The organism is Fictibacillus sp. B-59209 (assembly GCF_036216745.1).
Lineage (GTDB): Bacteria > Bacillota > Bacilli > Bacillales > Fictibacillaceae > Fictibacillus_C > Fictibacillus_C marinisediminis.
Genome location: NZ_JARMMC010000018.1, coordinates 211,918 through 268,789, shown reverse-complemented (window position 1 = coordinate 268,789; position 56,872 = coordinate 211,918). Strand labels below are relative to the sequence as shown.

At 44.7% G+C, this 56,872-nt stretch carries 66 protein-coding genes and 1 riboswitch (2 of these 67 running past the window's edge); of the genes, 64 read left to right on the top strand and 2 right to left on the bottom strand.

The features are described from left to right. From P4361_RS14185 to spoVM, 7 genes are all read left to right on the top strand, one after another. On the top strand, positions 1-154 hold the 3' portion of the coding sequence (locus P4361_RS14185) for a Stp1/IreP family PP2C-type Ser/Thr phosphatase (RefSeq protein WP_053354538.1). 611 nt of this gene lie to the left of the window's left edge; 154 of the gene's 765 nt are visible here — the last part of the coding sequence; its start codon lies beyond the left edge, outside the window; its stop codon occupies positions 152-154. Continuing rightward, positions 155-2,149, top strand: a complete 1,995-nt coding sequence (gene pknB, locus P4361_RS14180; protein ID WP_328089805.1) for a Stk1 family PASTA domain-containing Ser/Thr kinase — start codon at positions 155-157, stop codon at positions 2,147-2,149. Beyond that, on the top strand, positions 2,139-3,032 hold the full coding sequence (gene rsgA / locus P4361_RS14175) for a ribosome small subunit-dependent GTPase A (RefSeq protein WP_053354536.1): 894 nt from the start codon (positions 2,139-2,141) through the stop codon (positions 3,030-3,032). Before pknB ends, rsgA begins: the two co-directional genes overlap by 11 nt. A gap of 1 nt (position 3,033) precedes the next feature. Next, positions 3,034-3,681 (top strand): ribulose-phosphate 3-epimerase, encoded by a 648-nt coding sequence (gene rpe, locus P4361_RS14170; protein WP_053354535.1) that lies wholly within the window; start codon positions 3,034-3,036, stop codon positions 3,679-3,681. Positions 3,682-3,704: 23 nt separating this feature from the next. Continuing rightward, a riboswitch (TPP riboswitch) is annotated at positions 3,705-3,812 on the top strand. 72 nt (positions 3,813-3,884) lie between these two features. Next, positions 3,885-4,457, top strand: coding sequence for an energy-coupled thiamine transporter ThiT (gene thiT, locus P4361_RS14165; RefSeq protein WP_231689120.1), 573 nt, complete (start codon positions 3,885-3,887; stop codon positions 4,455-4,457). Continuing rightward, the gene (locus P4361_RS14160; RefSeq protein WP_053354534.1) at positions 4,454-5,095 is read left to right on the top strand and encodes a thiamine diphosphokinase; all 642 of its coding nucleotides are present in this window, start codon (positions 4,454-4,456) and stop codon (positions 5,093-5,095) included. Before thiT ends, P4361_RS14160 begins: the two co-directional genes overlap by 4 nt. 97 nt (positions 5,096-5,192) lie before the next feature. Next, a complete protein-coding gene (gene spoVM / locus P4361_RS14155; RefSeq protein ID WP_053354533.1) occupies positions 5,193-5,273 on the top strand; it encodes a stage V sporulation protein SpoVM in 81 nt (26 codons plus the stop codon). Between the two features lie 93 nt (positions 5,274-5,366). Here the strand turns inward: spoVM and rpmB are convergent, their stop codons facing one another. Beyond that, on the bottom strand, positions 5,367-5,555 hold the full coding sequence (gene rpmB, locus P4361_RS14150) for a 50S ribosomal protein L28 (protein ID WP_053354532.1): 189 nt from the start codon (positions 5,553-5,555) through the stop codon (positions 5,367-5,369). Positions 5,556-5,786: 231 nt separating this feature from the next. On the opposite strand from rpmB, the gene P4361_RS14145 reads away from it, so the two are divergent. From P4361_RS14145 to rnc, 11 genes are all read left to right on the top strand, one after another. Then, the gene (locus tag P4361_RS14145) at positions 5,787-6,149 is read left to right on the top strand and encodes an Asp23/Gls24 family envelope stress response protein (protein WP_053354531.1); all 363 of its coding nucleotides are present in this window, start codon (positions 5,787-5,789) and stop codon (positions 6,147-6,149) included. A gap of 15 nt (positions 6,150-6,164) precedes the next feature. After that, positions 6,165-7,841 (top strand): DAK2 domain-containing protein, encoded by a 1,677-nt coding sequence (locus P4361_RS14140; protein WP_328089804.1) that lies wholly within the window; start codon positions 6,165-6,167, stop codon positions 7,839-7,841. Between the two features lie 93 nt (positions 7,842-7,934). Then, positions 7,935-8,597, top strand: a complete 663-nt coding sequence (gene sdaAB, locus P4361_RS14135) for an L-serine ammonia-lyase, iron-sulfur-dependent subunit beta (protein ID WP_328089803.1) — start codon at positions 7,935-7,937, stop codon at positions 8,595-8,597. A gap of 21 nt (positions 8,598-8,618) precedes the next feature. Then, complete coding sequence (sdaAA, locus tag P4361_RS14130) at positions 8,619-9,506, top strand: L-serine ammonia-lyase, iron-sulfur-dependent, subunit alpha (protein WP_062231698.1); 888 nt, start codon at positions 8,619-8,621, stop codon at positions 9,504-9,506. Then, positions 9,503-11,545, top strand: coding sequence for an ATP-dependent DNA helicase RecG (gene recG / locus P4361_RS14125; RefSeq protein WP_328089802.1), 2,043 nt, complete (start codon positions 9,503-9,505; stop codon positions 11,543-11,545). The genes sdaAA and recG overlap by 4 nt, the downstream gene beginning before the upstream one ends. Before the next feature lie 147 nt (positions 11,546-11,692). After that, positions 11,693-12,271: a transcription factor FapR gene (gene fapR, locus P4361_RS14120; RefSeq protein WP_053358278.1), complete on the top strand. Its 579-nt coding sequence runs from the start codon at positions 11,693-11,695 to the stop codon at positions 12,269-12,271. Beyond that, complete coding sequence (gene plsX / locus P4361_RS14115; RefSeq protein WP_062231702.1) at positions 12,268-13,278, top strand: phosphate acyltransferase PlsX; 1,011 nt, start codon at positions 12,268-12,270, stop codon at positions 13,276-13,278. The genes fapR and plsX overlap by 4 nt, the downstream gene beginning before the upstream one ends. Next, positions 13,278-14,216, top strand: coding sequence for an ACP S-malonyltransferase (fabD, locus tag P4361_RS14110; protein WP_328089801.1), 939 nt, complete (start codon positions 13,278-13,280; stop codon positions 14,214-14,216). Before plsX ends, fabD begins: the two co-directional genes overlap by 1 nt. A 5-nt stretch (positions 14,217-14,221) precedes the next feature. Then, positions 14,222-14,962, top strand: a complete 741-nt coding sequence (gene fabG, locus P4361_RS14105; RefSeq protein ID WP_328089800.1) for a 3-oxoacyl-[acyl-carrier-protein] reductase — start codon at positions 14,222-14,224, stop codon at positions 14,960-14,962. A gap of 230 nt (positions 14,963-15,192) precedes the next feature. Next, positions 15,193-15,429 (top strand): acyl carrier protein, encoded by a 237-nt coding sequence (acpP, locus tag P4361_RS14100; RefSeq protein WP_053354523.1) that lies wholly within the window; start codon positions 15,193-15,195, stop codon positions 15,427-15,429. Positions 15,430-15,529: 100 nt separating this feature from the next. Further along, positions 15,530-16,315, top strand: a complete 786-nt coding sequence (gene rnc / locus P4361_RS14095; RefSeq protein WP_425590271.1) for a ribonuclease III — start codon at positions 15,530-15,532, stop codon at positions 16,313-16,315. 50 nt (positions 16,316-16,365) lie between these two features. On the opposite strand, the gene P4361_RS14090 is transcribed toward rnc, so the two are convergent. Further along, positions 16,366-16,590, bottom strand: coding sequence for a DUF1128 domain-containing protein (locus tag P4361_RS14090; protein WP_053354522.1), 225 nt, complete (start codon positions 16,588-16,590; stop codon positions 16,366-16,368). 110 nt (positions 16,591-16,700) lie between these two features. Here P4361_RS14090 and smc point away from each other — a divergent pair, with 110 nt between their 5' ends. From smc to flhB, 46 genes are all read left to right on the top strand, one after another. Then, on the top strand, positions 16,701-20,270 hold the full coding sequence (gene smc / locus P4361_RS14085) for a chromosome segregation protein SMC (RefSeq protein ID WP_328089799.1): 3,570 nt from the start codon (positions 16,701-16,703) through the stop codon (positions 20,268-20,270). A gap of 31 nt (positions 20,271-20,301) precedes the next feature. Then, positions 20,302-21,288 carry a signal recognition particle-docking protein FtsY gene (gene ftsY, locus P4361_RS14080; RefSeq protein ID WP_053354520.1) on the top strand — a complete coding sequence of 329 codons (987 nt, stop codon included), beginning with the start codon at positions 20,302-20,304 and terminating at the stop codon, positions 21,286-21,288. Positions 21,289-21,723: 435 nt separating this feature from the next. After that, positions 21,724-22,047, top strand: a complete 324-nt coding sequence (locus tag P4361_RS14075) for a putative DNA-binding protein (RefSeq protein ID WP_062231712.1) — start codon at positions 21,724-21,726, stop codon at positions 22,045-22,047. 14 nt (positions 22,048-22,061) lie between these two features. Further along, complete coding sequence (ffh, locus tag P4361_RS14070) at positions 22,062-23,405, top strand: signal recognition particle protein (RefSeq protein WP_053354518.1); 1,344 nt, start codon at positions 22,062-22,064, stop codon at positions 23,403-23,405. Positions 23,406-23,492: 87 nt separating this feature from the next. Continuing rightward, on the top strand, positions 23,493-23,765 hold the full coding sequence (gene rpsP / locus P4361_RS14065; protein WP_053354517.1) for a 30S ribosomal protein S16: 273 nt from the start codon (positions 23,493-23,495) through the stop codon (positions 23,763-23,765). Between the two features lie 14 nt (positions 23,766-23,779). After that, positions 23,780-24,007 (top strand): KH domain-containing protein, encoded by a 228-nt coding sequence (locus P4361_RS14060; protein ID WP_328090023.1) that lies wholly within the window; start codon positions 23,780-23,782, stop codon positions 24,005-24,007. 156 nt (positions 24,008-24,163) lie between these two features. Next, complete coding sequence (gene rimM, locus P4361_RS14055; protein WP_328089798.1) at positions 24,164-24,682, top strand: ribosome maturation factor RimM; 519 nt, start codon at positions 24,164-24,166, stop codon at positions 24,680-24,682. Between the two features lies 1 nt (position 24,683). Continuing rightward, the gene (gene trmD, locus P4361_RS14050; RefSeq protein WP_328089797.1) at positions 24,684-25,421 is read left to right on the top strand and encodes a tRNA (guanosine(37)-N1)-methyltransferase TrmD; all 738 of its coding nucleotides are present in this window, start codon (positions 24,684-24,686) and stop codon (positions 25,419-25,421) included. 129 nt (positions 25,422-25,550) lie between these two features. Next, positions 25,551-25,895 carry a 50S ribosomal protein L19 gene (gene rplS / locus P4361_RS14045; RefSeq protein ID WP_007202524.1) on the top strand — a complete coding sequence of 115 codons (345 nt, stop codon included), beginning with the start codon at positions 25,551-25,553 and terminating at the stop codon, positions 25,893-25,895. Between the two features lie 91 nt (positions 25,896-25,986). Then, positions 25,987-26,526 (top strand): signal peptidase I, encoded by a 540-nt coding sequence (gene lepB, locus P4361_RS14040; protein WP_053354514.1) that lies wholly within the window; start codon positions 25,987-25,989, stop codon positions 26,524-26,526. 8 nt (positions 26,527-26,534) lie between these two features. Beyond that, the gene (ylqF, locus tag P4361_RS14035) at positions 26,535-27,395 is read left to right on the top strand and encodes a ribosome biogenesis GTPase YlqF (protein ID WP_091005405.1); all 861 of its coding nucleotides are present in this window, start codon (positions 26,535-26,537) and stop codon (positions 27,393-27,395) included. 95 nt (positions 27,396-27,490) lie between these two features. Next, positions 27,491-28,270, top strand: a complete 780-nt coding sequence (locus P4361_RS14030; RefSeq protein WP_328089796.1) for a ribonuclease HII — start codon at positions 27,491-27,493, stop codon at positions 28,268-28,270. A gap of 19 nt (positions 28,271-28,289) precedes the next feature. Continuing rightward, positions 28,290-29,840: a hypothetical protein gene (locus P4361_RS14025; protein WP_328089795.1), complete on the top strand. Its 1,551-nt coding sequence runs from the start codon at positions 28,290-28,292 to the stop codon at positions 29,838-29,840. Further along, positions 29,837-30,106 carry an EscU/YscU/HrcU family type III secretion system export apparatus switch protein gene (locus P4361_RS14020; RefSeq protein ID WP_053354510.1) on the top strand — a complete coding sequence of 90 codons (270 nt, stop codon included), beginning with the start codon at positions 29,837-29,839 and terminating at the stop codon, positions 30,104-30,106. Before P4361_RS14025 ends, P4361_RS14020 begins: the two co-directional genes overlap by 4 nt. Positions 30,107-30,165: 59 nt before the next feature. Beyond that, entirely contained in the window at positions 30,166-30,348 is a 183-nt protein-coding gene (locus P4361_RS14015; RefSeq protein ID WP_328089794.1) for a hypothetical protein, read from the top strand. A 202-nt stretch (positions 30,349-30,550) separates the two neighbouring features. Beyond that, on the top strand, positions 30,551-31,711 hold the full coding sequence (gene sucC / locus P4361_RS14010; RefSeq protein WP_328089793.1) for an ADP-forming succinate--CoA ligase subunit beta: 1,161 nt from the start codon (positions 30,551-30,553) through the stop codon (positions 31,709-31,711). Between the two features lie 36 nt (positions 31,712-31,747). Further along, complete coding sequence (gene sucD, locus P4361_RS14005; RefSeq protein ID WP_091005419.1) at positions 31,748-32,662, top strand: succinate--CoA ligase subunit alpha; 915 nt, start codon at positions 31,748-31,750, stop codon at positions 32,660-32,662. 62 nt (positions 32,663-32,724) lie between these two features. Then, on the top strand, positions 32,725-33,600 hold the full coding sequence (gene dprA / locus P4361_RS14000; protein WP_328089792.1) for a DNA-processing protein DprA: 876 nt from the start codon (positions 32,725-32,727) through the stop codon (positions 33,598-33,600). A 135-nt stretch (positions 33,601-33,735) separates the two neighbouring features. Further along, positions 33,736-35,811 (top strand): type I DNA topoisomerase, encoded by a 2,076-nt coding sequence (gene topA, locus P4361_RS13995; protein WP_256225760.1) that lies wholly within the window; start codon positions 33,736-33,738, stop codon positions 35,809-35,811. Positions 35,812-35,829: 18 nt separating this feature from the next. Then, on the top strand, positions 35,830-37,134 hold the full coding sequence (gene trmFO / locus P4361_RS13990) for an FADH(2)-oxidizing methylenetetrahydrofolate--tRNA-(uracil(54)-C(5))-methyltransferase TrmFO (protein ID WP_256225761.1): 1,305 nt from the start codon (positions 35,830-35,832) through the stop codon (positions 37,132-37,134). Positions 37,135-37,194: 60 nt separating this feature from the next. Beyond that, the gene (gene xerC / locus P4361_RS13985) at positions 37,195-38,097 is read left to right on the top strand and encodes a tyrosine recombinase XerC (RefSeq protein WP_256225762.1); all 903 of its coding nucleotides are present in this window, start codon (positions 37,195-37,197) and stop codon (positions 38,095-38,097) included. Positions 38,098-38,121: 24 nt separating this feature from the next. After that, complete coding sequence (gene hslV / locus P4361_RS13980) at positions 38,122-38,664, top strand: ATP-dependent protease subunit HslV (protein ID WP_062231737.1); 543 nt, start codon at positions 38,122-38,124, stop codon at positions 38,662-38,664. A 17-nt stretch (positions 38,665-38,681) separates the two neighbouring features. Continuing rightward, positions 38,682-40,079: an HslU--HslV peptidase ATPase subunit gene (hslU, locus tag P4361_RS13975; protein ID WP_053354501.1), complete on the top strand. Its 1,398-nt coding sequence runs from the start codon at positions 38,682-38,684 to the stop codon at positions 40,077-40,079. A 13-nt stretch (positions 40,080-40,092) separates the two neighbouring features. Continuing rightward, positions 40,093-40,872, top strand: a complete 780-nt coding sequence (gene codY / locus P4361_RS13970; RefSeq protein ID WP_053354500.1) for a GTP-sensing pleiotropic transcriptional regulator CodY — start codon at positions 40,093-40,095, stop codon at positions 40,870-40,872. A gap of 301 nt (positions 40,873-41,173) precedes the next feature. Continuing rightward, complete coding sequence (gene flgB / locus P4361_RS13965; RefSeq protein ID WP_328090022.1) at positions 41,174-41,560, top strand: flagellar basal body rod protein FlgB; 387 nt, start codon at positions 41,174-41,176, stop codon at positions 41,558-41,560. Positions 41,561-41,563: 3 nt separating this feature from the next. Beyond that, positions 41,564-42,019, top strand: coding sequence for a flagellar basal body rod protein FlgC (flgC, locus tag P4361_RS13960; RefSeq protein ID WP_328089791.1), 456 nt, complete (start codon positions 41,564-41,566; stop codon positions 42,017-42,019). A 17-nt stretch (positions 42,020-42,036) separates the two neighbouring features. Further along, a complete protein-coding gene (gene fliE / locus P4361_RS13955) occupies positions 42,037-42,339 on the top strand; it encodes a flagellar hook-basal body complex protein FliE (protein ID WP_091005427.1) in 303 nt (100 codons plus the stop codon). A 115-nt stretch (positions 42,340-42,454) separates the two neighbouring features. After that, positions 42,455-44,044 (top strand): flagellar basal-body MS-ring/collar protein FliF, encoded by a 1,590-nt coding sequence (fliF, locus tag P4361_RS13950; protein ID WP_328089790.1) that lies wholly within the window; start codon positions 42,455-42,457, stop codon positions 44,042-44,044. A 10-nt stretch (positions 44,045-44,054) separates the two neighbouring features. Next, positions 44,055-45,068 carry a flagellar motor switch protein FliG gene (fliG, locus tag P4361_RS13945; RefSeq protein ID WP_256225765.1) on the top strand — a complete coding sequence of 338 codons (1,014 nt, stop codon included), beginning with the start codon at positions 44,055-44,057 and terminating at the stop codon, positions 45,066-45,068. Next, on the top strand, positions 45,061-45,843 hold the full coding sequence (gene fliH / locus P4361_RS13940) for a flagellar assembly protein FliH (protein WP_197275462.1): 783 nt from the start codon (positions 45,061-45,063) through the stop codon (positions 45,841-45,843). The genes fliG and fliH overlap by 8 nt, the downstream gene beginning before the upstream one ends. Then, positions 45,833-47,149, top strand: coding sequence for a flagellar protein export ATPase FliI (fliI, locus tag P4361_RS13935; protein WP_328089789.1), 1,317 nt, complete (start codon positions 45,833-45,835; stop codon positions 47,147-47,149). The genes fliH and fliI overlap by 11 nt, the downstream gene beginning before the upstream one ends. Position 47,150: 1 nt before the next feature. Next, positions 47,151-47,588, top strand: coding sequence for a flagellar export protein FliJ (gene fliJ, locus P4361_RS13930; protein ID WP_328089788.1), 438 nt, complete (start codon positions 47,151-47,153; stop codon positions 47,586-47,588). 15 nt (positions 47,589-47,603) lie between these two features. After that, entirely contained in the window at positions 47,604-48,221 is a 618-nt protein-coding gene (locus tag P4361_RS13925; RefSeq protein WP_256225767.1) for a MotE family protein, read from the top strand. Between the two features lie 19 nt (positions 48,222-48,240). Then, positions 48,241-49,458, top strand: coding sequence for a flagellar hook-length control protein FliK (locus P4361_RS13920; protein ID WP_328089787.1), 1,218 nt, complete (start codon positions 48,241-48,243; stop codon positions 49,456-49,458). Positions 49,459-49,461: 3 nt separating this feature from the next. Then, entirely contained in the window at positions 49,462-49,929 is a 468-nt protein-coding gene (flgD, locus tag P4361_RS13915; protein ID WP_328089786.1) for a flagellar hook assembly protein FlgD, read from the top strand. A gap of 33 nt (positions 49,930-49,962) precedes the next feature. Continuing rightward, a complete protein-coding gene (flgG, locus tag P4361_RS13910) occupies positions 49,963-50,754 on the top strand; it encodes a flagellar basal body rod protein FlgG (protein ID WP_091005440.1) in 792 nt (263 codons plus the stop codon). A 49-nt stretch (positions 50,755-50,803) separates the two neighbouring features. After that, complete coding sequence (locus tag P4361_RS13905) at positions 50,804-51,019, top strand: flagellar FlbD family protein (protein WP_062231759.1); 216 nt, start codon at positions 50,804-50,806, stop codon at positions 51,017-51,019. Next, a complete protein-coding gene (fliL, locus tag P4361_RS13900) occupies positions 51,020-51,463 on the top strand; it encodes a flagellar basal body-associated protein FliL (protein ID WP_265407669.1) in 444 nt (147 codons plus the stop codon). It abuts the gene before it with no gap. Between the two features lie 30 nt (positions 51,464-51,493). Beyond that, complete coding sequence (gene fliM / locus P4361_RS13895; RefSeq protein ID WP_265410539.1) at positions 51,494-52,480, top strand: flagellar motor switch protein FliM; 987 nt, start codon at positions 51,494-51,496, stop codon at positions 52,478-52,480. A 1-nt stretch (position 52,481) separates the two neighbouring features. Continuing rightward, entirely contained in the window at positions 52,482-53,624 is a 1,143-nt protein-coding gene (gene fliY, locus P4361_RS13890; protein ID WP_328089785.1) for a flagellar motor switch phosphatase FliY, read from the top strand. Positions 53,625-53,642: 18 nt separating this feature from the next. After that, positions 53,643-54,005, top strand: a complete 363-nt coding sequence (locus tag P4361_RS13885) for a response regulator (protein WP_053354484.1) — start codon at positions 53,643-53,645, stop codon at positions 54,003-54,005. An 18-nt stretch (positions 54,006-54,023) separates the two neighbouring features. Beyond that, complete coding sequence (locus tag P4361_RS13880; protein WP_328089784.1) at positions 54,024-54,701, top strand: flagellar biosynthetic protein FliO; 678 nt, start codon at positions 54,024-54,026, stop codon at positions 54,699-54,701. A 52-nt stretch (positions 54,702-54,753) separates the two neighbouring features. Continuing rightward, positions 54,754-55,374, top strand: a complete 621-nt coding sequence (fliP, locus tag P4361_RS13875; RefSeq protein WP_231689253.1) for a flagellar type III secretion system pore protein FliP — start codon at positions 54,754-54,756, stop codon at positions 55,372-55,374. Positions 55,375-55,391: 17 nt separating this feature from the next. Then, the gene (gene fliQ, locus P4361_RS13870) at positions 55,392-55,664 is read left to right on the top strand and encodes a flagellar biosynthesis protein FliQ (protein ID WP_053354481.1); all 273 of its coding nucleotides are present in this window, start codon (positions 55,392-55,394) and stop codon (positions 55,662-55,664) included. A 4-nt stretch (positions 55,665-55,668) separates the two neighbouring features. Beyond that, positions 55,669-56,439, top strand: a complete 771-nt coding sequence (fliR, locus tag P4361_RS13865; RefSeq protein ID WP_053354480.1) for a flagellar biosynthetic protein FliR — start codon at positions 55,669-55,671, stop codon at positions 56,437-56,439. A 5-nt stretch (positions 56,440-56,444) separates the two neighbouring features. Further along, positions 56,445-56,872, top strand: partial view of a flagellar biosynthesis protein FlhB gene (flhB, locus tag P4361_RS13860; protein ID WP_175501852.1) — the start only. Its footprint extends 646 nt past the window's final position; only the first 428 of its 1,074 coding nucleotides appear in the window; the start codon lies at positions 56,445-56,447; its stop codon lies off the right edge, out of view.

Genomic DNA, 56,872 nt, shown 5'->3' with positions numbered 1-56,872 from the left:
AACGATGGAAAACATACTGAATGATGACAACCTCTCGTTGGAAGATAAAGCTGATCGACTTGTGAACCTTGCAAATGAGGCCGGAGGAGAGGATAATATCACGATTGGACTCGTCCATTATACGCCCCAGACACCGGAAAAGGGAGTAAGTTAAATGATTGGCAAGCGTATAAGCGGCCGCTATAAGTTGCTTGAAGTCATCGGTGATGGCGGAATGGCAATCGTATACCGTGCCAAGGACTTAATCCTTGACCGGGATGTTGCGGTTAAAATACTTCGATCAGAGTTTTCAGACGACGAGGAGTTCATCAAACGATTCAGAAGAGAGGCTGAAGCGGCAACGAGTCTCGCCCATCCTCACATCGTAAGCATATTTGATGTGGGAGAGGAAAATAACGTGTACTTCATAGTCATGGAGTATGTAAAAGGGAAAACGTTAAAACAATACATCAGGGACCACGGCCGCCTGTCTGTTGAAGAATCCATACAGATTATCAGGCAGATTGCCTCAGGAATGGTTGCAGCTCATGAGCATGGGATCATACACAGAGATATCAAGCCCCATAATATCTTAATTGATGAGCATGGATTGGCAAAAGTAACAGACTTTGGGATCGCTCTCGCCATCACATCCGCAACGATTACCCATACGAACTCAGTGCTTGGATCGGTCCATTACTTCTCTCCGGAACAGGCGCGAGGGGGAGTGGCCAATGCAAAATCGGACATCTATTCCCTAGGTGTTGTGCTGTTTGAAATGCTGACAGGCAGGGTTCCGTTTACAGGGGAATCACCGGTATCCGTAGCCCTCAAGCATCTTCAGGAGGAAGTTCCCGAGCCAAGGAAAATCAATCCGGAAATTCCGCAGAGTGTTGAAAATATTATTCTTAAAGCACTGACAAAAAATCCGGTGTACCGGTATGACAGTGCTCTTGAAATGATGGACGACCTGGATACGGCGCTCTCTCCTCACCGTCTGCATGAGCAGCGGTGGAGCAATTTTGATGATGCCGCAGATGCTACACGGATCATGCCTCCGGTATCCTTGAACAAAGCAGTCGAAAAGCCAGCTTCAAATCTAAAAGAAACCGCTGAACCACCGGCCAAAAAGAAGAAAAAAAGTTGGTGGCTTGTACTGCTGATTTTACTGCTTTTGCTCGCAGGTGCTGGAGCGGCTGCCTTTGTGGTCATGCCTGGATGGTTTAAAGTGAAAGATGTTTCTGTTCCCAATGTTATCCACAAAGATTACGAATACGGGTTTGAACGGCTCGCAAAGCTCGGTTTTAACGTCGAGCGGAAAGAGCGCTTCGATGAAGATGTGGAACAGGGGAAAATTATAAAACAGAATCCTGATCCCCATTCTATGGTTAAAGAAGGCAGCACGGTTACACTTTTTGTTTCTAAAGGCTTTAAGAAAGTGGACATGCTGGATCTTACCGGAATGGGTGAAGATGCTGCACGAGACCTCTTAAACGAAAGAGGCTACGATAGCAAGAACATTGAGACCATACCGGTGGAATCAGAGGAAACTCCTGAGGGTGAGGTCGTCTCACAAAGCCCGGATAAAGGGGAAAAAGTCAATCCGAGCGAAATACAGGTGATTCTTCGTGTCAGTACTGGCCCGCCTTCGATTCAGCTTGAGAACTTGTCAAATTCCTCGAGGGAAGATGTTGAGAAATACATCTCGCAGGAAGGGCTTAGAGTCAACTTTACAAAAGAGTACTCTGATACCGTAGAAGAAGGAAAGGTCATCTCGCAAAAACCTTCACCTTATACGAATGTCAAAAAAGGTTCTACGGTTGATGTCGTTATTTCAAAGGGCAAGAAACCAGAACCGAAGCCCAAACCAAAGCCTGATAATCAGGAAGACATCACATTTAATAATAAAATAACGGTTGAAGTTTCAAAGGGTGATGAGAATAAACAATTCCAGGTCAGAATTGTTTACAGCGATGCCAAAGAGGAAAATGCTGTTTTCGTAGAAGAAGAAATTTCCCAGACGAAAGAGTATATGGTGCCTTTGACCGTCTCGCCGGACCATGATGCTTCCTATACCGTTTATTTAAATGGGAAAGAGCAGGCATCAAAAACATTTAATTATCAAGATGCGAAGGAAGGTAAATTCAAAGGAGCGAACAATGGACAATAAGACTGAAGGCAGAATTATTAAATCAGTCGCAGGATTCTATTATGTACAATACAATGACAAAGTCTTTCAATGCAGAGGCCGGGGCAATTTCCGTAAAAAGAAAATTACGCCTGTGGTCGGAGATTGGGTCGTATTTGAATCCTCCAACCCGACAGACGGATACATTATGGATGTTAAGGAAAGAAAGAACGAGTTAAACCGGCCGCCAATTTCAAATGTTGACCAGGCAATTCTCGTTTTCTCTGCCGTCCGGCCGGAATTTTCAAGTTCGCTGCTGGACCGTTTTCTTGTTCATATCGAAGACAATGGCATTCAGCCGGTGATCTGCATTACGAAGATGGATTTGATTGAAAGTGCAGAGTATCAGAAGGAAATCGAAAATTACATCGCTGCTTATAAGAAGCTCGGCTATGAGGTCATTCCAACCTCTGCGATGTCGCTTGCCGGCATGGATGACATCAAACCGATATTTAAAGGAAAAACGAGCGTCTTCGCAGGACAGTCCGGGGTAGGGAAGTCGTCTCTCTTGAATGCGCTGATGCCTGAACTCATGCTGGAGACGAATGACATATCAGATCATCTTGGACGCGGAAAACATACAACGAGGCATGTTGAACTCCTTCCTTTTGAAGAGGGCTTGATCGCAGACACTCCTGGGTTCAGCTCCTTGGACTTTGTAGAAATTGAAACCGAAGAGCTCTCCTACAACTTCCCTGAGATGAAACAGAGGGTATCACAATGCAAGTTTCGCGGCTGCACTCACAGCTCTGAACCGAAATGCGCAGTAAAAAAAGCAGTGGAAGAGGGAGAGATCCCATCGTTCCGCTATGAGCATTATCTTGAATTTTTGCAGGAAATCAAGGATCAAAAACGGAGGTACTAGCATGGTAAAAGTTGCGCCTTCCATTCTTTCCGCAGACTTTTCAAAGCTCGGTGAAGAAATTAAGGCAGTGGAAGAAAACGGTGCTGATTATATCCATATCGATGTGATGGATGGGCATTTTGTGCCGAATATTACGATGGGACCTTTAGTCGTTAAAGCAATCAGGCCGCTCACTGAACTGACATTTGATGTCCATTTAATGATTGAAAACCCTGACCGGTATATCCCGGAGTTTGCAAAAGCAGGTGCTGATATCATTACTGTTCATGTTGAAGCATGTCCGCACCTTCATCGGACCATTCAATTAATTAAAGAGCAGGGAAAAAAGGCAGGGGTCGTATTAAATCCTGCTACTCCTGTTGAAACCATTCAGCATATTTTGGCTGATATAGACCTTGTACTCATCATGTCTGTAAATCCAGGCTTTGGTGGACAATCCTTCATCCACGCTGTGCTTCCAAAGATTGAAGTATTATCTGCGAGGATCAAGGAGCAAGGCTTGAACGTTGAAATTGAGGTGGACGGCGGCGTGAATGCAGAGACTGCCCGTCTTTGTGAGAAAGCTGGAGCTACCGTACTTGTAGCGGGATCAGCCATTTATGGGCAAAAAGACATAAAGGGTGCAATCCGTACCATTCGTGGTGTATAATATATTAGAGAATAATTGAAAAAAGTAACCACAGGGGGAGTCCCATACAGGGGCTGAGAGGGGAGTACACTCCCGACCCTTTGAACCTGAAGCAGGATCATGCCTGCGTAGGAATGTGGAGTCGCTGTTGTTAACGCTAAGCAACCGTCATTCACATGCCGGTTGCTTTTTTCTTTTCTTAATGAGTTTAGGAGGAGATTGATTTGAGTAAAAAAATTATGTTTTTGACTGAAGTGGCGATGATGTCAGCGTTGGCTATCATACTTAGTTTTGTTCAATTTAAAGGGCTTTGGGCAAATGGAGGCTCAGTTTCATTGGAGATGCTGCCAATCTTTTTAATGGCATTCCGCAGAGGGGTCCCTGGCGGAGTATTAACTGGTCTGATTGTCGGGATGGTTAAAATCCTGGTTGATGGAACTGCAGGATACAATCCCGCTGGTTTGATCCTGGATTACCCTCTCGCGTTCCTATTGGCTGGATTTGCCGGGGTGTTTAAAGTCAGTTCGGCAAGCCAATCTAAAAGGAGGATCTCAGCGATTGTGGCAGGCATCGCCTTCGGAAGCCTGCTCCGTTTGGCCTCCCATGTTGTATCAGGAGTCATATTCTTTGCATCATACGCCCCAAAAGGCATGAACCCTGTCCTGTACTCCATTGTGTATAATGCCTCATACATGATCCCGGTTGCTTTGATCACTGCAGCAGCTTTTATTTTCTTGACAAAAACAGCACCGCGGCTGCTGCACAGGACCGATCCAAGAGTTGTTAACGCGGCATGAAAATTATCATTTTAGCAGGAGGTCCGGAAGAAAGGCAGCCGGACCTCTCTTTATTTGCCGGCGAAAAGGCAGTCTGGGCGGGTGTTGACCGCGGCGTATTCTACTTGTTGAAAAAAGGAATCATACCTGGCTGTGTATTTGGAGATTTCGATTCTGTGAACAGAAGTGAGCGTGAGTGGATGGCTTCATTTAACCTTCCTTCATTTGAGTATGACAGTGAAAAGGATAAAACCGATCTAGAGCTGGCCCTTGATTGGGCACTGGAGCAAAAACCGGAACAGATCCTGCTAATGGGTGTTACGGGCGGGCGCCTGGATCATGAATTGGCCAATATCCAATTGCTCCTTCATGGACTCGAAGCCGGAATTAACATTGAAATATGGGACAGGCAGAATAAGATTGCCTTATCAGCACCAGGACCGCATATCATACAACAAGAGCCGGAGTTCTCTTATGTCTCATTCCTTCCATTTAACGGACCTGTTACCGGCCTGACTCTAAAAGGGTTCAAATATCCGCTTCAGGATCAATACTTGCCGATGGGTTCTACTCTCTGCATTTCCAATGAGCTTGTAAATAAAAGTGGTACTTATTCATTCTCGGGCGGCATATTAATGTTGGTAAAGAGCCATGATTAATATTTTATGCGTCGGGCCGCATGGTACTATTTTTATAAAAGCGAATATATTTATTAGGGAATGTCTTATTTTTCAAAGGGCCTGGAGGAGGGGTATGATGAAATTTTACACCATTAAACTGCCTAGGTTTTTAGGGGGATTTGTACGTGCGGTTTTAGGTTCATTTAAAAAAGGATAATCACTTCCATCCAAAAGAAAAAAGCACCCTTGATGGGTGCTTTTTTCTTTTGGAAATTAAAAAACAACGGGGATGCCGTTGTCTTAAGAGCGATTAAACGCGTTCAATTTTTCCAGATTTAAGGGCACGTGCAGAAACATAAACACGTTTAGGCTTCCCGTCAACCAAGATGCGGACTTTTTGAACGTTTACTCCCCAGCTCTTTTTAGATTTGTTCAATGCGTGGGAACGCTTGTTTCCTGTTTTAGGTCCTTTACCAGTAACGTAACATTTGCGTGACATAATTGTACCTCCTTTATAACAGTAAAACTGTATCATATCAGTCGTATGTTAAATACTAACCTATAGTAGCATGACCACTAAAGAAAAGCAACAAATGATTTTTCGCATTTCAAGTAAAAAGGCTTGACACAGCTTTGTGACTATTGTCAAATGGAGTTGTCCTTTCATAAAACTTAATTTTATAGTAAAATGAGGTTTAGCCATAATTGATTGATTAAAGGGGGATTCATCATGTCCATCGAAATGAAGAATAAATACGGCCAGATTGACATTTCTACGGAAGTGATCGCTACTATTGCTGGCGGCGCTGCTATTGATTGCTACGGAATTGTAGGCATGGCTTCCAGGAAGCAGTTAAAGGATGGTATTACCGAACTTTTAGGACGTGACAACTTCTCCCGGGGGATTGTGGTTCGGCAGGAAGAAGATGAAGTACATATTGACATGTATATTATTGTAAGCTACGGAACAAAGATTTCTGAAGTAGCCCATAATGTACAGACAAAAGTGAAATATACCCTCGATCAAATGCTGGGTCTCTCAGTAGATTCTGTTAACATTTTTGTTCAGGGTGTAAGGGTAACAACCCCTTAGTTAGGAGGAAAGTTCGTGTCTTTAACAGTTTTAGACGGTAAAAAGTTTGCGGCCATGGTTGCATTGGGAGCCGCAAACTTATCAAAAAACGCAGCAATGGTAGATGCCCTTAATGTTTTTCCTGTGCCAGATGGGGATACAGGAACCAACATGAACCTTACGATTACTTCTGGTGCAAAAGAAGTTCAAAACAACATAATTCCCGATATCAGTAAAGTCGCGAGCTCTTTTTCCCGAGGCTTGCTCATGGGGGCAAGAGGCAACTCCGGGGTTATATTATCCCAGCTTTTCCGTGGTTTTTCAAAATCAATCGAAGGAAAAGAAACCATTACTTCGGCTGACTTTGCAAGAGCATTTGAGAACGGAGTAGAAACAGCCTATAAGGCTGTGATGAAGCCAATCGAGGGAACCATTCTTACGGTGGCTAAAGATGCGGCAAAACGTGCCGTTAAGGCGGCCAAAAAAAGTGATGATATCCTTTTCGTCATGTACGAAGTTGTAACGGAAGCCAAAGCTTCCCTGGACAGAACACCTGACTTGCTTCCGGTATTGAAAGAAGTAGGCGTTGTTGATTCAGGCGGACAAGGCCTTCTGACGGTTTATGAAGGCTTTCTTTCCGCGCTGGAAGGAAAGGACCTTCCTGAAATTTCTCCGCAATCGCCTTCTATGAAGGAAATGGTTAATGCCGAGCACCATAAAGCACAGCTTCATATGAAAACCGAAGACATCCATTTCGGATACTGTACAGAGTTTATGGTGAAATTCGAACCTGAGAAATTAAAGAAGGCGCCTTTCAGTGAGGAAGCATTCCGCAATGAATTAAACGAGCATGGCGATTCTTTGCTTGTTGTTGCCGATGATGATCTTGTAAAAGTTCATATTCATACGGAACAGCCGGGCAACATGCTTACCCTTGCTCAGAAACATGGTAGTCTGATCAACATTAAAATTGAAAACATGCGTGAGCAGCATACTGCTATTTTGGAATCTGAGACACATGTGCCCGTTAAGATGCCTGAAGCTAAACCAGAGAAAAAAGCATATGGCATCGTTACCGTAGCGATGGGGAGCGGCATTAAAGAATTGTTCACTTCACTCGGTGCCGGTTACGTTATTGAAGGCGGACAAACGATGAACCCTAGTACCGAAGATATCGTCAAAGCCATTGAAGAAGTGAATGCTGAAAAAGTAATCGTACTTCCGAACAACGGAAACATTGTTATGGCTGCAGAGCAGGCAGCATCCATCGTCGGCCAGGATGTAATCGTCGTACGCTCTAAAAACGTTCCTCAGGGAATGGCGGCTCTGCTTGTGTTTAACCCTTCAGCCGAATTGGAAGAAAATCAAAAGAAGATGACAGACGCGCTTTCAAGCGTAAAATCCGGACAGCTTACATTTGCTGTAAGAGATACTGCCATTGATGGCGTCGAGATTTCAAAAGGCGATTTCATGGGGATCTTGAACGGCAAGATCGTAGCTTCCATGCCGAATAAAGATGAAGCGGTTCAGGAGCTTGTAAAGGAAATGATTGATGAGGATTCTGAAATCATCACCCTGATTTCCGGTGAAGATGCATCGGATGAAGATACGAAACGTTTAGTTCAGTTTATCGAGGAATCTTTCCCTTCTGTAGAAGTGGAAGTTCATGAAGGCAGCCAGCCGCTATATCCTTTTATTATCTCAGTTGAGTAGGTAAAATGTTCTCTCCATTATTGTTGAGTTATGATACAGTAATGGAGGGAATATTTTTTATGTCAGCTATATATTTTTATCGGAGGGACATGAATGAAATACAAAAGTGTTTTTGATATAATCGGGCCGGTCATGATTGGGCCTTCAAGCTCCCATACAGCAGGAGCTGCACGAATCGGGAGGGTCGCCCGCCACCTGTTTGGCAGGAAGCCAGAATATGCCCATATTTCTTTTTATGGTTCGTTTGCAAAAACGTACCGCGGACACGGGACTGATGTGGCCATCGTTGGCGGAATCCTTGATTTTGATACTTTTGATACTAGGATTGTGGATGCGCTTTCATTGGCAGAAGAGCAAGGTATTGATATAAAGATGAGCGAGGAAGATGCACTGACCGATCATCCCAATACCGCAAAGATCATTCTTGGTGACCAGAATGGAAAAATTGAAATGGTTGGGATTTCGATCGGCGGAGGGAAAATAGAGATAGTTGAGCTTAACGGTTTTGAATTGAAGCTGAGCGGAAACCATCCTGCAATGCTGATTGTTCATAACGACAGATACGGAGCCATCGCAGGAGTTGCAAATATTCTCGCCAAGCATCAGATCAATATTGGCCACATGCGGGTTTCACGGAAAGAAAAAGGACAAGAAGCTCTCATGATCATTGAAGTAGACCAAAATATAGACCCGGTACTCATCGAGGAGATTGAATCGCTGCCAATTGTTCAGCAAGTGGTAAAAATTAATGAGTAACCTTGAAAGGAAGTAGTAAGTATGTTTCGTAATGTTGCCGAACTAGTGGAACTTGCCGAGGCAAAAGAATGCAAGATTTCAGATATCATGATTGAGCAGGAAATGGAGTTTACGGGCCGGACGAAAGATGAAATCATCAGCCAGATGGACAGAAACTTAAAGGTGATGGAAGAAGCTGTTGAACGAGGAATAACGGAAGATGTTAAATCTCATTCCGGATTGACTGGCGGGGATGCCATCCTCCTTCAGAATTATTTAAAAAGCGGGAAAAGCCTTTCAGGTGAGTTCATGCTGGATGCAGTCAGTAAAGCTATCGCAACCAATGAAGTCAACGCGGCTATGGGAACCATCTGTGCTACCCCTACAGCAGGCTCAGCAGGAGTGGTTCCTGGAACGCTCTTTGCCTTGAAAGATAAATTAAATCCGACAAGAGAGCAGATGGTCGCCTTTTTATTTGCTTCTGGAGCTTTCGGATTTGTAGTCGCCAACAATGCTTCTATTTCAGGTGCTGCCGGGGGCTGCCAGGCAGAAGTCGGATCAGCGACCGGTATGGCAGCAGCGGCCATTGTTGAGCTAGCTGGCGGGACACCTTCACAGTCCGCAGAAGCGATGGCTATCGCTCTGAAGAACATGCTCGGGCTCGTTTGTGATCCTGTTGCAGGCCTTGTAGAAGTACCTTGTGTAAAGCGGAACGCCATGGGAGCAAGCAATGCAATTGTTGCTGCTGATATGGCGCTCGCAGGAATCAAGAGCAGGATTCCGTGCGATGAAGTCATCGATGCGATGTACAAGATCGGGCAATCCATGCCGACAGCACTGAAAGAAACAGCGCAAGGAGGTTTGGCGGCTACACCAACTGCCCGGGAGCTTGAAGCGAAAATATTTGGAATAGCCCTGGATAAAAAATGAAGCTTAACGAATTAAAAGTGACAGAGATCAATGGGATTGGTGAGAGCAAATCAGAAGAACTGAAAGAGCTTGGGGTTGTCTCAGTGATGGATCTGCTTGAATATTTGCCGTTCCGCTATGACAATCATCAGCTGAAAGATCTGGCCGATGTTAAACATGAAGAGAGGGCAACAATCGAAGGGAAGGTTCACAGCGAACCTTCTCTCCGTTATTTTCCAAGAAAAAAATCAAAACTCAGCATCAGGGTGCTGATCGGACGTTATTTAATAACCGCTGTCTTTTTTAATCAGCCATATTTAAAAAAGCAGCTGACACCTGGACAGACGGTTACCCTCACAGGAAAATGGGATGCTCATAAAATGACCCTGACCGTTAATGACATTAAATTTGGACTGCAGCCGCAAGATGAAAGTATCGATCCCATCTATCCGGTCAAGGGAGAGATGAGCGTGAAGCAAGTAAGGCGGTTGATCAAACTCGCCTTCAACCAATATGGTGAGGAGGTTGAGGAAGTGCTTCCGAAGGAGAGTTTGGAGTCCTATAAGCTTTGGCCGAGAAAACAAGCGCTATACAGCCTGCACTTTCCGCAGAGTTTTGAACATTTAAAACAGGCACGCCGCCGGATGGTATATGAGGAATTCCTGCTTTTTCAGCTTAAGATGCAAATGTTTAAAAAGATCAACCGTGAACAGTCTGCCGGAGAAAAACTGCATTTCAGCATGGATGATGTCAACAGGTTTGTTACTTCTTTGCCCTTCCCGCTGACGAATGCCCAGCAGCGGGTCACTCATGAGATTTTAAAGGACATGTCATCTCCCCACAGGATGAACCGCCTTCTTCAAGGAGATGTCGGATCTGGCAAAACAGTCGTTGCAGCCATCGCTCTATTTGCAGCTTTTTCCTCAGGAAGCCAAGGAGCTTTGATGGTACCGACTGAAATATTGGCGGAACAGCACTACCATTCGCTTCTCCAGCTGCTTGAACCTCATCAGATTAAGGTGGAATTGCTGACAAGTTCTGTGAAAGGGAAAAGACGGGCAGATATTTTAGCAAGGCTTATAGAGGGAGAAGTGGATGTGTTAATTGGTACACACGCACTCATTCAGGATGAGGTTGTATTTCATCAATTAGGCCTTGTCATAACTGATGAACAGCATCGTTTTGGCGTCAAACAGCGCCGGGTGCTTCGCGAAAAAGGACAAAGTCCGGATGTGCTGTTCATGACAGCAACCCCCATTCCGCGAACGCTTGCAATCTCCGTGTTTGGAGACATGGATGTTTCTGTCATCGACGAAATGCCAGCCGGCAGAAAAGCCATCGAAACCTATTGGGCTAAACATAACATGCTTGACCGTGTTCTAGGTTTTGTACAGAAAGAGCTTGATCAAGGGAGACAGGCCTATGTGATTTGTCCGCTTATTGAGGAGTCAGACAAGCTGGATGTTCAGAATGCGATTGATGTACATGCACAGCTGCAGCACTATTTTCTTCAATACAGGGTCGGCTTAATGCATGGAAGGCTCCATTCCTCTGAAAAAGAGGAAGTGATGAGAGAATTTGCTGAGAATAAGTGCCATGTTCTGGTATCTACGACCGTAGTAGAAGTCGGAGTAAACGTACCGAACGCCACGATGATGGTGATCTACGATGCGGAAAGGTTTGGCCTGTCACAGCTTCATCAGCTCAGGGGCCGCGTCGGCCGTGGAAGTGATCAGTCGTATTGTATATTAATCGCTGACCCGAAATCAGAAGAGGGAAAAGAAAGAATGAGGATCATGACAGAAACCTCTGATGGTTTTGTTCTGTCGGAAAAAGACCTTGAACTTAGAGGCCCGGGGGACTTCTTCGGCAGCAAACAGAGCGGGCTTCCAGATTTTAAGATCGCAGATATCGTGCATGACTACCGTGTGCTCGAGGTGGCGAGGAACGATGCTTCCCGGCTCGTCAATTCAGAAGCGCTTTTTCATGAAGCGGCCTACGCTCCGCTTAGAAGCTTCTTGGAAAAGGAAGGCGTGTTAACATCGGAACGCCTTGATTGATGAGGGTTCTGCCTTCTGACGAATAGGTCCTTTCTTGAAATGATATAGCTGCTATTATATACTACTGTTAGTACCAGCTCTTAAAAAGCGAAAAACCGTGCATCCATAGAGGCTGATGCTTAAATGGCATATCTGGATGGTGTATACATGAAAAGAACGAAAAAAGAACGACAGGCTTTGCTGAAAGCTACGATTGAAAGGACGCCATTTATTACGGATGAAGAACTGGCGGATATATTCACTGTCAGTGTCCAGACCATAAGGCTTGACCGTCTTGAACTTTCGATCCCGGAACTAAGGGAACGGATCAAAAATGTTGCACAGCAGCAGCTGGATACCGTTAAAGCCCTTCCGCTCGAGGAAGTAATCGGCGAAATTATTGATCTCCAGCTGGACGAAGCAGCGATATCCATATTGGACATAAAGAGTGAACATGTGTTTTCCCGGACAAAAATAGCAAGGGGGCATCATCTGTTTGCACAGGCAAACTCACTTGCCGTAGCCATTATAAACGATGATCTGGCCCTTACTTCAAAGGCAAAGATCCGTTTTACCCGGCAAGTAAAAGAAGGGGAGCGAGTTGTTGCCAAGGCAAGGGTGAGCAGCATTGAAGGCTACCGGACGACAGTGGAAGTTACGAGCTATGTAGATAAAGAGGCTGTTTTTTCCGGGGAGTTCATCATGTTCCGTTCAACTGGAGAAGGAAGGGAAGGGAGTAAGACATGAGAATTGCCATCGATGCAATGGGAGGCGACAATGCTCCGGAAGCTCAGGTTAAAGGAGCTTTAAAAGCACTTTCTGCCTTTGATGATCTTACAGTGATTTTAATTGGAGATGAAAAGAAAATCTCTCCTTATCTGACTTCTGCAAAAAACATTGAAGTCATTCACACGGAAGAAAAAATAGCAAGCGATGATGAACCTGTACGTGCAGTGCGGAAGAAAAAGAACGCTTCCATGGTTCTCGCCGCTAAAGAGGTAAAAGAGGGGCGGGCGGATGCCTGTATCTCAGCAGGGAATACTGGAGCACTTATGGCTTCTGGTCTGTTTAACGTCGGCAGGATCAGCGGTATTGACCGTCCGGCTCTATCTCCGACGCTTCCGACAGTAGACGGGAAGGGGTTTTTGCTCCTGGATGTAGGCGCCAATATGGATGCAAAACCTGAGCATCTGCTGCAGTACGCTATCATGGGAAGTACATATGCAGAGCAAGTAAGGGGAACGAGTTCTCCGAGAGTCGGTCTTTTGAATGTCGGCACGGAGGATGAAAAAGGGAATGCCTTAAGCAAAGCGGCCTTTCAGCTGCTGAAAGAAGCTCCCGTGAACTTTATCGGTAACGTTGAAGCGAGGGACCTCCTGAACGGAGCAGCTGATGTTGTCGTCTGCGATGGGTTTTCTGGAAATGTAGTGCTGAAAACGATAGAAGGTACCGCGCTGACGATGTTTTCCATGCTTAAGCAGGAGCTTACAGCGACCGCTGTCAGCAAGATTGCAGCTGGAATTTTAAAACCCCGGCTTAAAGGCCTGAAGAACAAGCTGGACTATTCAGAGTATGGCGGAGCGGGATTATTTGGGCTTGCTGCACCGGTAGTAAAAGCCCATGGCTCTTCCGATGAGAACGCGATTTTTAATGCGGTAAGACAAACGAGAACGATGGTAGAGAAAAATGTTGTTCAAATCATAGCTGAAAAGATGAAAGAATTTGAAAGAGAAGAACAAAAGGGGGAAGAATAATGGGTAAAATTGCTTTTCTTTTTCCGGGACAGGGCTCCCAAAGCGTTGGAATGGCGCAAGAACTGGCACAAAATTTCGTAGAAGCCCGAACTATCTTTGATACCGCAGATGAAAAGCTCGGTATCTCTTTGTCTTCTATCATTTTTGAAGGGCCTGAAGAAGACTTAAAACGAACAGAAAACACACAGCCGGCCCTGCTGACTGCAAGTATTGCTGTTTTGGAAGTTTTTAAGAAATATGGGATCAAAGCTGACTATGCAGCCGGGCACAGTCTTGGAGAATATTCAGCTCTTGTGGCGGCAGGCAGCCTGTCGTTTGAAGATGCTGTAAACGCGGTCAGACAGCGTGGCCTTTTTATGGAAGAAGCCGTGCCGACAGGAGTCGGTGCGATGTCTGCCATCCTGGGAATGAAACAGGAGGAACTTGAAGCCATTACAGAAAAGGTTACCGAGAACGGGCATGCTGTTCAGGTCGCTAATCTTAACTGTCCGGGGCAGATCGTTATTTCTGGTACTGCTCAGGGAGTTGCAGACGCTTCAAGCCTTGCGAAAGAAAACGGTGCAAAAGTGATCCCACTGCAAGTGAGCGGACCTTTCCATTCTTCCTTAATGGAACCGGCAGCTGAGAAAATGCAGGATGTTCTTGACTCGATTACGATTCAGGATGCAGAAATTCCGGTCCTTGCGAACGTCTCTGCAAAACCGGTAACAGATGCAGGGGAAATAAAAGAAAAGCTCGTCAAGCAAATCTACTCTCCGGTCAGATGGGAAGAGACCATTAATGAACTAATGGCTTTAGGTGTAGATACCTTTATCGAAATCGGACCAGGTAAAGTGCTGTCAGGCCTCGTGAAGAAAGTGAATCGCCGGGCAAATGTCATCGCCATCAGTGATGAAGCAACCATAAATGCAGCAGCGGAAAAGCTGAAGGGAGAGTAAAACTGATGTTAAAAGGAAAAACAGCTCTTGTTACAGGCGCATCCAGGGGAATCGGAAGGGCCATCGCGTTGGAACTGGCAAAAAACGGCGCTAAAGTGGCCGTAAACTATGCAGGCAGTGAAGCGAAGGCGCAGGAAGTCGTAGATGAGATAAGATCAATGGGCCAGGATGCTATCGCTGTACAAGCAAATGTGGCAGATAGTGAATCGGTATCAGCTATGGTTAAAACAGTTATTGAAAAGTTTGGTGCTCTGGACATTCTAGTGAATAACGCAGGTATCACGAGAGACAACCTGATCATGAGAATGAAAGAGGACGAGTGGGACGCTGTCCTTGACACCAACTTAAAAGGTGTATTCCTCTGCACAAAAGCCGTAACCCGCCAGATGATGAAGCAGAGAAAGGGGAGAATCATTAATATCTCCTCCATTGTCGGTGTAACCGGAAATCCTGGCCAGGCCAATTATGTTGCAGCCAAAGCAGGTGTTATCGGATTGACAAAATCAACGGCTAAAGAATTAGCCAGCAGAAATATTACGGTGAACGCAGTGGCTCCAGGATTCATTGATACGGATATGACACACGTTCTTGAAGAAAATGTAAAAGGTGAGATGCTGAAGGCAATACCGCTTGCCCGTTTTGGGAGCACGGAAGACATCTCCTCCCTCGTCACGTTCCTAGCAAGCGACTGCAGTTCCTATATTACTGGACAGACGATCCACGTCGACGGCGGAATGGTGATGTAAGAATAGCGAAAACTGGGAAGCCTAAGGAGAGCTTCTCAGTTTTTATGGAATCCAGCTTCAGTGGCCAGAGACTCGAAGGCTTCAGTCTCCCCCTCCAACACAAGGACCGTGTTGCTGTGTGAGACTTCCGCCATTTTTCGTCTCTAAACAGGCCACTTAAGCATTTCTATCTTTTCTATCTTTTTTTTTCTTATGAAATGGTATATATTATTGAAAGGAGGTGAATACACATGGCAGACGTATTAGAAAGAGTTTCAAAGATTATCGTAGATCGTCTTGGTGTAGACGCTGCTGAGGTTAAAACCGAAGCTTCTTTTAAAGAAGATCTAGGTGCTGATTCCTTGGATGTTGTTGAATTAGTTATGGAACTTGAGGACGAGTTTGATTTGGAAATTTCCGACGAGGATGCTGAAAAAATTACAACGGTTGGTGACGTTGTTAATTACATAAACAGCAACAACAACTAATTTTATGCTGAACAAAGTCCCGTAACAGATGGTGCGGGACTTTAAACCTGTTGGCAGAAGAATAATGCCGATACCCTCTAAGTGTTTGCAGGAGGCAATGATGAAAGGTTCAAAGAAACAGACATCAAATTTAAAGAAACATTCGAGACAGAGATTTAAGCATCAGGCAAGAAAACAGATGGATGAAAAGGTACGCAAACAAAAGGTAGCTCCCTTACAGGAACGAATTAATCTCTTCTTTGACAATGAAAAATTACTGGTTCAGGCATTTACCCATTCATCATATGTGAATGAGCATCGGGGACGTCCTTACGAAGACAACGAACGGCTTGAATTTTTAGGGGATGCAGTTCTTGAATTGACAATTTCTCAATTTCTTTACTCAAAGTTTTCGACTATGAGCGAAGGAGAGTTAACAAAATTAAGAGCAGCCATTGTCTGTGAGCCATCTCTCGTTATTTTGGCCAACGAGCTTCATTTTGGGGATTATGTTTTGCTGGGCAAAGGCGAAGAAAACACCGGCGGACGCACACGGCCGGCATTGCTCGCAGATGTGTTTGAAGCCTTTATCGGTGCACTGTACCTTGATAAAGGAATCGAAGCCGTTAAAGGATTTCTGGAAGTGAATGTTTTTCCCCGAATTAATGAAGGTGCTTTTTCTCATGTGATGGATTTTAAGAGCCAGCTTCAGGAATATGTTCAGCGAGAAGGTCTTGGAACGATTGATTATAAAATCATTCAGGAAAAAGGGCCGGCGCATAACCGGGAATTCGTATCTGAGGTAAAGTTAAATGAAGATACGTTCGGAGTCGGTTTTGGACGTTCTAAAAAAGAAGCAGAGCAGCATGCTGCACAGGAAGCGCTCGAGAAGATAATGAAACAATAAAAAAAACACCCTGCGAAAAGGGTGTTTTTCTTATGATTATGTATGAACGCTTACTTCTTTTTTAGGGAACCGAGCTCGGAGACGATGCCTTCCATATCTCGTACACTGAATCCAGGCATTTTCATTACCATATCATAAAGTTCTTTTATGTCATCATATTGGTCAACGGTGTAATCATCACCTTGGATCAGACCTGAGTTTACGAGCTGGAGCTTTTTTTTCAAGCCTTCTATCATAAACTCTATGTTCTCCTGGCTGGGAGTGGATAAGTTCATAGTAGCACCCTTTCTATCCTCAATATTACATAATTGTAGCATAAAAGAATCTATTTGTAAGTTGATCTATGGTAAAATAAATTAGTTAAGAATACATAAGGGGGATTAAGATGTTCCTCAAACGGTTAGATGTAGTAGGTTTTAAGTCTTTTGCGGATCGAATCAATATTGAATTTGTGCCTGGTGTGACTGCGGTCGTAGGGCCGAACGGCAGCGGTAAAAGCAACATTTCGGATGCCGTCCGCTGGGTGCTTGGTGAGCAATCGGCCAAATCGCTCCGCGGTTCAAAGATGGAAGATATCATCTTCGCTGGAAGCGATAACCGCAAACCGCTGAACGTGGCTGAAGTAACGCTAACGCTTGATAATGAAGATCAGCATATACCGCTTGAATATAATGAAATCAGTGTCACCCGCAGAGTGTACCGTTCGGGCGACAGTGAATATTTGTTGAATAAACAGCAGTGCCGCCTGAAAGACATCGTGGATCTGTTCATGGATTCCGGTCTTGGCCGTGAAGCGTATTCGATTATCGGCCAAGGGAAGATCGAAGAGATCTTGAGCAGTAAGGCGGAAGACAGAAGAAAGATCTTTGAAGAGGCAGCCGGGGTCCTGAAATACAAAACCCGTAAACAAAAAGCAGAGCAAAAATTGCAGGAAACTCAGGAAAACCTGAACCGGGTGGAAGATATACTTTATGAACTAGAAGGACAAGTTGAGCCTTTAAAAATACAGGCCTCCATCGCCAAGGATTTTCTTGAGAAAAAAGAAGAACTTCAGCAGATCGAAGTGGCTTTGACGGTTTTTGAAATTGAAGAACTGCATGAAAAATGGGAAAAACAATCTACACTCGTAGAAGAACTCAAAAATAAAGATTTCGCACTATTATCGAAAGTGAAAAATGAAGAAGCATCACTCGAACGAGCCAGAGCCGACATACAGGCATTGGACGAATCCATAGACGAACTGCAGCAGTCGCTTCTCGTCGCGAGCGAAGAGCTTGAAAAGCTTGAAGGGAAACGCGAAGTCTTAAAAGAACGAAAGAAAAACTATCATCAGAATAAAGAGTCTCTCAAACAGCAGATTCAGACACTGAAGAAAAAAAGCGAGGAGCTCCAGGCTGCTTCTACAGAAGGGACCAAGATTTTTGGCGAACAGAAGAAGGAACTGCGTTCACTCCGCAGCCAACTGAAGGAAGAGGAGAACCGTCTTTCTATCATCGAGCTCGATCTTGAAGCAGAGCTGGAACGTTTAAAAAGTGACTACTTCGAGAACTTGAACAGCCAGGCTTCCATTAAGAATGAAATTCGTTATTTATCGGATCAGCAGAACCAGCAGCAGTTCAAGTCGAGCAGGCTGGATCAAGAACACGAGAAATATGTAGCTGAACGTGAAAGAGTCACCTCAGATAAAAAAGAATTGCTCGAGAAGGCTAAGGAAGCTGAGGAGAATATTCAGTCTCACTTAAAGCAGTATGCCGGATTAAAACAACAGCTTGAACAAAAAGAAAAAGAGAACGAAGAAATGCAAAGCAAGCTGTATCAAGCCTATCAGTTCATTCAGCAGTTCAAATCAAAAAAAGAATGGCTTGAATCCATGCAGGATGAGTACCAGGGATTTATGCAGGGTGTAAAAGAAGTCCTTAAAGCCAAAGGAACCGTACTGCAGGGCATTGAAGGTGCGGTCGCTGAACTCATCAGCGTACCGGCTGACATCGAGACAGCCATCGAAACGGCTCTCGGCGGATCCATGCAGCACGTTGTTACCCAAAGTGAAAAGGATGCCGTTGCCGCTATCGCTTTTTTAAAGAAAAAAAGATTCGGGAGAGCTACGTTCCTCCCTCTATCTGTCATTAAGGGGCGTTTTATCTCACCGTCTGAAATCAGTTTGGTCGCTTCGCACTCTGCATATGTCGGAGTGGCTTCTCAGCTCGTAACTGGAGACAGCAAATACAAGACGATCATCGCCAACCTGCTTGGCAACATCGTGATCACTAAAACTATCGAGGGAGCGAACGAGATCGCCAAAACCCTCCGTTACAGGTATCGGATTGTTACCCTTGAAGGAGATGTAGTCAGTGCTGGCGGCTCCATGACGGGAGGAAGCGTCAAACAAAAGAATTCCTCGCTCCTTGGAAGACAGCGGGAACTGGACACGGTCACTGGAAAACTGGAGAAAATGGAACAGCAGACAGCTGTCATCGAAGAGCAGGTAAAGGACTCAAAAACAGCGATTACAGAGTTGAGATCTCAGCTCGAATCCTTCCGTGAAGAAGGAGAGAACAGCAGGCTAAAGGAGCAGTCTGTAAAAAGCAGACTGCGCGAAATTGAGATCGAAGAGAAAAACCTGAATGACCGCCTCTCTCTGTATGACCGGGAGAAGAATAGCTATCATTCGGAACAAAGCACGATCGCTGAAAGGATTAAAGAACTTCAGATTTCATTAGAGAGAAATGTGAAAGACGCGAAATCGCTCGAGGATCAGATCGAACAGCTGGATGCCCGTAAGAAAGACCAGCAAACCTCGAAAGAAGAGATTCAGCAGTCAGCCACCGCTTTAAAAATCAAGATTGCAGAAAAAGACCAGCAAACGGCGAACCAGGAAGAGAAACTGGAGAGGATCCAGATGGAACTCCGAGAAGTGAACGATCAGCTTAAAGAGACTGAGCAGGATTTTTGGATGCTGGAAGAAGAGATGAACAGCAATTCATCAGGTGAAGAAATACTTGATGGACACATCGCCAAAAAAAGGCAAGACAAGAATTCTGTACTTCAGCTCATCTCTCAGCGCAGACAGGAAAGACTCACGGTGTACCAGCAAGTGGAGGGCAGGGACCGTGAACTGAAAGAATCAAAACGCATTCTTAAACAGCTGAACGATGCCCTCCGTACAGAAGAGGTGAGCATCAACAGGCTCGATGTTGAGCTCGACAACCGCCTCACCCATCTTCGGGAAGAATACGAGCTTTCCTTTGAAGGTGCGAAGGAACAATTCCAGCTGACCATGGAGGCAGCTGAGGCGAGGAAGAAAGTCAAATTAATCAAACTCGCGATAGAAGAACTCGGCATGGTGAACCTTGGTGCCATCGAAGAGTATGAACGCGTATCGCAGCGTTTTGATTTCCTGACAGAACAAAGAGCGGATCTCGTCGAAGCAAAACAGACACTGCATGGAGTCATCGATGAGATGGACGAAGAAATGAAGAAGAGGTTCGAGGAGACGTTCACAAATATCCGCTCACATTTCGGCCAGATCTTCAAAGAGCTGTTTGGCGGAGGAAGGGCAGATTTATCTTTAACCAATCCGGAAAACCTGCTGACGACCGGCGTGGATATCCTTGCTCAGCCTCCAGGTAAAAAGCTGCAGCATCTGGCCCTATTGTCCGGCGGAGAGCGGGCGCTGACCGCTATTGCCCTGCTGTTTGCCATTTTGAAAGTCCGTCCTGTTCCTTTCTGCATCCTTGATGAGGTGGAAGCCGCACTGGATGATGCCAATGTCAGCCGCTATGCGAGCTATTTGCGAACGTTCAGCAATGAAACTCAGTTTATCGTCGTCACCCACCGTAAAGGAACGATGGAGGAAGCGGACGTGCTGTACGGCGTTACGATGCAGGAATCCGGGGTTTCCAAACTTGTTTCCGTCAAGCTGGAGGAATCAAGGGATCTCGTCGGGGCAAAGTAATGTATCATGTATGAATTTGAAGGAGGAACCTATGAGCTTCTTAAAACGACTAAAAGACAAATTCACTTCTCAAACAGACTCTGTATCTGAAAAATTCAAAAGCGGACTGGAAAAGACCCGAACTTCTTTTTCGACAAAAGTCAATGACCTCGTTAAGCGGTACAGAAAAGTTGATGAAGAATTTTTCGAGGAACTGGAAGAAATTTTGATCAGTGCCGATGTAGGCGTCCATACGGTTATGGATCTAATCGACAAATTAAAGGACATCGCGCGTACGAGAAACATCCAGGAAACAGAAGAACTGAAATTCGCGATCTCAGAAACACTCGCTGGAATGCTCCATAAAGGAGAACAGGACGGCTCACTGAACCTTCAAACAGAAGGCATGACGGTCATCCTTTTTGTCGGTGTAAACGGCGTAGGGAAAACGACGACGATCGGAAAACTTGCTCATCAGCTGAAACAACAAGGGAAAACCGTGATGCTTGCTGCCGGGGACACATTCCGCGCTGGAGCGATCGAGCAGCTTGAAGTCTGGGGGCAGCGTGCAGGCGTGGATGTTATCAAACATCAGGAAGGATCCGATCCTGCAGCCGTTATTTTTGACAGCGTAAAAGCTGCCAAATCCAGAAACGTGGATGTTCTGCTGTGCGATACTGCAGGAAGGCTGCAGAACAAAGTTAATTTAATGAATGAGCTTGAAAAAGTGAAACGCGTTATCGAACGGGAAGTGCCGGGAGCACCGCATGAGGTATTGCTTGTCGTTGATGCGACGACTGGACAGAATGCGATGAGCCAGGCGAAGATATTCAGCCAGTCGACAAATGTTTCAGGTCTTGTACTTACTAAGCTCGATGGTACAGCCAAGGGCGGAATCGTTCTCGGCATCCGGAACGAACTTGATATCCCTGTGAAATTTGTCGGCCTAGGTGAAAAAATCGACGACCTGCAGGCATTTGATCCTGATCAGTTTGTCTACGGACTCTTTTCTGGATTGGAGGAAGAAAAAGCGGAGTAATCCGCTTTTTCTTTTTTTGTATGAGGTTGGCTGAATGGAAGTGTTTCGGACAACTTCTCAGTATTTGCGGAGAATGCTTGTCGTCCCTGAACAGGTATCTCAGCTTTTCTTGATCTAGCTTCGACACCCAGGGACTCTATCACTTCGGTCTTTGTCAGAAAACAAAGTGCGTTTTATGCCAAAGACCTCCAGTGCTTGTCGTCCCTGAACAGGTATCTCAGCTTTTCTTGATCTAGCTTCGACACCCAGGGACTCTATCACTTCGGTCTTCGTCAGAAAACAAAGTGCGTTTTATGCCAAAGACCTCTAGTGCTCGTCGTCCCTGAACAGGTATCTCAGCTTTTCTAATCTATCAAGAAAAAATCTTGACATTGTTTCTTCGACAGTGTACTATAATTTAACGTAAAGGCTTTTCACTTAACAAGGGGTGTTGGGATGCTGGATAAGACGATGAGAATTAATTATCTTTATGACTTTTATCAGTCCTTGCTGACACCGAAGCAAAAGAATTACATGGCTTTTTATTATCTGGATGACTTTTCCCTTGGAGAAATCGCTGAACAATATAATGTAAGCCGCCAGGCCGTTTATGATAATATAAAACGGACCGAGGCGATGCTTGAAGAATACGAGGAAAAACTCGGTTTATTTGCGAAATTTCAGGAACGCGATCAGTTACTTTCCAGATTAAAAGAACTGCTCGGAAATTCGTCTGATAAAGTTCTTGAGATCATTGATCGCCTTGAAAACATGGAATAGGAGGCGACAATACTATGGCATTTGAAGGATTAGCCGACCGGCTTCAAAACACCTTGCAGAAAATCCGGGGCAAGGGTAAGGTAACAGAAGCGGATGTTAAAGAAATGATGCGTGAAGTCAGGCTTGCACTATTGGAAGCCGATGTTAACTTCCGGGTAGTAAAAGATTTTATCAAGCGAGTGACAGAACGTTCCATAGGTCAGGAAGTGCTGAAGAGCCTTACTCCAGGCCAGCAGGTTGTTAAGGTCGTTCACGAAGAGCTCACTGCTCTATTGGGCGGAGAACAAAGCAAGATCGCTGTCAACAACCGGCCGCCAACCGTCATTATGATGGTCGGGCTGCAAGGGGCAGGGAAAACGACGACAACCGGGAAGCTTGCGAATCATCTTCGAAAGAAGCATAACCGCAATCCTCTTCTGGTGGCTGCCGATATCTATCGTCCTGCAGCGATTCAGCAAATCGAAACACTTGGCAAACAGCTGAGTCTTCCTGTTTTCTCAATGGGGGACAAAGTGAGCCCGGTTGAGATCACGAAACAGGCACTGGCTAAGGCAAAGGAAGAGCATCATGATTATGTTCTCATCGATACGGCAGGACGCCTTCACATTGATGAAGAACTGATGGATGAGCTTCAAAAGGTAAAAGAACTGGCAAATCCCAATGAAATTTTCCTTGTGGTTGATGCCATGACCGGGCAAGACGCCGTTAATGTTGCCGAGAGCTTTAATGAGCAGCTTGGATTAACGGGTGTCGTACTGACCAAGCTTGATGGAGATACTCGCGGCGGTGCTGCACTTTCCATTAAAGCAGTGACAGATCTCCCGATTAAGTTTGTCGGTATGGGAGAAAAGATGGATGCGCTAGAACCGTTCCATCCAGACAGAATGTCCTCCAGGATTCTTGGAATGGGTGATGTGCTGACGCTTATTGAAAAAGCACAGACTAACGTTGACGAAGAAAAGGCAAAAGAACTGCAAAAGAAGATGCGGGACATGTCTTTTACTTTCGATGATTTCCTTGATCAGATGGGGCAGGTCAGAAACCTCGGCCCTCTTGATGAACTGCTTAGCATGATGCCGGGCGCGAACAAGATGAAGGGCTTGAAAAATGTCTCCATAGATGAGAAACAGATTGGCCATGTCGAGGCTATCATTCGATCGATGACCAAACTCGAAAGAGAACAGCCGGAGATCATCAACGCTTCAAGAAGAAAAAGGATTGCGAAAGGGAGCGGACGGACCGTACAGGAAGTAAACCGCCTCATCAAGCAGTTCGACGATATGAAGAAGATGATGAAACAAATGTCCGGTATGATGAAGGGCAAGAAAAAAGGCGGAATGAAATTTCCGTTTATGTAAAATGGATGAATTTTCTGGTTTACAAAGCTGGGAATTTATTATATTATATTGATTTGTGTGAACAATTTTCGGAGGTGTATTTTTACAATGGCAGTAAAAATTCGTTTAAAACGCATGGGGCAAAAGAAAGCTCCATTTTATCGGGTAGTAGTAGCAGATTCTCGCGCACCGCGTGATGGTCGCTTTATCGAAGAGATTGGCACTTACAATCCAGTTGTTAATCCTGCAGAAGTTAAAATCAACGAAGAGCAGGCTCTTAAATGGATGCTTGACGGCGCAAAGCCTTCAGACACTGTACGTAACCTTTTCTCTAACGCAGGGATCATGGAAAAGTTTCATAACGCTAAACTACAAAAATAATGGGTGATGATATGATGACAGAGTTAATCGAGACGATTGTTAAGGCTCTTGTTGATCATCCAGAAGACGTCAGCGTGAAAGAGGTAGCTGATGGCGAAAAGCTTGTTTATCAATTAACCGTGCACAGCTCAGATATGGGCAAGGTGATCGGCAAACAAGGCCGGGTGGCGAAAGCGATCCGTACTGTTGTCAATGCTGCTGGAACAAGCCAGAACAAACGTATTTCACTAGAAATCGTATAGCCGGATTTGAATTCGGCGGCAAAGTTACTTCTTTAAGCTTGAAAAGGGATGAGGGCAGCCTCAGCCCTTTTTTGCACTTTTAAATGATTTTTGATTATAGATTCTAATCATTCAGCCCACACTGTATATAAGAAACGGGCACAAGGGTGGATACATATGCCGAAATGGTTAAACGTAGGAAAAATCGTTAATACACATGGTATACGAGGGGAAGTTCGGGTGATCTCCCGAACGGATTTTCCTGAAGAACGATATAAAATAGGAAACACACTTTATGTGGATTTCGAAGACGGGAGCAGCCTGATACCGGTTGTCATAGCCGCGCACAGGGTTCACAAACAGTTCGACCTTTTGCAGTTTGAAGAACATCCGAACATTAACGACGTTGAAAAGTATAAAGGTCATCTCCTGAAAACGCCTGCGGACGATTCCGTTGAACTTGATGAGGGGGAATTCTTCTATCATGATATCATCGGCTGCACGGTGATAACGGTAGAAGGCGAAGAACTCGGAAAGGTAAAAGAAATTCTCTCTCCGGGAGCAAATGACGTATGGGTCGTGAAACGAAAAAACTTCGGGCCTGATATCCTGGTTCCTTACATTCCTCCAGTTGTAAAAAAGGTGGATATCGAAAACAAACAAATCACGATTCATCTGATGGATGGTCTGATTTAACATGAAGATTGATGTCTTATCGCTGTTTCCTGAGATGTTTACCGGTGTATTCGGTTCATCTATCCTCAAAAAGTCACAGGAAAAGGGTCTCGTCCAGTTTCATGTGACCGATTTTAGAGAGTATACAGAAAACAAACACCGGCGTGTTGATGATTACCCCTATGGCGGCGGAGCAGGCATGGTCCTGACACCCCAGCCTCTGTTTGACGCTGTAGAAGCCTTGAAGCGGGAGAATGATACTAAGCAGCCGAGGGTCATCCTTCTCTGTCCGCAGGGGGAGCGCTACAGCCAGCGAAAAGCGGAGGAGCTTTCGAAAGAATCGCACTTGATTTTTGTCTGCGGACACTATGAAGGATATGATGAACGCATCCGGGAAAATTTAGTGACAGATGAGATCTCGATCGGCGATTTTGTTCTCACTGGCGGTGAACTCGGCGCGATGGTCGTTATCGATAGTGTGACGAGGCTTCTCCCTGGTGCTCTCGGCAATGAAGAGTCACCGGTAAAGGACTCGTTCAGCAGCGGAATGCTCGAGCATCCCCAATATACGAGACCCGCAGATTTCAGGGGGATGAAGGTGCCAGAGGTCCTATTGTCAGGGAATCATAAAAACATTGAAGAATGGCGTGCTAAAGAGTCGTTAAGACGCACTTGGAGAAGAAGGCCTGATCTGTTAGAAGGAATGGACTTAACCCCTCAAGAGAAAAAATGGCTTGAAGAGGTTAAAAAAGAGGACTAAATTTTATGGAACTACTTGCCTCTGTCTCTCTCCTATGGTAAGATAAATCTCGTGGCTTAGGCCAGTATTAAGGTGTTCCGCTGCTGAAGAAAACGAGGCAAGAACATCTGTCGGAAGGAGGCAATAACTATGCAACAGATTATTGCAGAGCTTGCTAAAGAGCAACTAAAATCGGATCTACCTAAGTTCCGTTCTGGTGATACTGTTCGTGTTCACGTTAAAGTTGTCGAGGGAACTCGCGAACGTATCCAGCTTTTCGAAGGCGTTGTAATCAAAAAGCGCGGAACTGGAATAAGCGAAACATTCACTGTTCGTAAGATTTCTTACGGTGTTGGTGTAGAGCGTGTATTCCCTTTACATTCACCTAAAATCGCGAACCTTGAAGTCGTTCGACGCGGTAAAGTTCGTCGTGCTAAGCTTTACTACTTGCGTGCACTTCGCGGTAAAGCAGCGCGTATTAAAGAGATTCGCTAATTACACACAAAAGGAGCTTGACTCATCTCAAGCTCCTTTTTACATATTTAAAATAATGTGAAAAAAATTAAGTTGAATGTGAGGATGAAGTATGGCACGTCAGAAAAAAGAATCTTGGGAATGGTTAAAAGCATTGGCAGTGGCCTTGATTCTCGCCGGAGCAATTCGTTACTTTTTATTCGCTCCGATCGTGGTTGATGGCGAGTCCATGATGCCTACCTTGCACAACAGGGATCGGCTTGTTGTTAATAAAATGGATAAACCGGAACGATTTGATATCGTCGTGTTCAAGGCGACAGAAACGAAGGATTACATTAAACGGGTCATCGGCCTTCCAGGCGACAAGATTGAATACAAAAACGATACTCTGTATGTAAACGGCAAACCACTAAAGGAAAAATATTTGGATCCGTATAAGAAACAGACGAAAGATGGAAACTTAACCTATGATTTCACTCTGTATGAAGTGACAGGAAAACAGACTGTTCCCAAGGGGAAAGTTTTTGTGCTAGGAGATAACAGAAGGCACAGCAGTGACAGCCGGAATATCGGCACTGTAGACATGGATGATATTATCGGCAAAGCCAGCGTGAAGTTCTGGCCGATTAATGATATAGGTGTAGTAAAGTAGGTGAAGGAATGACCATCCAATGGTTTCCTGGCCATATGGCAAAAGCCAGGCGAGAAATTACAGAAAAACTTAAACTGATCGATGTTGTTTTTGAATTGGTAGATGCGAGAGTGCCCCTTGCCTCCCGCAATCCGATGATTGACGAGATTACAGCCGGAAAGCCGCGGCTGCTGTTATTAAACAAGGCGGATATGGCGGATCCGGAGGTTACAAAACTTTGGTCGGACTATTTCGAGCAGAAAGGCCTCCCTGTTCTTGTGATTAATTCTAAAACGGGCCAGGGCATTAATCGTATTGAGGCAAAAGCAAAAGAACTGGTCAAGGAAAAATTCGATAAGATGAGAGCCAAAGGCATCGTTAAGCCAAGAGCTGTCCGAGCGTTGATCCTTGGAATTCCCAATGTTGGAAAATCCACGCTCATCAACCGGATGGCAGGAAAAAACATTGCGGTCACCGGTGATAAACCGGGTGTCACCAAAAAACAGCAATGGATTAAAGTGGGTTCAGCACTGGAATTACTCGATACACCGGGTATTCTTTGGCCGAAATTTGAGGATCCATCCATTGGGCTGAAGCTGGCTGTAACAGGAGCCATCAAAGAAACACTTCTTGATTTTTCGGAGATTGTTCTGTTTGCGCTTAAGTATTTTAAGGTTCACTATCCTGCCCGGCTGCAGGAACGATACAATCTTGAGTCAATTCCAGAAGACCCGATCGTCCTTTTTGATGAGATTGGAAAAAAACGCGGTTGTTTGATGAGCGGCGGCTATATCGATTATGAGAAGACAGCAGAAATAGTGCTGCGCGACATCCGTTCTGAAAAATTAGGCAGATTGTCGTATGAAAGACCAAAAGATTTTATCCAGTAGGCACGCACAAGCGTGCCTATTTTCTTTATAATAAACCTGAACTGCTAAATGATTAATTCATGATGGCCGATATACATAGAAAGCGAAGGTTGACGATGAAACTTACGATCAAGGAAATTGAAGAAAGAATCCATGCGCTTAAAGAAGAAAAAAATGAGCTTGATGCTTTTATAGATGAACTTCAGAGTGATGAACGTTCCGGAGTTAAGAAAATCATTTTGAGACATGAAAAAGCACTGGAATCTGCCCGGCTGCTCAAGGATCGCTATGAACAGATGATGGTGTTTGAGAAGGAGTGGACCAGTAAAGGAAAGCATGTAATCGCAGGGGTTGATGAAGTGGGAAGAGGCCCTCTTGCAGGCCCTGTGATTGCAGCTGCAGCCATTTTAAAACCAGGCACATACATACCAGGATTGAATGATTCAAAAATGCTCAGTGAATCGCGGCGTGAAGAATTATTTGGAGAAATCATGAAAAACGCGGTTTCGATCGGCATCGGTCTGGTGACCGCACAGGAAATTGATGAAATTAATATCTATCAAGCTTCCAAGAAAGCGATGGTAAAAGCAGTCGGAGTTATGAAGGAGCAGCCTGATCATCTGCTGATTGATGCGATGGAACTTCCCCTTGCTGTTACCCAGTCCAAAATCATCAAAGGGGACGCAAAAAGTGTTTCTATTGCGGCCGCTTCCATCATTGCAAAGGTGACTAGAGACCGGTATATGAAGAAGCTGCACAGGAACCACCCTCAATATCATTTTAATAAAAACATGGGCTATGGCACGAAGGAGCACCTTGAAGCATTGGAAAGATTCGGTCCAGTTGAGGAACACCGCCGATCCTTTTCTCCTGTACAGCAAGGTTCACTGCTTTAAGCTTAAGGAGGAGCAGTTTATGAGAGTAGAAAACGGGGAGCTCCTTTCCCTGCTTGGAACCTTCAAGAACAGATCCGCATTGGTGCAAGGACAGCTGACGGCAGCAAAGGTATTGCAAATATTGCCAGGAAACGTGGCGAAATTGTCTCTGCAGGGAGAGGTTAGGACAGCATTGCTGGAAACCGCCCTTCAAGCAGGAGAAAGCTATTGGTTTGGAGTCAGTCAAACCGAACCCCTGGCGTTAAAGAAACTGGAAGCCATAAAAGGCGGTAAAATGAATTCTGCAGAATTTGTGGCAGCACATCTCGGATCTCCTAAAGATCCTGCAGCAAGAATGGCCGCTCAGTTTTTGCTGACTTCCAAACTGCCTGCTACAAAAGAACAGCTGGCAACAGTTGCGGATTTGTTTCGAATTTCACAGAACAATGAACCGAAAACAGCAGAAATTCTTCGCCAGATGATGAAGCGAGATATTCCATTGACAGAAGGTACGTTCAGGGTCATGGAAGCTTATGAAAAAACAGGCCCGCTGCGGACAGAACTGTTGAGGCTCCTGAATACGATCGATAATCACCAACCTGCCGGACTGTTAAACGAGCTGAAGCAAGCGTTAAACGGTGTATTAAAAAGTTCTGTGGCTGTATCACTGGAAGAGCCGGCAGCAGCGATTCTCAATGCCTTAGTAAGCGAAAAACAGCCAAAAACAGCCGGGCAGCTAGAATATATACTAAAAAAAGCCGGGTGGCTGGATCCTGCCAGGACATTGGAGGAAATCAAAGCCGGCAGCACGTCAAAAGGAAACGGAACAGCAGCCAACGTTGATATGGAGAAATTTTTCTCAAAGCAGGGTGTAAGCCGGGAACAAGCGATGACCCAGCTTTTGAAGCTTCTGCCTGAACTTCCTGAAGAAGATCGTGCTTTCGTTCAATCCTTACTTTTATCCGACCACAGCAAAGACAGGCTGCCGGCAGCCATTAAGAAGCAGGTTGACAATCTTGGCCTGTTTCATGAAGCAAGGTTGCAATCCTTACAGTCTCAGGAAGAAGCAGCGAACAAAAGTGTAAAGTCACTCCTTCTTCAAGTACTTGAGAGTAACGAGACGATGACAGCAGCGTTCGGAACACAGGCTGAAAAGGTACTGCATAAGATAACCGGGCTTCAGCTGAACATGCTCCAAAGCCAGGAGAACGTTCAACAAGTCCTGCTTCAGCTTCCGATGATGTTAGGCATACAGGCGGCTGACCTTACCGTGAGATGGGAAGGAAAAAAAACAGAAACTGGTGAAATCGACAGTGATTTTTGCCGAATTCTCTTTATTTTACAGCTTGAAAATATGAAAGAAACAACAGTAGGAGTAACGATTCAGAACCGCATCCTCTCCTTGCAGATCTGGAACGGCCAGGAGAAAGCCAACAAGATACCTCAGGACCGTATCGAGATGCTTCGGGAGTCTCTCAAACAAATCGATTACCACTTATCAGGGGTTATGATAATGGGCGGAGGCAAGGAGCGGCCAGCACTGGCTAAAAGCGCTCCTGAGCCTATGAATGGAGTTGATTTGCGAATATGAATAAAGAGAAAACACTACCTCGTGCCGCTGCCCTTTCCTATCATGAGAATATGGCGGCGCCCAAGCTGACAGCAAAAGGAACGGGAAAAACAGCAGAAAAAATTTTATCGGTGGCCCAGGAAAACAATATTCCCATCCAGAAGGATCCCTCCCTTGTGGCACTTCTTTCACAGCTGGAGATCAATGAAAAAATCCCACAAGAACTCTATGAAGTGGTCGCAGAAGTATTTGCGTTCATCTACCAAGTGGATCAGGGACAGCATTGACAGGAGACGATATTTTTAGTGTGATTGGGCATCCTATACTAAAAAAGGAGGCGTCCATCATGCCAAGAAGAAAACTGCTTGTTCCTGGTGCCGACTCGATGCTCAATCAGTACAGGGAAGAGATCGGCGAAGAATTCGGGATCTACCGTCCGGCTGCAGAACGGGATTTTACGGATAAAAAGCCAGACAGAAAAAAAGAAAAATCGAACGGCAGGAAAGAAACAAAAAGCAGGGATGAATAACCTGCTTTTTGTTTTTCATTTAGAAGCAGTATGAGGCGATATATCTCCTATTTTATTACATATTGTGTAGTTTTTAATATGTAAAAATGTCGAAATTAGGTGAATGCGTTTGCAATAATTCTGTAGAATGGTAGACAGTTCGGCTTCTATTATATAAAATGGTATCGGTAGTTTAGTTTTGAACATGATAGGAGGATGGAGAATGAATATCCACGAGTATCAAGGTAAAGAGGTACTAAGAAAGTACGGTGTGGCTGTTCCTAACGGTAAAGTAGCGTATTCCGTAGAAGAAGCAGTTGAAGCTGCAAAAGAATTAGGAAGCGCTGTTACTGTTGTTAAAGCTCAAATCCACGCTGGCGGACGAGGAAAGGCCGGCGGTGTTAAAGTGGCTAAAAACCTTGATGAAGTTCGTACATATGCGGATGAAATTTTGGGGAAAGTGCTTGTCACTCATCAAACAGGCCCTGAAGGCAAAGAAGTTAAACGCTTGCTTATCGAAGAAGGCTGCGACATCAAGAAAGAATATTACATCGGCCTCGTGCTTGACCGCGCAACATCAAGCGTTGTCATGATGGGATCTGAAGAAGGCGGTACTGAAATTGAAGAGGTGGCTGAAAAGACGCCTGAGAAAATCTTCAAAGAAGTCATCGACCCAGCGATCGGGCTTCAAGCATTCCAAGCTCGCCGCTTAGCATTCAACATTAACATCCCGAAAGAGCTTGTGAACAAAGCGGCAAAGTTCATGATGGGACTTTATAAAGCTTTCGTTGAAAAAGACTGCTCTATCGCAGAAATCAACCCGCTTGTTGTAACAGGTGACGGCAACGTAATGGCACTTGATGCGAAGTTAAACTTTGATTCAAATGCGCTTTACCGCCAAAAGGACATTCTTGAGTACCGCGATCTTGAAGAAGAAGATGCAAAAGAGATCGAAGCTTCCAAATATGACTTGAGCTACATCTCCCTTGATGGAAACATCGGATGTATGGTTAATGGCGCTGGTCTTGCTATGGCAACGATGGACATCATCAAACACTACAGCGGAGACCCTGCCAACTTCCTTGATGTAGGCGGCGGTGCAACTGCTGAAAAAGTAACAGAAGCATTTAAAATTATCCTTTCTGATGAAAAAGTTAAAGGGATTTTCGTTAACATTTTCGGCGGAATTATGAAATGTGACGTTATCGCTAACGGAGTAGTTGAAGCTACAAAACAAGTAGGGTTAAACATGCCGCTGGTTGTCCGTTTAGAAGGTACGAACGTAGAGCTTGGCAAGAAAATCCTTAATGAATCTGGATTGAACATTACTTCTGCAGATTCCATGGCAGACGGTGCTGAGAAAATCGTTTCTTTAGTAAAATAAATTCCCCGAAATAAGGTAGAAGGGTGGAGAAAATAGATGAGTATTTTTATTAATAAAGACACAAAGGTCATCGTGCAAGGGATTACAGGATCTGTAGGCCTGTTCCACACACAGCAGATGCTTGAATATGGAACGAAAATTGTCGGCGGTGTTACACCGGGTAAAGGCGGTACGGAAGTAGAAGGCCTTCCTGTTTTCAATACAGTTGAAGAAGCGGTTAAAGCAACAGGTGCTACGGCTTCTGTCATTTATGTTCCGCCTGCATTTGCCGCTGATTCCATCGTGGAAGCAGTTGACGCAGAACTTGATCTTGCTATCTGTATTACAGAAGGTATTCCGGTTATGGACATGGTTAACGTAAAACGTTACATGGAAGGCAAGAAAACTCGTCTTGTCGGTCCTAACTGCCCGGGTGTTATCACGCCAGATGAGTGCAAGATCGGTATCATGCCTGGGTACATTCATACAAAAGGGCACGTTGGGGTTGTATCCCGTTCCGGAACATTGACTTATGAGGCGGTTCACCAGCTTACACAGCGCGGAATCGGCCAATCTACAGCAGTAGGAATCGGCGGAGACCCGGTAAATGGAACAGATTTCATTGATGTGCTAAAAGCATTTAATGAAGATGAAGATACTTATGCTGTCATCATGATCGGTGAAATCGGCGGAACAGCTGAAGAAGAAGCTGCTGAATGGGTAAAAGCCAACATGAAAAAACCTGTTGTCGGTTTCATCGGCGGTCAAACAGCGCCTCCAGGAAAACGTATGGGCCATGCCGGTGCGATCATTTCCGGCGGTAAAGGTACAGCTGCCGAAAAAATCAAAACCATGCAGGAATGCGGAATTAAAGTCGCTGAAACTCCTTCAGTTATGGGAGAAACACTTGTTTCTGCACTTAAGGAAAAAGGGCTTCTTGACCGCTGCACAACTCATAAAGCGAATGTATAAGCATAAAGCTCCCGTTTTTGGGAGCTTTTTTTAAAAAAATTTTGGTTTTATTGGAGGAGACTATGGACAGAGAACGGTTAATTCTTCTTCATCATTGCCGCGGAGCAGGGTGGAAAGCCATCCAGTCATTCTTAGCATTTGACCCGGAGTTAAAAGCTGTTTTTCAATTGAGCAAGAAAGAGCTTATAGAACGGTTCCGTATGAGTCATCAGAACAGCAATGATTTTTTAGAAGATATCCGGAAGCTGTCTTACCGCTCCATCGAACAAACATACCGAAAGCATAATATAAAAATACATACATATTTTGATAGTCATTACCCTGTTCCTCTCCGCCATATTTTTGATTCGCCCTGGGTGTTGTACAGCAAAGGGAACACAGAGGCGCTGTCAGCTCCTCTCGCTATTAGTGTAGTAGGAACCAGGAATCCCACCGAGGGCGGATTAAAAAGCCTGAATAAAGTGCTTATGCCCCTGCTGGAAAAAGGCTGGGTAACGGTCAGCGGGCTTGCTGCAGGGATCGATACCCATGCCCATGAATTGACTTTAAAGCAGTCAGGCAGTACGATTGCAGTACTCGGGTCAGGAATTGGCCGTATTTACCCCACGGCCAACACTGCATTGGCACACCGGATTACAAAAAAAGGCCTTCTCTTGTCTGAGTATCCGTATGATCTGCCGCCAAGAAAATGGCAGTTTCCGCAAAGGAACAGAATCATCAGCGGATTAACCCGTGGTACTCTCGTTGTGGAAGCGCGGGAAAGAAGCGGTTCTCTTATTACAGCAGATCAAGCAATGGAACAGGGAAGGGAAGTATTTGCTGTTCCAGGGTCCATATTGGATGAATGTGCATCAGGCACTAACCGCCTGATTCAGCAGGGAGCCAAGCTTGTAATGGAAGCTGAGGATATTTTAAGTGAATTAAGTTTGATATATTAGGTCAGAATGAAGTATTAGTCCCTGTTATTTCTCTTTATTCGATTGGCAATAATTGAAAACCGTTTGACAAATGATGAGAGTCTATTTAATAATAGGGAAGATTTGATTAAACCCTTAAAGGGGGATGCACTGAAAATGGAAGAGTATTTAGTAATCGTTGAATCTCCCGCCAAAGCAAAAACGATAAAGAAGTATTTGGGAAGCAAATATATCGTTAAGGCGTCGATGGGCCATGTTAGAGATCTGCCCCGAAGCCAAATGGGAGTAGAAATTAGTGAGAATTATAATCCAAAATATATAACAATCAGGGGAAAAGGGCCTGTTTTAAAAGAGTTGAAGACAGCGGCCAAAAAAGTAAAAAAGATTTTTCTCGCATCTGACCCCGACAGAGAAGGCGAAGCGATCGCCTGGCACCTTGCCCACAGCCTGGATATTGATCTGGATTCTGAATGCCGGGTTGTTTTTAATGAGATTACAAAGAATGCTATTAAAGACTCGTTTAAACGGCCGAGAAAGATAAACATGGATCTCGTTGATGCCCAGCAGGCTCGCCGTATACTCGACCGTCTCGTAGGCTATAAGATCAGCCCTTTATTATGGAAGAAAGTGAAAAAAGGCCTCAGTGCCGGAAGGGTACAGACCGTAGCTCTTCGTTTGATCGTGGAGAGAGAAAAAGAAATCAAGGCTTTTATTCCTGAAGAATACTGGAAGATTAAAGCCGCTTTCTCCTATGGCAAAGAAGAGTTTGAAGCCAATTTTTATGGTATCAACGGCAAGAAGAAAGAGTTATCGAATGAAGAGGAAGTCAAGGAAGTCTTAAGCAAGCTAAAAGGAAATACCTTTTCAATCGCTTCGGTTCAGAAGAAGGAGAGAAAACGTAATCCTGCACCGCCTTTCATTACTTCTTCATTGCAGCAGGAAGCAGCAAGAAAGCTGAACTTCAGAGCGAAGAAAACGATGATGCTTGCACAGCAGCTTTATGAGGGAATCGACCTCGGAAAAGAAGGCACGGTCGGTCTAATCACGTATATGAGAACGGATTCCACCCGGATCTCAGATCTTGCAAAAGAGGAAGCGAAAACTTTCATTACAGAAGAATATGGTCAGGAGTATGCGGACCAAGGTAATCGCGCAGAGAAAAAACAGGGCAAAAATGCACAGGATGCCCATGAAGCGATCAGACCATCTTCTGCTTCCAAACATCCTAAAGAATTAAAAGAGTATTTGAGCCGTGACCAGCTCCGGTTATACCGATTAATTTGGGAGCGTTTTATTGCGAGCCAGATGTCTTCAGCTGTTTTGGACACCATGACTGTTGATCTCGAGAATCAGGGAGTAATTTTCCGTGCCAATGGTTCAAAAGTGAAATTTCCTGGATTCATGAAGGTATATATTGAAGGAAACGATGACGGCAAGAAAGATGAAGACCGTTTACTCCCGAATCTTGAAGAAGGCAAGACGGCCGAAAAACAAGAAATCGAACCGACTCAGCACTTTACACAGCCGCCTCCAAGGTACAGTGAGGCAAGGCTCGTCAGAACAATGGAAGAACTCGGTATTGGACGCCCTTCAACGTATGCCCCGACATTGGATACGATCCAAAAGCGAGGCTACGTTATGCTCGATGACAAGAAGTTTCAGCCGACCGAGCTGGGAGAAGTCGTTCTTGAACTGACACTTGAATTCTTTTCAGAAGTGTTTAACGTAGAATTCACTGCTCAGATGGAAACGGATCTCGATGAAATCGAAGACGGCGACAAGCATTGGAACGAAGTTATTGATGAGTTTTATAAAAGCTTTGAAAAACAGCTGGTTGTCGCAGAAGAGGAAATGAAGGAAGTCGAGATCAAAGATGAACCTGCCGGTGAGAACTGTGAATTGTGCGGGCACGAAATGGTCTTTAAGATGGGGCGCTATGGCAAGTTTATGGCCTGTTCCAATTTTCCGGAATGCCGGAACACAAAACCAATTGTAAAAGACACGGGTGTTGAATGCCCTGAATGCCATGAAGGAACAATCGTCGAACGTAAGAGCAAAAAGCGGAGAATCTTTTACGGCTGCAGCAGGTATCCAGAGTGTGAATTTGTTTCATGGGATAAACCTGTCGGCCGAACATGCCCGAAATGCAGTAAAATTCTTGTTGAAAAGAAGACGAAAAAAGGAAAAGTTGTACAGTGTATCTCTTGTGATTACACTGAGGAGCAAGGTTAAAGGGGAGTTTTTCACAGAATGAACGATTTTGTAAATGTAATCGGCGCCGGGCTAGCGGGAAGTGAAGCAGCCTGGCAGCTCGCCAAAAGAGGAATTAAAGTCCACTTATATGAGATGAGGCCAAAGAAACAGACGCCAGCTCACCATACAGATAAGTTTGCAGAGCTTGTCTGCAGCAACTCTCTTCGCTCCAATACATTGACCAATGCGGTTGGTGTGCTGAAAGAAGAGATGAGAAAGCTGGATTCGGTGATCATTGCTTCAGCGGATGATTGTTCGGTGCCGGCTGGAGGGGCCCTTGCCGTCGACCGCCACGAATTTGCTGCGATGGTTACAGATCGGGTTAAGAACCATCCGAACGTTACGGTTTTTGAAGAGGAAGTAACGTCAATTCCTGAAGGGCCGACTGTGATCGCTACAGGCCCGCTCACATCAAAGGAACTATCAGAGTCATTAAGAACACTGACATCCGAGGATTATTTGTATTTTTATGATGCGGCAGCACCGATCATCGATGTAGAGAGCATCGATATGGACAAAGTCTATTTAAAATCCCGCTATGATAAAGGTGAGGCTGCTTATTTAAACTGCCCGATGACAGAAGAGGAATTTGACCGTTTCTATGAAGCGTTGATCTCTGCTGAAACGGTGCCTTTAAAAGAGTTTGAAAAGGAGATTTTCTTCGAAGGCTGCATGCCGATCGAAGTCATGGGCTCCAGAGGCAAGAAAACGATGCTGTTCGGCCCGCTTAAGCCAGTAGGGCTTGAGGATCCAAAAACCGGCAAACAGCCATATGCAGTCGTTCAGCTAAGACAGGATAATAGCGCAGGAACTCTCTATAATATAGTAGGTTTTCAAACGCATCTGAAATGGGGTCCGCAGAAGGAAGTCATTCAGCTGATTCCCGGGCTTGAAAAAGCGGAGATCGTCCGCTATGGTGTGATGCACAGAAACACATTTATTAACTCCCCGAATCTTTTAGAGAAGACCTATCAGTTTAAAGACAGACAGGATCTTTTCTTCGCGGGCCAGATGACAGGTGTTGAAGGCTATGTGGAAAGCGCAGCTTCGGGACTGATCGCCGGAATCAATGCGGCAAGGCTTATGGAAGAAAAAGAGCTTCTGGAGTTCCCTCAGGAAACAGCAATCGGCAGCATGGCCCACTACATTACGACGGCTAATGCGAAGAACTTCCAGCCGATGAATGCGAACTTCGGGTTGCTTCCTGCTCTTGAAACCCGCATTAGAAACAAGAAAGAGCGTTATGAAGCATTGGCTGATCGAGCGCTGGAAACAATTCAGAATTTTATAACAAAATTGTGAACTTACTTGTCATTGCCCCTAATCTGTGATACGATTTAGGGGCTTTGTGAGGTGTGATAAGTGGATTTAAATGACCGCTATTTGAAGATGTTTATCGAGTATTTGCAAATAGAAAAAAATAGTTCACATCATACAACGGAAAATTACGAAAAAGCGATCTTACACTTCAAGACGTTTATGAAACAGCAAGCAATCGAAGGATTCGCTGCTGTTTCTTATCTTTTGGTGAGACATTATTTGACGTGGCTTCACGAGCAGTCCTATTCCAGAAGGACGGTCGCCAAAAAAATTTCGTCTCTCCGCAGCTTTTATCGTTTTCTTAACCGGGAAAAGATTGTTGAACATAATCCGTTTGCTGCCGCATCTCTGCCCAAAAAAGGCCAGAGCATTCCCCATTTTATCTATGAGGAAGAACTGGCACAGCTTTTTCATGTCAGTGACCTGTCTGATCCGCTGGGTCAGAGAAACCAGGCCATCTTGGAGCTTCTTTACGGGACAGGGATCAGGGTGAGTGAATGCTGCCAGATCCAGCTCGATGACATCGATTTTTACATAGAAACGGTGCTCATTAAAGGAAAAGGTAAAAAAGAAAGGTATGTGCCTCTGGGCAGCTATGCGATAGAAGCATTGACTCGTTATATTGAAGATGGAAGAAAACAGCTTGCAGAGAAAGCCGGCCAGCCTGTAAAAACACTATTCCTTAACTATAAAGGAGGTTCTCTTTCTGCACGTTCCGTCAGAAATGTATTAAACAGCATGATTCAGCAAACGACGTTAACCGTACATATCAGCCCTCACGTCCTGCGCCACACGTTTGCGACCCATTTATTAAACGAAGGCGCTGATCTGAGGGCCGTGCAGGAATTGCTCGGACACTCTCATCTTTCGTCTACACAGATCTATACTCATGTCACAAAAGAACATTTGAAAAAAATTTATAATAACGCTCATCCTCGTGCATAAATGAAAGTAAGGAGGGATTTTTTAATGACCCATACATTCCATGCAACGACTATTTTTGCCGTTCACCATAATGGACAGTTTGCGATGTCAGGCGATGGCCAGGTTACCTTTGGCAATGCCGTAGTCATGAAACATTCTGCCAAGAAGGTTAGAAGACTCTTCGGTGGAAAAGTACTCGCCGGATTTGCAGGTTCAGTTGCGGATGCTTTTACGCTGTATGAAAAATTCGAAGCCAAACTGGAGGAATACAGTGGTAACCTCGCACGCGCCAGTGTCGAACTCGCTAAAGAATGGCGTACCGACCAGGTGCTGAGGAAGCTTGAAGCCATGCTGATCGTCATGAACAAAGAAAGTCTCCTGCTCATTTCTGGAACCGGGGAGGTCATTGAACCGGATGATGGCATTCTTTCGATCGGATCCGGCGGCAACTATGCGCTTGCTGCGGGAAGGGCTTTGAAAAGAAATGCTCCTCATCTGTCAGCTGCCGAAATCGCAAGAGCGGCTTTGGAAATTGCCGGTGAAATCTGTGTTTATACAAACGACCAAATTATTTTGGAAGAGCTGTAGAAGGAGCGTGGGAAGAGATGAACACACATTTAACTCCAAGGCAGATTGTTGAGAAGCTTGATCAGTATATCATCGGCCAAAAAGACGCGAAAAAAGCGGTAGCTGTTGCTTTAAGGAACAGGTATCGAAGAGGATTACTCGATGAAAAGCTTAGAGACGAGATCTCTCCTAAAAACATTCTGATGATCGGGCCGACCGGTGTCGGAAAAACCGAAATTGCACGAAGGCTGGCGAAGCTAGTGAACGCCCCTTTTATTAAAGTGGAAGCTACCAAGTTTACAGAAGTAGGTTATGTCGGCCGGGACGTTGAATCCATGGTCCGGGACCTTGTGGAGACATCGATCCGTCTTGTTAAAGAACAAAAAATGCATGATGTAAAAGATAAAGCGGAAGAGAACGCCAATAAACGGCTTGTTGAACTATTGGTTCCTGGAAAACAAAAAGAATCATCCTATAAAAATCCGCTCGAAATGTTTTTTGGTTCTAACAACAGCAATAATGCCCAAGCTCCAAGCGACAAAGAAGATGATGCATCGATCAGCCAGCAGCGCAGGCAGATGGCCCATAAACTCGCTCTTGGAGAGCTTGAGAACCATCTTGTAACCGTTGAAGTGGAAGAACAGAACCATTCCATGATGGATATGTTTCAAGGCGCAGGACTTGATCAGCTCGGCATTAACATGCAAGATATGCTTGGAGGCATCGTCCCCAAGAAAAAGAAAAAACGCAAACTGGCGGTCTCCGAGGCCAGAAAAGTGCTCACGCAGGATGAAGCTGCCAAGCTGATCGACATGGATGAAGTCACAAGTGATGCGGTTTACAAAACCGAACAAACAGGTATTATATTTATTGATGAGATTGATAAGATTGCAGGTAAGAACCAAAACAGCGCTGATGTTTCCCGAGAAGGTGTACAGCGTGATATCCTGCCGATCGTTGAAGGATCTACCGTCATGACGAAATACGGATCCATCAAGACAGATCATATTCTGTTCATCTCAGCAGGTGCGTTTCATATGGCAAAACCCTCAGATCTCATACCTGAGCTGCAGGGCCGTTTTCCAATCAGGGTAGAACTTGAAAAGCTGTCTGTCGAGGATTTTACCCGGATCTTAATAGAGCCGGATAATGCCCTTTTAAAACAATACAAAGCGTTGCTTGCAACAGAAGGTATAAATCTTGAATTTTCTGACGAAGCTATTTCTAAGATTGCAAGTATTGCTTTCCAAGTGAATCAGGAAACCGATAATATTGGTGCAAGAAGACTTCATACCATCCTGGAACGATTGCTTGAAGATCTGTCCTTTGAAGCACCTGATGTAACAATGAATGCCATAAAGATCACACCAGAGTACGTAGAAGAAAAACTTGCGACAATCGCAAAGAATAAGGATTTAAGCCAGTATATCCTGTAGGAGGAAATGAAAAATGAATTTATTAGAAAAAACAAGAAAGCTGAATGCGATGCTGCAACAATCCGGAGGAAAGCCCGTCAATTTTAAAGAAATGGCGGAAACTCTCAGGGATGTTATCGAAGCGAATGTTTTTGTTGTCAGCAGAAGAGGAAAGCTTCTTGGAATTTCTTTGAAACAAGAAATTGAAAATGAGAGAATGAAAAAAATGCTCGAGGAACGACAATTTCCTTCCGAGTACACAAAAGGTTTGTTTAATGTTACAGAAACATCATCTAACTTGGATATTGCAAGTGAATATACGGCTTTTCCGGTCGAGAACAAAGAACTCTTCTCTTCTGGATTAACGACCATTGTTCCCATTATCGGTGGAGCAGAGCGTCTTGGGACGCTGATTCTTTCCCGCCTTTCCAATTCTTTCAATGACGATGATCTGTTGCTGGCAGAATATGGAGCCACTGTTGTTGGAATGGAGATTCTGCATGAAAAAGCAGAAGAGATTGAAGAAGAAGCTAGAAATAAGGCTGTCGTTCAAATGGCGATCAGTTCACTCTCATATAGTGAACTAGAAGCAATTGAGCACATTTTCGAAGAGCTTGAAGGAAACGAAGGCTTGCTTGTCGCAAGTAAGATCGCTGACCGTGTTGGGATTACCCGCTCTGTTATCGTAAATGCTCTTCGTAAACTTGAAAGTGCAGGTGTTATCGAATCCCGTTCTCTCGGGATGAAAGGCACATACATTAAAGTGCTTAACGATAAATTTTTACTCGAATTATCAAAACTTAAAACAAGCTGAAGATCATGTCATACACAAGGAGCCCATTCTGCTAAAAAGCAGGATGGGTTTTTTGTATCGGATGAAATTGTCGAACCGTGCAGAGGTCCCCAGACATTTCAGATCCAATAAATCCTTGTGTATCAGGCTTCTAGTAAGAACTTATTAGGTCTAAAGACCTGGACATAAAGTAGTTCTTTTTATCGAAAAAAGTCACTTTGGTAAAAAATACATAGACACTTTTTGGTTTTATGCCTTAAAATATGGAATATCGGTAACTTTTGGTACTCTTTTTAAAATTTAGTAGTAAAAAAGAGGGGATATAGTAATGTTTTCAAGTTCTATTTTTCAAATGCTTGAAAGAGGCTTAGATGCCACAGCGTTAAAACAAAAAACAATCACTGACAATCTGGCAAATATCAATACGCCAAACTACAAAGCAAAGAAGGTAGAGTTTCAAACTGAGCTCGATGGAAGTTTAACAGCTTACCGCACGAGCAGCAGGCATGTTCCATTTAGTACGTCTGGAGGCCAAAGCATGGCCGTGACAAGGGACATCAGTACAATGATGAACAACAACGGGAACAATGTGGATTTAGATAAAGAGATGGCCGATCTGGCGAAGAACCAGATCTTGAACCAGGCCCTGGTTCAAAGGCTGAACGGAAAATTCAATTCACTGCAAATGGTTATTAAAGGGGGCAAGTAATTGATGGGTATGTTCGATGCGTTAAACAATTCCGCTTCAGCTCTAACAGCACAGCGCCTGAAAATGGATGTGGTGTCCTCCAACATTGCAAACGCAGATTCAACGAGAGGAAAATTGGTTAATGGAAAGTGGGAGCCTTACCGGAGGAAAATGGTCGTCACAGAACCGAATGGGTCTTCATTCAGAACGATGTTTCAAACAGCCGTGGACGGCCGCTCAGGAGGTACAGGTGGAGGATTAAAGGTTGATGGTATAGTAGATGATCAAACACCATTTAAAATGGTGTATCAGCCTGATCATCCGGATGCGGATAAGAACGGTTATGTAAAACTTCCTAATGTGGATCCTTTAAAAGAAATGGTAGATCTAGTGAGTTCTACACGGTCTTATGAAGCCAACGTGACGGCATTGAATGCAGCTAAGGGAATGTATTTAAAAGCTTTGGAAATAGGTAGATAGAAGGATAGGAGATACATATGAATACTATCAATGTTACATCAGCAGCAGGCCTGGTAAAGAATGCGTATTCCGCCGGAAAGCAAACTCCTGCAGATGCTCAGAAATCATTCGCGGGCATGCTGAACAACATGCTCCATAAAGTCAATGACTCACAGACGGCATCCAACACTGCTACTGAAAATCTGGTAACCGGCAAGACTACCGATCTTCATCAAGTCATGATTGCTGCGGAGAAAGCCAGCTTAACCTTGCAAACAACATTGGAAATCAGAAATAAGGTCATAGAGGCTTATCAAGAGATAATGCGTACACAAATATAGCATTCAATAAATTTTTCGGATAGTCAGGCTGGTTTATAGGGGTAGGAAGAAAACACTTTTTTAAAATAAAAAAAGAAGAGAATTTCCTTGAGGAGATTGTTAATCGGGGGAAACGATGATTGAAAAACTGAAGAGCACTTTGAACAGAATCTATGTGAATTTTAAAGAGCGCCCTAAAAAGCAAAAGATCATTTTGATCAGTTCCATCGCATTTGTTATTATAGCAGCCGCATTTCTGTTTACGTTTATAGCAAAACCGAAGCTAGTCCCATTATATTCTGACCTATCTCCCCAGGAAGCCGGTCAAATTAAAGAAAGCCTTGATTCAAAGGGAATCACATCCGAGCTTTCTAATGGGGGCAAGGTCATCTCTGTTCCTCAAGGTGTAGTTGACCAGCTGAAAGTCGAACTTGCTTCAGAGGGCATACCGAAAAGTGGAAGCATTGATTATTCTTACTTCGGAGAGAACAAAGGGTTCGGGATGACGGACAACGAGTTCAGCGTTTTAGAAAAAGAAGCAACACAGACAGAGATCGAAAAGTTGATCAAAAGCATAAATGGTGTAGAAGAAGCCAGTGTGATGATCACAACACCGGATAAGAGCATCTGGGTGAATGACCAGAAAGATACCTCTTCAGCGTCAGTCGTTCTAACACTGAAGCCAGGGTATAAACTTGATCAAAGCCAAGTTAAATCACTGTACCATCTTGTTTCTAAAAGCGTTCCGAATCTGCCGGTCGAGAATATCGTGATATCCGATCAATATTCCAATACCTTTTCGCTTGACCAAACAAACTCGAATTCCGATATGACGGCATACGAAGAACAGCGCCAGATCAAGCAGGATATCGAACGTGATTTGCAAACGAGGGTGCAGCAGATGCTCGGTACGATCATGGGGCCGGATAAAGTGGTGGCCACCGTTACAGCTGATATTGATTTTACAAAAGAAAAAAGAGAAGAAAAACTCGTTGAGCCTGTCGATAAGGACAAGATGGAAGGCATAAAGCTGAGTGCTGAAAAAGTCAAAGAAACGTTCACAGGGAACGGAACGGTTCCTGGAGGGGTCGACAACACAGGCCAGAGCGATGTGCCAACCTATCAGGGTGGAGCGAACGGATCCAACGGCGATTATGAAAAAGAAGAAGACAGAATCAACTATGAGGTTAACCGGATAAAAAGACAGATCGTTAAAAGTCCTTACGAGATTAAAGATCTGGGCATTCAGGTTATGGTAGAGCCGCCTAAGCCAAACGATCCAACTTCATTGCAGCAAGGAACACTGAATGACATCCAGCAGATGCTTGGAAATATTGTCAGGACCAGCATCTCAAAAGATACAGCCGCAAACCTGTCGCAGCAGCAGGTCAACCAAAAGATATTTGTTTCAGCCAAACCGTTTAATGGCAAGCAGCGAACGGCGGCATCGGCTAACTCAGCTATTCCGTTTTGGATCTACATTGCTGGCGGAATTCTGCTGGTCGTTATCATTCTTCTCTTAATCCTTCTTCTCAGGAAAAGGAAGCAAGAAGAAGAGCCGGTATCAGAAGATGTCGTGTTCGAGCAAGAGTTCTTTAATATACCAGATGTGAACATGGACCGGGAATCTGAGGGAAAAGTCCGAAAAGAACAACTTGAAAAAATGGCAAAGGAAAAGCCTGAAGAGTTTGCCAAGCTGCTCCGCACGTGGCTATCCGAAGAATAGGAGGTTAGTTATGGCAAAAGCCGCCAAGGAATTGAATGGAAAAGAAAAAGCTGCCATGCTGATGATTTCTATGGGACCCGATGTGGCAGCCCAGGTATACAAGCACTTAAATGAAGATGAGATCGAGCGCCTGACGCTACACATCTCACAAATTAGAAAAGTAGATTCAGAAGTGAAAGAGAACATTATTGAACAATTCCATCAAATAGCTCTTGCACAGGATTATATTTCTCAGGGGGGTATCGGTTACGCTAAAACTGTCCTGGAAAAGGCTGTAGGCCGGTCGGAAGCGATGGATATCATCAACCGGCTTACATCCACCCTGCAAGTAAGGCCGTTTGATTTTGCAAGAAAAGCGGATCCTGGACAGATTCTTAATTTCATACAGAATGAACATCCACAGACTATTGCTTTGATCCTGTCCTATCTGGATTCATCACAGGCAGGACAGATTCTTTCAGAACTTCCTCAGGAGCTGCAGGGGGACATCGCGAGAAGGATCGCCATCATGGACCGCACCTCTCCTGAGATCATTAATGAAGTAGAGCAAATCCTCGAACGAAAACTCTCTGCTACCGTAAGCCAGGACTTCACGCAGGCTGGCGGTGTAGAATCTGTTGTGGATGTGCTGAACGGAGTAGACCGGGCGACGGAAAAAACCATTCTTGATGCGCTTGAGATTCAAGACCCGGAGCTTGCAGAAGAAATCAAGAAGAGAATGTTTGTATTTGAAGATATTGTCATCCTTGATAACCGTGCAATACAGCGCGTGATCAGAGAAGTGCAGAACGAAGATATGCTTCTTGCACTTAAAGCAGCAAGTGAAGAAGTTAAAGAAATTTTGTTCCAAAACATGTCCCAGCGTATGGCGGAGAATTTCAAAGAAGAGGCGGAATTTATGGGTCCAGTCAGGCTGCGTGATGTAGAAGAAGCACAATCCAGAATTGTCGGAATCATCCGGAAACTGGAGGATGCTGGTGAAGTTGTAATCGCAAGAGGCGGAGGAGATGACATTATTGTCTAGGATCATTAAATCTTCTTTTGCAGAGACCCAGGACTTGAATCGTACAATCGGAATCAAAAAAATACAGCAAAAAATAATGGAACAGGAACATCTTACGCCTGAATCCAGGATGGAGATCTCCAAGCAGAAAGCGCAGAACATTTTGGAGGAAGCGGAACGAAGCTATGAAGAGATGACCGCAAGAATGGCAAAGGAACGCAGGGAACATGAAGCTTTCCTGGAAAACAGCAAAAAAGAATGGAACGAACAGATCATCATAGAGCGCGATGAAGCTAGAAAAGAAGGCTTTCATGAGGGGTTTGAGGCAGGTTTGATAGAAGGACGAACAAGTTATGAGAGTTTACTGGGTCATGCAAGGGAAACGGTAGAGCGCTCAAAGCAGGATTATCAGCAGCAAGTTGAGTCTGCTGAACCCGTTATTATCGAACTGGCAGCAAAGATGGCCAGAAAACTTGTTGGTGAACTTTTGACAGAAAATAAAGAAGCATGGACCGTGGTCTTAAAGGGTCTCATAAAAGAAGTCAGAGATTATCCTGAAGTGAAATTATATGTCCATCCGCACTGGTATGAAACGACACTGAACGCCAAACAGGAAATACAAAACGTTTTGATGCACACATCCGTCCTGTATATCTATCCGGATGAAAAACTCAGCGAAAACGGCTGCGTTGTTGAATTTCCGTTTGGCAGAATTGAGGGAGGCATGGACAGCCAGCTCAATGAACTGAAAGAAAAGCTGATAGAAACGATAGGTGATCAAAACGATGAACACTGATGGCCTCCTGGAAAGTATTGATCAGATCGACAGCTACAAGCGCTTTGGAAAGGTTACGAGAGTGGTAGGTTTAATGATTGAATCCCGTGGCCCGAAAGCTTCAATTGGGGATATGTGTTATATCCATACGGGCGGCAGCAACCATCAGAAGATAAAGGCGGAAGTCGTTGGGTTTAATGAAGAAAATGTACTTCTCATGCCGTTTACGGCACTAAAATCCATATCAGTAGGCAGCCTCGTAGAAGCGACGCGGCGCCCGGTTCAGATTAAAGCGGGCCACGCATTGATCGGACAGGTGCTTGACGGTTTAGGGAACCCATTGGACGGAAGTACAATGCTGAAAGGGTTAAGCAGTTTCCCTTCTGAGAATGACCCGCCAAACCCGATGAGACGGCCGAGGATACAGGAAAGCATCGAACTTGGGGTGCGTTCCATCGACAGTCTCCTCACGGTTGGCAAAGGCCAGCGGGTCGGTATCTTTGCTGGAAGCGGGGTCGGAAAGTCAACCTTGATGGGGATGATCGCTAGAAACTCTACTGCCGATCTCAATGTTATCGCCCTTATCGGGGAACGTGGCCGAGAGGTTATGGATTTTATCGAAAAAGATCTTGGAGAAGAGGGACTCAGAAAATCAGTGGTTGTTGTCGCCACCTCTGATCAGCCGGCGCTGATGAGGATTAAAGGTGCACTGACCGCCACGGCCATTGCGGAATACTTCAGAAGCCTTGGAAAAGAAGTCATGCTGATGATGGATTCGGTCACCCGTTTTGCCATGGCTCAGAGGGAAATCGGGCTTGCTGTCGGTGAACCGCCAACAACGAAAGGATATACACCATCGGTATTCGCAATGCTGCCGAAGCTTTTAGAGCGTTCCGGTACGGATGTCCAGGGATCCATAACAGCTTTTTATACAGTGCTTGTAGATGGAGATGATCTGAACGAACCCATATCTGACACTGTCAGAGGGATACTTGACGGTCACCTCGTACTGGACAGGAACCTGGCTAATAAAGGCCAGTTTCCTGCGGTAAACTTGCTGAAAAGTGTCAGCAGGGTAATGAGTGATATTGTAGACAGCGACCATCGGATAGCAGCCAGCCGGTTTCGCGAACTTCTCGCCTCCTACACGGATGCGGAGGATCTGATCACCATCGGAGCCTATAAAAGAGGATCATCAGAAAAAATAGACAAAGCCATTGAAGCTTACCCTAAAATCCTGTCTTTCTTAAAGCAGGAAGTTGATGAAAAGGCTTCATACTATGACTCGATTTATCGCTTGCTGAGTGAGTTTGGAGGAGAACAGTAACATGGCATTTCAGTTTAAGATGGAAAAAATCTTGGCTCTAAAAACGAAAGAAAAAGAAGCTGTGGAATCTGAGTACGGCGAGAGCGTAAGAATGTTTGAGATCTTGGCGCAATCACTCTATGATCTTCTCAAGAAAAAAGAGGAAATAGAACAGCATTCGGATGAACAGTTCAGGACGAGGCTGGTGATCAATGAGCTTCAGCAGACACAGCGTTTTCTGCTTTCTCTGACTCAAAAGATCAGCATGGTTCAATCACAGGTGCAGAAGGCCCGGGAGATCATGAATATCACACAGCAAGAACTGGTCGAAAAAACCATCGAAGTAAAGAAATATGAAAAGCTGAAGGAAAAACAACATGCTGATTACCAGCGGTTCGTGACTGGAATAGAAAATCAGCAAAATGATGAGTTTTCCATTCTGCGCTACATTAACCAATGAAATTAGGTGAACTCGTTGGAAAGAAAAGAAAAGACAAACCGGTTCTCCTGGATCCTGCTCGTCATCGTAGTGCCCGTGATATTTGTTATCGTCATCCTGGCACTGATCCTCTTGTTCATGGGTGTGAATATCGGTGATAAAGCGAAAGAGATCGGAAGCGGCATCCCTGTTGTGTCATCCCTCATCGATAAAGGTGACAGCTCCGTAAATCCAGCTGATCAGAACGCACAATCGGAGGCGTACTGGAAAAAGAAGGTGAGCGACCGCGACCGAATGATCAAGCTTCTGCAGCGTGATGTTGATAAGAAAGAAACCGAGGCAGAGGGCCTGAAATCAGATCTTGCTGCCGCACAAAAGCAATCGGAATCAGGAATTGCACAAAGTTCAAGCGAGACACAGAACTCAAGCAATACAGGGGCAGGTTCCTCACAGCAGAATCCGGATAAAAAGAAAATAGCGGCATGGTATAACACGATGTCACCAAAAAATTCAGCCGATATCCTCTCTAAAATGAAAAGTAAAGATGCAGTGGAAATCTTGCAAATGCTTGATGACGAAGTGACAGGAAGCATTCTTGCGAAAATGGACCCTTCCAAGGCTGCTGAACTTACTCTCATGCTGAAAACAAAGTAATTAGAGGAGGTGATTCAACGTGAATTTACCCATTGCTTTACTAGGAAATCGATCTGTTATACAGCAGTCTGGTTCTCAACAACCTGGAAAAAAGATGGAGGCTTCTCTGTTTTCTATGAGTCTTGCACAGTCAGAAAGCGCGCTGCAAGCTTTAGCATCAGCTGTTCCGCATAAGCAGGAGAATGTATCGTTAGAAAGTTTGCTTAAAACCATTCTTTATGCACTGGACAAAGAGGATCAGCCTCTTCAGAAAGGGGACCTGGTTTTACCGGACGTACAGGCTTTATTAGCGAAGCTGCCTTCGGACCTCGTACATCAGATCGAACAGCTCTTCCAAAGCGGAACGAGTGTTGCAGAAATGATAAAGAGTGAATCTCCGCCTGCAGTAAAAGCTATCACGGTACTGATTCATCAGTTCAGCAAAGAAACACAGAATACAGATCCAATCAAGACGAGTGACCCTGTTAAATTTGAAATAACTGAAATTAAAAAAAACATTGAGCATCTGTTCCCGATTTTACGAGACCAAAAGGAAGTAAAGTCAGCAAAAGCTATTTTAATAGGGCTCATAGAACAACTGCATAAACAGGAGACGAAAAACGGTGGCAAACCATTTAAGGCGCTGGATCCTCAAACCTTTTTCGATAAAATGGAACGTGCTGTTCTGAAAAAAGAACTGCCGGTTATGCCGTTTCAATGGAATAGTCCGGCAACTAAACAAACCGACCGACCGGTTTTCTCAGCTGCTCAGACCCCTGCTTATATGCCGCCTCTGGAACAATTTGTTCTGCACGCGCCGAGATCAGGAAACAGTGAGGCAGCTCAGCAGCAATTTGTAAAAGAGTTTCAAAACATTATTTTGTCAGGGAAGTTTGCGGCTTCTTCAAACGGTATGGCAAAGCTGAACATCAGGCTGACTCCGGAGCATTTAGGCACATTGAACATTGAGCTCATCTCAAAGAATGGTGAGCTTTCAGCCAGAATTCTTACGAGCAGCGTCGGTGCAAAAGAAATGATGGAATCCCAAATTCATGTATTAAAGAACGCGTTGCATGGAAACAGCATTCAGCTGGACCGGATCGTTGTCCTGGAACAGCCGCAGGAACAAAAATTTCAGCAGCAGGATACGAACCCGCAGCCTCATCAGCAGCATCAACATCAGCAACAGCCGCAGGATGACGGTATACAGGATGAACTGTTCAGTGACCTGTTGGATGAATTAGAGAGCGGGGAATAAAAGATGGCATCATCAATCAGCAATGATCTTTACCTGTCAAACCTTCAAAAAAAAGAGCACCAAACGGGTTCGAACATTTTGGGAAAAGACGATTTCATGAAAATATTGATGACGCAGCTGCAGAATCAGGATCCTTCGAGCCCTATGGAAGATAAAGAGTTTATCTCGCAGATGGCGACCTTTTCTTCTCTGGAGCAGATGACCAATATGAGCAGCAGCTTCGATAAATTTATCGCTCAGCAGTATGACAATCTTTTCATCCAGCAGAGCAGTTTAATCGGTAAGAACGTTACGTATCTGCAAGAAACACAGGATGAGTCAGGGGCGGTAAAAACAGAATCAAAAGAAAGTAAGGTAAAAGCCGTCTTGTTTGAAAACGGAGAAGCTAAATTCCAGCTGGCCGACGGAAACATAATCGGAAGTAATTCGATCACAAAAGTTTCGAATGAAGATGTACAGGCAAGTAAATAAAGGCAATCCGTTAATTAAGGGGAGGAACAAATAATGCTACGTTCAATGTATTCAGGAATCAGCGGAATGAAAAACTTTCAAACCAAACTAGATGTGATCGGCAACAATATTGCCAACGTTAATACATATGGCTTCAAAAAAGGCCGGACGACGTTCAAAGATCTTGTAAGCCAGCAGATTTCCGGAGCGGGTGCCGGAACGAACCCTAAGCAGGTGGGTCTTGGCTCTCAGTTGGCTTCAATCGACACGGTTGACACACAAGGAAGCTTGCAGACAACAGGGAGAGCACTTGATCTAGGGATTTCTGGAGATGGGTATTTTGTTGTACAAAACGGATCTCAGCAGTTTTTGACACGTGCGGGTAACTTTTATTTAACACCAACTTCAGATACAGAGAGTAAAATCGTGAATGCAGACGGCTATGAATTGTTAGGAACAGATAATTTACCGATTACGATTGAATCCACTGCAAAGAGTTTTAGCGTTGGAGCAGATGGTTCCGTTAATGTCGTTCAAAGTGATGGTACATCGTCGACTGTTAATACGATTGCTATTGCTAAAGTTTCTAATCCAGCAGGGCTTGAAAAGGCAGGTAGTAATTTATATCGCACATCAACCAATTCAGGCGCATTGCCTGCATCTTTTTCGGGACCAGGTATTGATGGAGCTGGTGACCTCGTATCTGGTGCTCTTGAAATGTCCAACGTTGATTTGTCAGAAGAGTTCACGGAGATGATTGTCGCCCAAAGGGGATTCCAGGCAAATACAAAGATTATTACAACATCCGATGAGATCTTACAAGAGCTAGTCAATCTCAAACGATAAGCTGGAAGGGAGGATGGAGTAAGATAACCTCTTACTTATATCCCATAATATGATTATGTTAACTAAATTAAACGGAGAGACATTTACTTTAAACGCTGTCTTTATTGAACAAGTCCAGTCTTTTCCTGATACGACCATTACACTGACTTCTGGAAAAAAGTTTGTGGTGAAAGAATCAGAAACTGAGGTTGCAGAAAAAGCCGTCTCCTTTTACCGGAAGATTTCTCCGTTTCACCTTCAGGGGTTGAAGAAGGAGGATTTGTAAATGGAACAAGAAGTTAAAAAGTCTAAGGGCAAACCAATTCTTATCGCCATGCTGGCCGCTTTGGTCATCATGGGGGGGATCGGCTATTATGTTTTCTTCCAGATGCCATCAAAAACCGCAGCGGTTGCCGAACCTTCAGCTGAAGAATTGGATAAGGTAACAGTTGAGACGGAAGAGATCACGACGAATCTGGCTGACCAATCTTTCATTAAGATTAAGTTCAGAATTCAGGCTGACACTGAAGATGCAAAAGCTGAGCTGGAAAAAAGGCTGTTCCAAGTAAACAACATTATTATCTATGAATTGTCTGGAATGAAAGCCGGTGACCTGCAAGGCCAAAAAGGGATCAACCATCTTGAAGGGACCTTGAAAGGCAAGGTTAGCAAACTGATGCAGGAAGGCAAGATTAAAAGAGTTTATACGATTGAAAAGATTATTCAATAGAAAAAAATTCATCATAGAAAAGGGGTGAGGCTGTTGGCGGAAGTACTTTCCCAGAATGAGATTGATGCGCTGCTTTCTGCAATTTCCACAGGTGAAATGGATGCGGAAGAGCTGAAGAGAGAAGAGAAAGAACAAAAAGTCAGAACGTATGATTTTAAACGGGCACTGCGCTTTTCAAAAGATCAGATTAGAAGCATCACGAGGGTGCATGAAAACTTTGCCCGGCTGCTGACGACATATTTCTCAGCTCAGCTCAGAACCTATGTGCAAATATCAGTGGCGTCAGTCGATCAGCTGCCTTATGAAGAATTTATACGCTCCATTCCGCGGATGACAATCTTAAATATTTTTGAAGCCCATCCGCTCGAGGGCAGGCTGCTCGTTGAGGTCAACCCCAACATCGCTTATTCGATGCTTGACAGGCTGATGGGCGGCTACGGGGCAAGCATGAACAAGGTAGACAGCCTGACAGAAATAGAAACGAAGATCATCTCTCAGCTTTTTGAACGTGCACTGGCGAATTACAAGGAAGCCTGGAACAATGTGATGGAAATCGATCCCGTTGTACTGGATTTTGAAGTGAATCCTCAGTTCCTGCAGATGGTCTCGCCTAATGAAACAGTGGTTGTTATCTCGTTGACAACAACGATCGGCGAAACGAGCGGGATGATGAACGTCTGTCTTCCTCATGTCGTATTGGAGCCGATCATACCGAAGCTTTCTGTTCATTACTGGATGCAGAACAATCAAAAAGCCAGCATGCCGGAAGAGGCTGCACTGATCGAACAGAAAATCAGGCAGACACCACTGCCGATGGTAGTAGAACTTGGTTCTGCAAATATGAAGGTGGAGGAGTTTTTACAGCTTGACTCAGGTGACATCATCCAGCTAAACAAAGGAATCCATGAACCATTGGACGTTTTTGTGGAAAACAACAAGAAATTCTTAGCCCAGCCCGGTAAATCGAAAAACCGGATGGCTGTGCAGATCATAGAGCAATTAGAGGGGGAAGAGTGACATGGTAGGCGGAAATATGCTCTCGCAAGATGAAATTGATGCATTGCTGAACGGAGGAGACTCTTCTTCAGAAGACGATGTCTCGATTGAAGATTACCTGAGTCCAATGGAACAGGATGCACTAGGAGAGATCGGAAATATATCTTTTGGCAGTGCTTCAACAGCGCTTTCAACCTTGCTGAACCAGAAAGTGCAGATTACAACTCCGGCTGTTTCGATTGTAACGAAAGAAAAATTAAAGGATGAATTCCCGATTCCCCACGTGGCAGTACAGGTGGAATATGTGGAAGGCATTCAGGGAGCAAACCTCCTTGTGATCAAGACTTCTGATGCTCAGATCATCGCAGACCTCATGCTTGGAGGAGACGGAACAAATCCTTCACCTGACTTTGGGGAGCTGCAGCTCAGTGCGGTGGGTGAAGCGATGAATCAGATGATGGGATCAGCTTCCACGTCGCTTTCTACGATTTTTAATAAGCGGGTGGATATTTCACCGCCTACAATTGACTTTTTAGACATCGATTCCCCGGCTCCTGTCATTTCGAATGAAGACATCCTTATAAAAGTTTCGTTCCGCCTGAAAGTAGGTGACCTCATCGACTCGAATATTATGCAGCTCGTACATACAGATTTTGCACAAAATCTAGTAAAAGAGCTCATGAATCCTGAGCCGATGGCAGCTGGTCCGTCTGATATTCCGGAGAGTGTTCCGGTGGCGCATCCAGTAATGGAAGAGCAAGTTTCCATCCATAATGAGCAGCCTGTGGCCAACGAAGTTCCAAGAGCAGAGCAGGCTGTTGAACCAGCACCTCAGCAAAGAACCGTTTCAGTACAGCCGGCCATCTTTTCTGACTTTGAAGAAAGCGGCAGCACGTTCACAGAAACGAAAAACCTTGATATGCTGCTGGATATCCCGCTTCAGGTAACAGTCGAGCTGGGAAGAACGAAGAAAAGCATAAAGGATATTCTGGAATTATCACCAGGTTCTATTCTTGAATTGGACAAGCTTGCAGGAGAACCGGTTGATATTCTTGTGAATCAGAAGCTGATCGCCAAGGGTGAAGTGGTCGTCATTGATGAAAACTTCGGGGTGAGAGTCACCGAAATCGTAAGCAGAAGAGACAGACTTCAAAATTTAAGATAATAACAAGGAGGCAAAATAATGGCTAAACGTATTTTAGTAGTAGATGACGCAGCATTTATGCGAATGATGGTAAAGGACATTCTTGTCAAGAACGGTTTTGAGGTTTGCGGAGAGGCTGGAGACGGGCTGCAGGCGGTTGAAAGGTTTAAAGAACTGGCTCCTGACCTTGTTACTCTTGACATCACAATGCCTGAGATGGACGGCATCACAGCCTTAAAAGAAATTAAGAAGATCAATCCAAACGCGAAAGTGATTATGTGCTCAGCCATGGGACAGCAAGCGATGGTCATCGATGCAATCCAAGCTGGGGCAAAAGATTTTATCGTCAAACCGTTTCAGGCTGACAGGGTTATTGAAGCGATCAATAAAACATTAAGTTAACATCAGGTGGTGCAGCAATTGAGCAAGTTTATAAGGTGCACGACAATCGTACTTTTCTCCTTCCTGCTCCTTTTTAACGGATATCAAGCTGTTTCTGCAGAAGAAGGAGGAAGTTCCCGAGCCTCTTCTGCAGAATGCAAGACCGTTTATGAATGTCTGGATAAGAAGGCAGAAAAAAGCGAAAGCGGTAAGAAGCAGGAAAATGTTCAGGAACAGTCTTCCCTTACGAGCGGAGGAAGCAGTTTTCTCACGTTTGTTAAGGTTATTATCGCCCTGGGATTTGTACTGTTTCTATTGATTTATTTACTGAAATTTATTCAGCGCAGAACGAAGAACTTTCAAGAAGGAAAGGCTCTGCAGTCTGTTGCCGGTATCGGTGTCGGTGCCAACCGATCCATACAGGCTGTCAAAGTCGGCTCAAGTGTCCTTATTGTCGGGGTCGGTGAATCGGTCACTCTTTTGAAGGAAGTAACCGACGAGGAGGAAGTTGAGAAACTGCTAAGGCAGGATCCGGCAGAAACGCCGAAACTGCCGATGAGGGCGGGAGAAGTGTGGAACAGCCTTAAGAAAAAAAGACAGTCGGCTTCACCTTCCGCTGATTTTTCCAGTGTCATGAAAGCGCAGCTTGAAGAAATGACAACCGAGAGGAAATCAGTGTTAAAAATGCTTGGCAAGAAAGGAAAAGCGGATGAGTGATCTACTGCCAGGACTCAACCTGGATCTATTAAACAATCATAGCTCTGGCGGCATGGAAACCACGATACAGTTATTGCTTCTGCTGACGGTTTTATCACTCGCACCCAGCATCTTAATTCTCATGACGTGTTTTACTAGAATCGTAATCGTTCTGTCTTTTGTAAGAACGTCACTGGCGACCCAGCAGATGCCTCCCAACCAGGTACTTGTCGGCATCGCACTCTTCCTGACATTTTTCATCATGGCCCCCACCTTTCAGGAGATCAACCATGATGCGATCGGCCCGCTCATAAAAGGAAAGATTACACAGGAGGAAGCCTTTGATAAAGGGACTCTGCCTTTAAAGGAATTCATGACAAAGCATACGAGGGAAAAGGATCTCCAGCTTTTCTTGAATTACTCCGGTGCGAAGAAGCCAGAAAAAATAAAGGATATATCGTTATTGGCCCTCGTGCCTGCCTATGCGATCAGTGAATTGAAATCGGCCTTCCAGATGGGATTCATGATCTTTGTTCCATTTCTTGTTATCGATATGGTAGTGGCAAGTGTTCTGATGGCGATGGGTATGATGATGCTTCCGCCGGTCATGATCTCGCTCCCTTTTAAAATCCTGCTGTTTATTCTCGTTGACGGCTGGTACTTGATTGTGAAATCTCTATTATTAAGCTATTAAACAAGTAGGTGTATCGTATGAATTCAGAATTTGTTATATCCATTGCTGAAAAAGGGGTCTACACGACACTCCTGTTATGCGGTCCGCTCCTCGTAATCGCCCTGGTTGTCGGTCTCATCGTCAGTATCTTTCAGGCGACCACCCAGATTCAGGAGCAGACACTGGCATTTATCCCTAAAATAGCAGCGGTGCTGATCGCACTCATATTTTTCGGGCCGTGGATGCTTTCTCAAATGGTAACGTTCACGTATGAAATATTTAATAATTTAAATCACTTTGTAGGCTTGTAACAGCATGGATTTTTTGAATTCGTTCCCTGCTTTTCTATTAATCTTAGTCAGAGTCGGTTCCTTTTTTGCAACCGTACCGATCTTCTCTTATAGAAACATACCGAACGTACATAAGGCAGGGCTGGCTGTTTTCCTTTCCTGGATCATGCTTTACGCCCTTGGATCCCCTGAAGTTTCAGTTAACAGCGACTTCATCGTACTGATCTTTAAGGAAGCGCTTGTCGGCCTGTCGCTTGGTCTGATCGCCTCCATCCTGCTCTTTTCGATTCAGGTTGCAGGGGGATTCATCGATCTGCAGATGGGGTTCGCCATCGCCGGGGTGTTTGATCCGCAAACAGGAGTTCAGACACCGCTGATTGGTAAATTTTTATACAATCTGGCCATCTTGTTTCTATTTGCACTGAACGGCCATCACATGCTGATCGACGGATTATTTTACAGCTATTCTTTTGTACCTCTCACTGACATGCATTTTGGATGGGGAGATGGAGAAGTTGCAAGGCACGCAGTCTCCGTGTTTTCTGCCATGTTTGTTATCGCATTTCAGATGGCGCTCCCGATCGTAGGCTCGTTGTTTCTCGTCGATCTCGCTTTAGGAGTAGTTGCGCGGACTGTTCCTCAGGTCAATATTTTTGCAGTTGGCCTTCCGATAAAAATTATTGCAGCATTCTGCATCTTGTTCGTCATCATGCCGGCGTTTTTTATGAGCGTACAGTACTTGAGTGATGAGATGTCACAGGCCATGAGGAAGCTGCTCATGTTGCTTCAGGAGTGATACCCATGCCATTACACATTGATTTGCAGTACTTTTCAGGCGAGAAAACCGAAAAAGCCACTCCAAAGAAAAAAGAAGAAAGCAAGAAAAAAGGACAGGTTGCCAAAAGCGCGGACGTGAACACTGCGGTTACCTTATTCGCCGCTTTTTTAATGCTTTGGTTCACCGGCAAGACGGCCGCCGGGAAACTGCTTCACCTCGTGAACTATTCGCTGCAGAACGGTTTGTCGCTCGAGCCGACAGAAGAAAATGTTCAAATGCTGTTTGTCCATCTCGTCGAGGAGTCAGCAGGCATCGTTCTTCCTGTATTGCTGACTGTTCTAGCCGCTGGTGTTTTTGCGAGTTTTATCCAGACCGGATTTTTGTTCTCGGCAGAAGCTGTCCAGATGAAGCTTGAAAGGCTCAATCCGCTGCAAGGGTTTAAAAAAATCTA

Excerpts from the sequence above, each read along its gene's own strand:
- fliP (WP_231689253.1), top strand. The coding sequence starts at position 54,754 with ATGGAAACCACGATACAGTTATTGCTTCTGCTGACGGTTTTATCACTC.
- rpmB (WP_053354532.1), bottom strand. The coding sequence starts at position 5,555 with ATGTCACGCAAATGTTACGTTACTGGTAAAGGACCTAAAACAGGAAAC.
- P4361_RS14020 (WP_053354510.1), top strand. The coding sequence starts at position 29,837 with ATGAATAAAGAGAAAACACTACCTCGTGCCGCTGCCCTTTCCTATCAT.
- rimM (WP_328089798.1), top strand. The coding sequence starts at position 24,164 with ATGCCGAAATGGTTAAACGTAGGAAAAATCGTTAATACACATGGTATA.
- P4361_RS14030 (WP_328089796.1), top strand. The coding sequence starts at position 27,491 with ATGAAACTTACGATCAAGGAAATTGAAGAAAGAATCCATGCGCTTAAA.
- rpsP (WP_053354517.1), top strand. The coding sequence starts at position 23,493 with ATGGCAGTAAAAATTCGTTTAAAACGCATGGGGCAAAAGAAAGCTCCA.
- acpP (WP_053354523.1), top strand. The coding sequence starts at position 15,193 with ATGGCAGACGTATTAGAAAGAGTTTCAAAGATTATCGTAGATCGTCTT.
- fabD (WP_328089801.1), top strand. The coding sequence starts at position 13,278 with ATGGGTAAAATTGCTTTTCTTTTTCCGGGACAGGGCTCCCAAAGCGTT.
- dprA (WP_328089792.1), top strand. The coding sequence starts at position 32,725 with ATGGACAGAGAACGGTTAATTCTTCTTCATCATTGCCGCGGAGCAGGG.
- P4361_RS14015 (WP_328089794.1), top strand. The coding sequence starts at position 30,166 with ATGCCAAGAAGAAAACTGCTTGTTCCTGGTGCCGACTCGATGCTCAAT.
- trmD (WP_328089797.1), top strand. The coding sequence starts at position 24,684 with ATGAAGATTGATGTCTTATCGCTGTTTCCTGAGATGTTTACCGGTGTA.
- P4361_RS14075 (WP_062231712.1), top strand. The coding sequence starts at position 21,724 with ATGCTGGATAAGACGATGAGAATTAATTATCTTTATGACTTTTATCAG.
- fliF (WP_328089790.1), top strand. The coding sequence starts at position 42,455 with ATGATTGAAAAACTGAAGAGCACTTTGAACAGAATCTATGTGAATTTT.
- pknB (WP_328089805.1), top strand. The coding sequence starts at position 155 with ATGATTGGCAAGCGTATAAGCGGCCGCTATAAGTTGCTTGAAGTCATC.
- lepB (WP_053354514.1), top strand. The coding sequence starts at position 25,987 with ATGGCACGTCAGAAAAAAGAATCTTGGGAATGGTTAAAAGCATTGGCA.
- fapR (WP_053358278.1), top strand. The coding sequence starts at position 11,693 with ATGAAAAGAACGAAAAAAGAACGACAGGCTTTGCTGAAAGCTACGATT.
- flgC (WP_328089791.1), top strand. The coding sequence starts at position 41,564 with ATGGGTATGTTCGATGCGTTAAACAATTCCGCTTCAGCTCTAACAGCA.
- P4361_RS14160 (WP_053354534.1), top strand. The coding sequence starts at position 4,454 with ATGAAAATTATCATTTTAGCAGGAGGTCCGGAAGAAAGGCAGCCGGAC.
- fliG (WP_256225765.1), top strand. The coding sequence starts at position 44,055 with ATGGCAAAAGCCGCCAAGGAATTGAATGGAAAAGAAAAAGCTGCCATG.
- rpe (WP_053354535.1), top strand. The coding sequence starts at position 3,034 with ATGGTAAAAGTTGCGCCTTCCATTCTTTCCGCAGACTTTTCAAAGCTC.
- fabG (WP_328089800.1), top strand. The coding sequence starts at position 14,222 with ATGTTAAAAGGAAAAACAGCTCTTGTTACAGGCGCATCCAGGGGAATC.
- recG (WP_328089802.1), top strand. The coding sequence starts at position 9,503 with ATGAAGCTTAACGAATTAAAAGTGACAGAGATCAATGGGATTGGTGAG.
- sdaAB (WP_328089803.1), top strand. The coding sequence starts at position 7,935 with ATGAAATACAAAAGTGTTTTTGATATAATCGGGCCGGTCATGATTGGG.
- fliE (WP_091005427.1), top strand. The coding sequence starts at position 42,037 with ATGAATACTATCAATGTTACATCAGCAGCAGGCCTGGTAAAGAATGCG.
- fliI (WP_328089789.1), top strand. The coding sequence starts at position 45,833 with ATGAACACTGATGGCCTCCTGGAAAGTATTGATCAGATCGACAGCTAC.
- plsX (WP_062231702.1), top strand. The coding sequence starts at position 12,268 with ATGAGAATTGCCATCGATGCAATGGGAGGCGACAATGCTCCGGAAGCT.
- fliJ (WP_328089788.1), top strand. The coding sequence starts at position 47,151 with ATGGCATTTCAGTTTAAGATGGAAAAAATCTTGGCTCTAAAAACGAAA.
- flgG (WP_091005440.1), top strand. The coding sequence starts at position 49,963 with ATGCTACGTTCAATGTATTCAGGAATCAGCGGAATGAAAAACTTTCAA.
- ftsY (WP_053354520.1), top strand. The coding sequence starts at position 20,302 with ATGAGCTTCTTAAAACGACTAAAAGACAAATTCACTTCTCAAACAGAC.
- codY (WP_053354500.1), top strand. The coding sequence starts at position 40,093 with ATGAATTTATTAGAAAAAACAAGAAAGCTGAATGCGATGCTGCAACAA.
- ffh (WP_053354518.1), top strand. The coding sequence starts at position 22,062 with ATGGCATTTGAAGGATTAGCCGACCGGCTTCAAAACACCTTGCAGAAA.
- P4361_RS14025 (WP_328089795.1), top strand. The coding sequence starts at position 28,290 with ATGAGAGTAGAAAACGGGGAGCTCCTTTCCCTGCTTGGAACCTTCAAG.
- P4361_RS13885 (WP_053354484.1), top strand. The coding sequence starts at position 53,643 with ATGGCTAAACGTATTTTAGTAGTAGATGACGCAGCATTTATGCGAATG.
- trmFO (WP_256225761.1), top strand. The coding sequence starts at position 35,830 with ATGAACGATTTTGTAAATGTAATCGGCGCCGGGCTAGCGGGAAGTGAA.
- smc (WP_328089799.1), top strand. The coding sequence starts at position 16,701 with ATGTTCCTCAAACGGTTAGATGTAGTAGGTTTTAAGTCTTTTGCGGAT.
- P4361_RS13905 (WP_062231759.1), top strand. The coding sequence starts at position 50,804 with ATGATTATGTTAACTAAATTAAACGGAGAGACATTTACTTTAAACGCT.
- rplS (WP_007202524.1), top strand. The coding sequence starts at position 25,551 with ATGCAACAGATTATTGCAGAGCTTGCTAAAGAGCAACTAAAATCGGAT.
- topA (WP_256225760.1), top strand. The coding sequence starts at position 33,736 with ATGGAAGAGTATTTAGTAATCGTTGAATCTCCCGCCAAAGCAAAAACG.
- P4361_RS14145 (WP_053354531.1), top strand. The coding sequence starts at position 5,787 with ATGTCCATCGAAATGAAGAATAAATACGGCCAGATTGACATTTCTACG.
- sucC (WP_328089793.1), top strand. The coding sequence starts at position 30,551 with ATGAATATCCACGAGTATCAAGGTAAAGAGGTACTAAGAAAGTACGGT.
- spoVM (WP_053354533.1), top strand. The coding sequence starts at position 5,193 with ATGAAATTTTACACCATTAAACTGCCTAGGTTTTTAGGGGGATTTGTA.
- P4361_RS14060 (WP_328090023.1), top strand. The coding sequence starts at position 23,780 with ATGACAGAGTTAATCGAGACGATTGTTAAGGCTCTTGTTGATCATCCA.
- rsgA (WP_053354536.1), top strand. The coding sequence starts at position 2,139 with ATGGACAATAAGACTGAAGGCAGAATTATTAAATCAGTCGCAGGATTC.
- fliQ (WP_053354481.1), top strand. The coding sequence starts at position 55,392 with ATGAATTCAGAATTTGTTATATCCATTGCTGAAAAAGGGGTCTACACG.
- sdaAA (WP_062231698.1), top strand. The coding sequence starts at position 8,619 with ATGTTTCGTAATGTTGCCGAACTAGTGGAACTTGCCGAGGCAAAAGAA.
- ylqF (WP_091005405.1), top strand. The coding sequence starts at position 26,535 with ATGACCATCCAATGGTTTCCTGGCCATATGGCAAAAGCCAGGCGAGAA.
- sucD (WP_091005419.1), top strand. The coding sequence starts at position 31,748 with ATGAGTATTTTTATTAATAAAGACACAAAGGTCATCGTGCAAGGGATT.
- fliR (WP_053354480.1), top strand. The coding sequence starts at position 55,669 with ATGGATTTTTTGAATTCGTTCCCTGCTTTTCTATTAATCTTAGTCAGA.
- fliL (WP_265407669.1), top strand. The coding sequence starts at position 51,020 with ATGGAACAAGAAGTTAAAAAGTCTAAGGGCAAACCAATTCTTATCGCC.
- P4361_RS14090 (WP_053354522.1), bottom strand. The coding sequence starts at position 16,590 with ATGAACTTATCCACTCCCAGCCAGGAGAACATAGAGTTTATGATAGAA.
- hslV (WP_062231737.1), top strand. The coding sequence starts at position 38,122 with ATGACCCATACATTCCATGCAACGACTATTTTTGCCGTTCACCATAAT.
- fliY (WP_328089785.1), top strand. The coding sequence starts at position 52,482 with ATGGTAGGCGGAAATATGCTCTCGCAAGATGAAATTGATGCATTGCTG.
- flgD (WP_328089786.1), top strand. The coding sequence starts at position 49,462 with ATGGCATCATCAATCAGCAATGATCTTTACCTGTCAAACCTTCAAAAA.
- rnc (WP_425590271.1), top strand. The coding sequence starts at position 15,530 with ATGAAAGGTTCAAAGAAACAGACATCAAATTTAAAGAAACATTCGAGA.
- hslU (WP_053354501.1), top strand. The coding sequence starts at position 38,682 with ATGAACACACATTTAACTCCAAGGCAGATTGTTGAGAAGCTTGATCAG.